The sequence below is a fragment of the Clostridium sp. CM028 genome (assembly GCF_030585565.1).
Taxonomy (GTDB): Bacteria; Bacillota; Clostridia; order Clostridiales; family Clostridiaceae; genus Clostridium_AD; species Clostridium_AD estertheticum_B.
Map to the genome: position 1 here is coordinate 1,614,799 of NZ_CP077766.1, position 57,671 is coordinate 1,672,469.

The 57,671-nt window shown below is 30.4% G+C and carries 43 protein-coding genes, 2 pseudogenes and 1 riboswitch (1 of these 46 running past the window's edge); of the genes and pseudogenes, 18 read left to right on the top strand and 27 right to left on the bottom strand.

Annotated elements, in window-relative coordinates:
* Positions 1-252 precede the first annotated feature (252 nt).
* From KTC94_RS07590 to KTC94_RS07600, 3 genes are all read left to right on the top strand, one after another.
* Positions 253-939: a response regulator transcription factor gene (locus tag KTC94_RS07590; RefSeq protein WP_220319933.1), complete on the top strand. Its 687-nt coding sequence runs from the start codon at positions 253-255 to the stop codon at positions 937-939.
* Positions 940-957: 18 nt separating this feature from the next.
* Positions 958-2,466, top strand: a complete 1,509-nt coding sequence (locus tag KTC94_RS07595; RefSeq protein ID WP_220319932.1) for a HAMP domain-containing sensor histidine kinase — start codon at positions 958-960, stop codon at positions 2,464-2,466.
* Between the two features lie 62 nt (positions 2,467-2,528).
* On the top strand, positions 2,529-3,815 hold the full coding sequence (locus KTC94_RS07600) for a hypothetical protein (RefSeq protein ID WP_220319931.1): 1,287 nt from the start codon (positions 2,529-2,531) through the stop codon (positions 3,813-3,815).
* 230 nt (positions 3,816-4,045) lie between these two features.
* Here KTC94_RS07600 and KTC94_RS07605 read toward each other — a convergent pair whose 3' ends face one another.
* Positions 4,046-4,528: a DnaB-like helicase C-terminal domain-containing protein gene (locus tag KTC94_RS07605; protein WP_220319930.1), complete on the bottom strand. Its 483-nt coding sequence runs from the start codon at positions 4,526-4,528 to the stop codon at positions 4,046-4,048.
* Between the two features lie 62 nt (positions 4,529-4,590).
* Between KTC94_RS07605 and KTC94_RS07610 the strand changes: the two are divergent.
* Positions 4,591-4,905, top strand: a pseudogene (locus KTC94_RS07610) (tyrosine-type recombinase/integrase); the annotation flags it as partial.
* A gap of 87 nt (positions 4,906-4,992) precedes the next feature.
* On the opposite strand, the gene KTC94_RS07615 reads toward KTC94_RS07610, so the two are convergent.
* Both KTC94_RS07615 and KTC94_RS07620 read right to left on the bottom strand, forming a co-directional pair.
* On the bottom strand, positions 4,993-5,406 hold the full coding sequence (locus KTC94_RS07615; RefSeq protein ID WP_220319929.1) for a hypothetical protein: 414 nt from the start codon (positions 5,404-5,406) through the stop codon (positions 4,993-4,995).
* Positions 5,407-5,460: 54 nt separating this feature from the next.
* Complete coding sequence (locus tag KTC94_RS07620; protein ID WP_220319928.1) at positions 5,461-8,409, bottom strand: DEAD/DEAH box helicase; 2,949 nt, start codon at positions 8,407-8,409, stop codon at positions 5,461-5,463.
* A 485-nt stretch (positions 8,410-8,894) separates the two neighbouring features.
* Here KTC94_RS07620 and KTC94_RS07625 point away from each other — a divergent pair, with 485 nt between their 5' ends.
* Positions 8,895-10,019 carry a 3D domain-containing protein gene (locus KTC94_RS07625; RefSeq protein ID WP_220319927.1) on the top strand — a complete coding sequence of 375 codons (1,125 nt, stop codon included), beginning with the start codon at positions 8,895-8,897 and terminating at the stop codon, positions 10,017-10,019.
* Positions 10,020-10,119: 100 nt separating this feature from the next.
* On the opposite strand, the gene KTC94_RS07630 is transcribed toward KTC94_RS07625, so the two are convergent.
* Both KTC94_RS07630 and KTC94_RS07635 read right to left on the bottom strand, forming a co-directional pair.
* The gene (locus KTC94_RS07630; protein ID WP_258876414.1) at positions 10,120-11,151 is read right to left on the bottom strand and encodes a PTS sugar transporter subunit IIC; all 1,032 of its coding nucleotides are present in this window, start codon (positions 11,149-11,151) and stop codon (positions 10,120-10,122) included.
* Positions 11,152-11,374: 223 nt separating this feature from the next.
* Positions 11,375-12,169 carry a MerR family transcriptional regulator gene (locus KTC94_RS07635; RefSeq protein ID WP_165413910.1) on the bottom strand — a complete coding sequence of 265 codons (795 nt, stop codon included), beginning with the start codon at positions 12,167-12,169 and terminating at the stop codon, positions 11,375-11,377.
* A gap of 342 nt (positions 12,170-12,511) precedes the next feature.
* Between KTC94_RS07635 and KTC94_RS07640 the strand changes: the two genes are divergently transcribed.
* Positions 12,512-13,522, top strand: a complete 1,011-nt coding sequence (locus tag KTC94_RS07640) for a 2-hydroxyacyl-CoA dehydratase (RefSeq protein WP_216302735.1) — start codon at positions 12,512-12,514, stop codon at positions 13,520-13,522.
* Positions 13,510-14,268 carry an acyl-CoA dehydratase activase gene (locus KTC94_RS07645; RefSeq protein ID WP_220319925.1) on the top strand — a complete coding sequence of 253 codons (759 nt, stop codon included), beginning with the start codon at positions 13,510-13,512 and terminating at the stop codon, positions 14,266-14,268. Before KTC94_RS07640 ends, KTC94_RS07645 begins: the two co-directional genes overlap by 13 nt.
* A 90-nt stretch (positions 14,269-14,358) precedes the next feature.
* Here KTC94_RS07645 and KTC94_RS07650 read toward each other — a convergent pair whose 3' ends face one another.
* Complete coding sequence (locus tag KTC94_RS07650; protein ID WP_165413913.1) at positions 14,359-15,867, bottom strand: DUF1846 domain-containing protein; 1,509 nt, start codon at positions 15,865-15,867, stop codon at positions 14,359-14,361.
* A 366-nt stretch (positions 15,868-16,233) separates the two neighbouring features.
* On the opposite strand from KTC94_RS07650, the gene queD reads away from it, so the two are divergent.
* Genes queD through queC form a run of 4 tightly spaced genes read left to right on the top strand, consistent with a single transcriptional unit; the run spans position 16,234 to position 18,622 of the window.
* On the top strand, positions 16,234-16,665 hold the full coding sequence (queD, locus tag KTC94_RS07655; RefSeq protein ID WP_216302734.1) for a 6-carboxytetrahydropterin synthase QueD: 432 nt from the start codon (positions 16,234-16,236) through the stop codon (positions 16,663-16,665).
* Between the two features lies 1 nt (position 16,666).
* Positions 16,667-17,332, top strand: a complete 666-nt coding sequence (queE, locus tag KTC94_RS07660) for a putative 7-carboxy-7-deazaguanine synthase QueE (protein WP_220319924.1) — start codon at positions 16,667-16,669, stop codon at positions 17,330-17,332.
* A gap of 3 nt (positions 17,333-17,335) precedes the next feature.
* Entirely contained in the window at positions 17,336-17,926 is a 591-nt protein-coding gene (gene folE, locus KTC94_RS07665; RefSeq protein WP_216302732.1) for a GTP cyclohydrolase I FolE, read from the top strand.
* Between the two features lie 39 nt (positions 17,927-17,965).
* Positions 17,966-18,622, top strand: a complete 657-nt coding sequence (queC, locus tag KTC94_RS07670) for a 7-cyano-7-deazaguanine synthase QueC (RefSeq protein ID WP_216302731.1) — start codon at positions 17,966-17,968, stop codon at positions 18,620-18,622.
* A gap of 8 nt (positions 18,623-18,630) precedes the next feature.
* On the opposite strand, the gene KTC94_RS17750 is transcribed toward queC, so the two are convergent.
* The 3 genes from KTC94_RS17750 to KTC94_RS07680 form a co-directional block, all read right to left on the bottom strand.
* Positions 18,631-18,777, bottom strand: coding sequence for a DUF2651 family protein (locus KTC94_RS17750; protein WP_369811888.1), 147 nt, complete (start codon positions 18,775-18,777; stop codon positions 18,631-18,633).
* Positions 18,778-18,879: 102 nt separating this feature from the next.
* Positions 18,880-19,788, bottom strand: a complete 909-nt coding sequence (locus KTC94_RS07675; RefSeq protein WP_216302729.1) for a GNAT family N-acetyltransferase — start codon at positions 19,786-19,788, stop codon at positions 18,880-18,882.
* Positions 19,789-19,977: 189 nt separating this feature from the next.
* Positions 19,978-20,646: a hypothetical protein gene (locus KTC94_RS07680; RefSeq protein ID WP_220319923.1), complete on the bottom strand. Its 669-nt coding sequence runs from the start codon at positions 20,644-20,646 to the stop codon at positions 19,978-19,980.
* Between the two features lie 211 nt (positions 20,647-20,857).
* Between KTC94_RS07680 and KTC94_RS07685 the strand changes: the two genes are divergently transcribed.
* Together KTC94_RS07685 and KTC94_RS07690 are read left to right on the top strand one after the other, a co-directional pair.
* Positions 20,858-22,942, top strand: coding sequence for a helix-turn-helix domain-containing protein (locus KTC94_RS07685; RefSeq protein WP_216302727.1), 2,085 nt, complete (start codon positions 20,858-20,860; stop codon positions 22,940-22,942).
* Between the two features lie 146 nt (positions 22,943-23,088).
* Positions 23,089-24,507: an MATE family efflux transporter gene (locus KTC94_RS07690; RefSeq protein ID WP_220319922.1), complete on the top strand. Its 1,419-nt coding sequence runs from the start codon at positions 23,089-23,091 to the stop codon at positions 24,505-24,507.
* Between the two features lie 53 nt (positions 24,508-24,560).
* On the opposite strand, the gene KTC94_RS07695 is transcribed toward KTC94_RS07690, so the two are convergent.
* Positions 24,561-25,211 carry a Type 1 glutamine amidotransferase-like domain-containing protein gene (locus KTC94_RS07695; protein ID WP_216302725.1) on the bottom strand — a complete coding sequence of 217 codons (651 nt, stop codon included), beginning with the start codon at positions 25,209-25,211 and terminating at the stop codon, positions 24,561-24,563.
* A gap of 511 nt (positions 25,212-25,722) precedes the next feature.
* Between KTC94_RS07695 and gltX the strand changes: the two genes are divergently transcribed.
* Positions 25,723-27,378 (top strand): glutamate--tRNA ligase, encoded by a 1,656-nt coding sequence (gene gltX, locus KTC94_RS07700; RefSeq protein WP_216302724.1) that lies wholly within the window; start codon positions 25,723-25,725, stop codon positions 27,376-27,378.
* A 36-nt stretch (positions 27,379-27,414) separates the two neighbouring features.
* On the opposite strand, the gene KTC94_RS07705 is transcribed toward gltX, so the two are convergent.
* The 5 genes from KTC94_RS07705 to KTC94_RS07725 form a co-directional block, all read right to left on the bottom strand.
* Entirely contained in the window at positions 27,415-28,314 is a 900-nt protein-coding gene (locus tag KTC94_RS07705; RefSeq protein WP_220319921.1) for a sensor histidine kinase KdpD, read from the bottom strand.
* 39 nt (positions 28,315-28,353) lie between these two features.
* Positions 28,354-29,091: an ABC transporter permease gene (locus KTC94_RS07710; RefSeq protein WP_220319920.1), complete on the bottom strand. Its 738-nt coding sequence runs from the start codon at positions 29,089-29,091 to the stop codon at positions 28,354-28,356.
* Entirely contained in the window at positions 29,084-30,007 is a 924-nt protein-coding gene (locus KTC94_RS07715) for an ATP-binding cassette domain-containing protein (protein WP_220319919.1), read from the bottom strand. Before KTC94_RS07715 ends, KTC94_RS07710 begins: the two co-directional genes overlap by 8 nt.
* Positions 30,008-30,042: 35 nt before the next feature.
* Entirely contained in the window at positions 30,043-30,192 is a 150-nt protein-coding gene (locus tag KTC94_RS07720) for a hypothetical protein (protein ID WP_220319918.1), read from the bottom strand.
* A gap of 127 nt (positions 30,193-30,319) precedes the next feature.
* Positions 30,320-31,012 carry a response regulator transcription factor gene (locus tag KTC94_RS07725; protein WP_220286447.1) on the bottom strand — a complete coding sequence of 231 codons (693 nt, stop codon included), beginning with the start codon at positions 31,010-31,012 and terminating at the stop codon, positions 30,320-30,322.
* Between the two features lie 711 nt (positions 31,013-31,723).
* Between KTC94_RS07725 and KTC94_RS07730 the strand changes: the two genes are divergently transcribed.
* Positions 31,724-34,333, top strand: coding sequence for a cation-translocating P-type ATPase (locus tag KTC94_RS07730; RefSeq protein ID WP_220319917.1), 2,610 nt, complete (start codon positions 31,724-31,726; stop codon positions 34,331-34,333).
* A 105-nt stretch (positions 34,334-34,438) separates the two neighbouring features.
* Here the strand turns inward: KTC94_RS07730 and KTC94_RS07735 are convergent, their stop codons facing one another.
* From KTC94_RS07735 to KTC94_RS07750, 4 genes are all read right to left on the bottom strand, one after another.
* A complete protein-coding gene (locus KTC94_RS07735) occupies positions 34,439-36,271 on the bottom strand; it encodes an ABC transporter ATP-binding protein (RefSeq protein WP_216302715.1) in 1,833 nt (610 codons plus the stop codon).
* Positions 36,272-36,286: 15 nt separating this feature from the next.
* Positions 36,287-38,089, bottom strand: a complete 1,803-nt coding sequence (locus KTC94_RS07740) for an ABC transporter ATP-binding protein (RefSeq protein ID WP_220319916.1) — start codon at positions 38,087-38,089, stop codon at positions 36,287-36,289.
* Positions 38,090-38,135: 46 nt separating this feature from the next.
* Positions 38,136-38,948 (bottom strand): SWIM zinc finger family protein, encoded by an 813-nt coding sequence (locus KTC94_RS07745; protein ID WP_216302713.1) that lies wholly within the window; start codon positions 38,946-38,948, stop codon positions 38,136-38,138.
* 70 nt (positions 38,949-39,018) lie between these two features.
* Complete coding sequence (locus KTC94_RS07750; protein WP_220319915.1) at positions 39,019-42,048, bottom strand: DEAD/DEAH box helicase; 3,030 nt, start codon at positions 42,046-42,048, stop codon at positions 39,019-39,021.
* A 237-nt stretch (positions 42,049-42,285) separates the two neighbouring features.
* Between KTC94_RS07750 and KTC94_RS07755 the strand changes: the two are divergent.
* Positions 42,286-42,387, top strand: a pseudogene (locus KTC94_RS07755) (chemotaxis protein CheV); the annotation flags it as partial.
* A gap of 167 nt (positions 42,388-42,554) precedes the next feature.
* Here KTC94_RS07755 and KTC94_RS07760 read toward each other — a convergent pair.
* Entirely contained in the window at positions 42,555-43,706 is a 1,152-nt protein-coding gene (locus KTC94_RS07760) for an alanine dehydrogenase (RefSeq protein ID WP_220319914.1), read from the bottom strand.
* A 350-nt stretch (positions 43,707-44,056) separates the two neighbouring features.
* Between KTC94_RS07760 and KTC94_RS07765 the strand changes: the two genes are divergently transcribed.
* The gene (locus KTC94_RS07765; RefSeq protein ID WP_220286454.1) at positions 44,057-44,827 is read left to right on the top strand and encodes a hypothetical protein; all 771 of its coding nucleotides are present in this window, start codon (positions 44,057-44,059) and stop codon (positions 44,825-44,827) included.
* A 46-nt stretch (positions 44,828-44,873) separates the two neighbouring features.
* Here the strand turns inward: KTC94_RS07765 and iadA are convergent, their stop codons facing one another.
* From iadA to KTC94_RS07790, 5 genes are all read right to left on the bottom strand, one after another.
* Positions 44,874-46,049 (bottom strand): beta-aspartyl-peptidase, encoded by a 1,176-nt coding sequence (iadA, locus tag KTC94_RS07770; protein WP_216302709.1) that lies wholly within the window; start codon positions 46,047-46,049, stop codon positions 44,874-44,876.
* Between the two features lie 27 nt (positions 46,050-46,076).
* On the bottom strand, positions 46,077-47,747 hold the full coding sequence (gene yfcC, locus KTC94_RS07775) for a putative basic amino acid antiporter YfcC (protein WP_258280750.1): 1,671 nt from the start codon (positions 47,745-47,747) through the stop codon (positions 46,077-46,079).
* Between the two features lie 214 nt (positions 47,748-47,961).
* Positions 47,962-49,989 (bottom strand): sigma 54-interacting transcriptional regulator, encoded by a 2,028-nt coding sequence (locus KTC94_RS07780; RefSeq protein WP_220286455.1) that lies wholly within the window; start codon positions 49,987-49,989, stop codon positions 47,962-47,964.
* 174 nt (positions 49,990-50,163) lie between these two features.
* Entirely contained in the window at positions 50,164-50,898 is a 735-nt protein-coding gene (locus tag KTC94_RS07785; RefSeq protein ID WP_304518708.1) for a polysaccharide deacetylase family protein, read from the bottom strand.
* Positions 50,899-51,101: 203 nt separating this feature from the next.
* Positions 51,102-52,460, bottom strand: a complete 1,359-nt coding sequence (locus KTC94_RS07790) for an MATE family efflux transporter (RefSeq protein ID WP_220286456.1) — start codon at positions 52,458-52,460, stop codon at positions 51,102-51,104.
* A 187-nt stretch (positions 52,461-52,647) separates the two neighbouring features.
* Here KTC94_RS07790 and KTC94_RS07795 point away from each other — a divergent pair, with 187 nt between their 5' ends.
* Positions 52,648-53,868, top strand: a complete 1,221-nt coding sequence (locus tag KTC94_RS07795; RefSeq protein WP_220319913.1) for an amidase domain-containing protein — start codon at positions 52,648-52,650, stop codon at positions 53,866-53,868.
* Positions 53,869-54,150: 282 nt separating this feature from the next.
* Here KTC94_RS07795 and KTC94_RS07800 read toward each other — a convergent pair whose 3' ends face one another.
* Positions 54,151-55,467, bottom strand: coding sequence for a nitrate/sulfonate/bicarbonate ABC transporter ATP-binding protein (locus KTC94_RS07800; protein ID WP_216302705.1), 1,317 nt, complete (start codon positions 55,465-55,467; stop codon positions 54,151-54,153).
* 23 nt (positions 55,468-55,490) lie between these two features.
* Complete coding sequence (locus tag KTC94_RS07805; protein ID WP_216302704.1) at positions 55,491-57,209, bottom strand: ABC transporter permease subunit; 1,719 nt, start codon at positions 57,207-57,209, stop codon at positions 55,491-55,493.
* Between the two features lie 427 nt (positions 57,210-57,636).
* Positions 57,637-57,671: riboswitch (M-box (ykoK) riboswitch) on the bottom strand (it continues 155 nt past the right edge of the window).

A 57,671-nucleotide genomic window follows, 5' to 3' on the forward strand; every position in this document is an offset into this window, starting at 1 on the left:
TTTTAACTAAGTTTAAGTAATACCTATTTAATTCAACCTATAAGGGGCAAAATTAATATACTACTTTTGTTTCTATCAATAACTATATATTGACTACCGATTTGCCCTTTATACAACTCTCAATTCAGCATTTATTTTAATATACAAATTTGTTATTGAACTTTGTACAGTATTTGGCTCGATATTTTGAGATATATGTTATAAATTTGTAACAACTGTATTGTATACTTATTGAAGTAAGGGGGCCATGCTATGAATAATAATATACTTATAATTGAGGACGATGAATGTATAAGCGAAATTTTGACATATTCATTTAAAGAAGAAGGGTTTAAAGTTTTTGAAGCTGCAACGGGTATAGAAGGATTAAAAATCTTAAAAAATCAATATATAGAACTAATTATACTGGATTTAATGTTACCTGATATAAGTGGTTTTGAAATATGTAAGAAAGTATCGGTAGAATATAAAATCCCTATAATAATGCTTACGGCAAAAAATGATATTATGGACAAAGTAGTAGGCTTAGAACTTGGAGCAGACGATTATATTACCAAGCCTTTTGACATAAGAGAAGTAGTTGCAAGAGCAAAAGTTAGTATAAGAAGGATAGAACAATTTAAAAACATTAAGGATAAAGAAAATATTATAAAATTAGAAAAAAACATAACAATATTTAAAGATAATTATGAAGTATTTAAGGGAGATAAATTAGTGAATCTTACAGCAAAAGAGTATGAATTGCTATATAAACTTGCAGAGAATAGGGGAAAAGTATTTTCACGCGATAAACTTTTAGAAACTATATGGGGGTTTGATTTTGAAGGTGAAAGCAGAACTGTAGATGTTCATATTCAAAGGTTAAGAAAAAAATTATCTAGTGATAAAAATAACTCTGTTATAAAAACTGTATTTGGAGTAGGGTATAAAATTATGTAGGAAGGGGATATTTTTTTCATGAAAATGTCTATAAAGCGTAAATTTATCATTGGTTTTTTAGTTATATTTTATATAGGGTATAACACAATGAGCTTTTTCATGAATAAGCTTATTGTAGAAAACAATGAAGAGATAATAAGTAAGGAATTAGTAACCTTTGAAAAGGATTTGAACACATATTTAAGACAGTATTTTGAATTGAAAAATAAGGATATGTATTCTAATAATTTTAATAATTCTAGCAATGGTATAGCTTCAGATTTGTCTATAAAGGTTGGAAATAGAATAATGATTTACTCATACGAAGGAAAATTTTTAGTTGATTCTGCAAATGCAAATGGAAAAGTACTAAATTATGAAGATAGTGATAATAAAAATAATTATAGTGATGAAGATTTAAAACTATCTATTAATAACAAGTCTGCATTTACAATAGTACCCGTTAAAGATAAATATTTAGTTGTTTTTTCATGTCCTATTATAAACAACAAAAAAAGTATAGGAATTGTTAGATCTGTTATGGATTATTCAGAAATATTTAGTTCTAGTAAAAATTTGTTAAAGCTAACCAATACCTTTGTATTATTAGTTTTCGGAGTGATTTTCTTATTTGTAGTATTGTTAGCTACAAAAATAACTATACCAATATTGAAATTGAGCAAGTTTACAAAAGAGGTTTCAAAAGGCAATTTTGAAGAGGATATAAATATTAATTCTAAGGATGAGATAGAGGAACTATCCTTAAATTTTAATAAAATGAAAAACAAGATAAAAAATCAAATAGAAACTATAGAAAATGATAGAGATGATTTAAGAAAGATTGCAGGCCATAGGAAAGTTTTTTTTGATAATATAACTCATGAAATGAAAACTCCTTTGACTATAATATCTGGATATTGTCAAATACTTCTTAAGCAAGACTTTAAGGACAAAGAATTCGCTAGAAAAAGTATGAACAAGATAAATGATGAAAGTGAAAGAATGCATAGCATGGTAATTGAACTATTGGAAATCTCAAAGGTTGAATCAAACATGATCTCAAATATAGAAGAAGAAGTTAACGTATCACAAATTTTAGGTGCAGCATGTAATGATATGAAAATAAGAGCAAATAAATATGAGATACATATAGAAAAAGTTATAGATAAAGAGGTTATTGTATTAGGTAATCCAAACGAGATTAGAAGGGTAATTATAAATATAATAGATAATTCTATTAAGTATGGCAATGTTAACTCTACTATAAATGTGAAGTTATCCAAGGAAAATGGTAACTGTAATATAATTATTAAAGATAAAGGACAAGGAATACCTTCTAATAAGTTAGAAATGATATTTGAACCTTTTTATAGGGTGAATAAACAAACTTCAAGAGAAGCAGGAAGTTCTGGATTAGGACTATCTATAGTAAAAAAAATTATAGATAAACATAATGGAAGTATAAAAATAATTAGTGAAGAGAGAAAAGGCACTGAAGTACATATAGTAATTCCTCTAAAAGTTTACAACATTGTAACATCGTGTTAACTCAATGTCACAACTTTTGTTTATAATTAACTTATAAAATTTAAATTTAGGAGGAAGAAATTATGGGACAAGGAAATAAGAATTGGAAAGTAGGGGCTGTAGTTGTAGGGATATTAGTGTTAGGGGCAGTGAGTGTAGTATATTCATACTCCAAGCCCTTAATGGCAAGTAATAATTCTGTAGTGCTGCCTTATAACAAAATAAAGGCAATCGCCCCAGATGAATATAAACCACTTCAAGTAGTAAAGAGTGAAAAAACAGATAGAATAGAAGGACTTAATAATATGATAGGCCTGGTAGGAGATAACCAAGCTATTGTTCAAATAGGCCTCAGTAGAAAGGATATAGAGGAGAAATTTGAAAAGATTGATAATGAAAATACAAATGAAGAAGAAGAACTTAAATTTATTAAGGAGGTTAGAGGAGGCACCTATAAACTTAACTTATCTACTTTTGAAAAGTCACCTTCCAATTTAGAAGATGGTGCTACAATTTCTCCCGATAAAACAAAGTATATGTATAACACAAAGGAAAATGATGAAAGCTGTTATTATATAGTTGATATAAAAAGCAATTCCAAGAAGAAAATTAATGTGAAAGGCAATATGCTGGGACAATGGTCTATAAATAGTAAATATATAGTAGGATTAACATTTGCTAAAAGCCCATCAATAGTTGTATATGACGTGGAGAATGACAAATTGAAAGAATTTAAAGAGGGTAATCAGAGAATAAATCAATTAGCAGGTGTTTATAGTAATAATGGAAAAGATGTTTACTTTGTAGGGACTGCTAAAACAAAAAACAATGAAAAAACAATTATAACAGAAGGCATTTATAAGATAACTACAGATGATGGGAAAGTGCAACCTGTGATGGTTTTACCATCTGCTGAAGCAAAGACACAAAAAAACCGTATAGTTAACTATGGTTTTGCTGTTATTAATGAAGGACAAAAAATAGTTTTTGAAGGAAACATAAATGGGGAAGATGGCTTATTTATTTATGATGTAAATAGTAAAAAAACAAATAAATTCGCACAATCAATAGGAAGCCATATTGTACCATTTTGGATTTCGCCGGATGAAAACAAAATTGTTTATGCAACATATAGTGGTGAAGATTATAAAGGAGTATGGAGTATATATGCAGCAAAGTTTAATGGAAACGAAATAGTTAATAAGATTTTATTGCTTAAAGATATAAATTATTTTAATATACTTAACCCTAATGGAGTATTTTGGAATAATGATAGCAATAAAGTTACAATTTTTGAATCTAAAATTTTAAATTTAGATAGTAGGATTTTTGCTGAAAATGGAAGTATTCATAGCATATATTTAAAATAGAAAAAAGTAATCCTATTTAGAATGGTTATCAAAGACTGCATTAAATGATAATGCTTTTGTTGATTCTCTCAAAATGAGTTAGTTAAATTATTTGAAATATATAAACAAGTCTCAAAAACGTTCGTTTTTGAGACTTATTTGGTTTTAAGTGAATTTTAATAAAAGGGCATCAAAACTGTATCAAATCTTATCTCAGAATCATAGTATTAATACTTGACCACTAAGTTAAGTTATGAGACTATATTTTTAAATGCCATTTTTTCAGCTTCCTTTTGGATCACACTAAAGTCAGTATCTTTTATTAATCCTTTGCTTAAATCTTGTTGGTTTATGCATGTCCTGGGTGCTAACATTCTTATTCCTAATTTACCTTTAGGCATTTCAATTTCAAATATTAAGCCTTTTTTCCCAGGAGGTAGTTTGTTTAACATTTCCATACTCAGTGCAGTTTTGCCCATACTAGGCCTTACAGCTATAATACGTAAATCTCCTTTTACAAAACCATTTATAGCATTATCAAGAGGCTTATATCCTGTAGTCGTTCCTAGTAGTTGTCCCCCATTTTTATATCCATTATCAATTAAATCTATTGATTGAGTCATTAGTTCTTCTAAGTTTACTGTTTTTTCTTCGTACATATCGCTTGCGCTAAACATCTTAGTTTCTAAGGTAGCAATTACGTCTCTTATGTCTATATTTTCTCCATACACCATGTTTAGATCATCTTGACACGCCTTTATTAGTTCTCGTTTAATACTTAAGTTCTTAACTGTTTTTATATTATGGTGAATTTTATACTAAAAATGATTTTGTATGTACTCAAGAAAATGGTGGACTTGTCTCAAATAATAGTTTAATATATATATCTCGTGTAGTTAATTATGAGTTAGGAATTAAATATAATTTTCATTCTTTAAGACATACTCATGCCACCATTCTTTTAGAAGGTGGCACTGTTCCAAAAGATATTCAAGAAAGACTTGGACATAGCAAAATAGGCACCACTATGGATACTTATTCTCATGTAACCTTAAAAATGAAAAATGATACTGTAAATATTCTTGAAAATATATTTGCCACCCAAAAATAATTAAGGGTGGCAAAGGGGTGGCATATAGACCAAATCAAAAGATTGGTTACTTGTAAACCCTAGTTATTTCAACGTTAGTCTGCAATTTTACTCCACTTGAGTTATAAGTTTCCTCATAATATCCTTTAATTTTAATTCTGTAGTATCCTCTGATGCTATAATTATAACTAACTTTATCCCATCATCTGATTTATCCCATTTATAAGACTTAATGTCCATAATAGCACCGTCAGGAACGTATTCTTCAATGTCCATTGCAATTTCTTCTGCCAGTGATAAGTATTCATCGAATAATTCATCTTCTGTTAATTCATTTAAATTAAATTCACCTTCCATTAGGTCATTTAATGTATTTATTTCTACACTTAAATTAAAAGCTAATATATCATTTCTCTTTGAACCTTTACTCATGTCTTTAACTACTTTAAATTCTGTATTTTTTTCAATTATATCTTTTATATCCTTGCTATCTACAATTTTATTATTAAACTCTACGTACATTTTTATATCTCCTTTTGGTGCTATCTTTAGCGCGTGGCACCCTCACTCTAAACCCTAAAATCTAAAAATTTCCAGAAGTTCTTTCTTTGTAAGTTTGCCTAGAATATCACTACTTGTAAGTTCCCCTGTAATTACACTGTCTATTAAATGTTTTTTGTTTTCTTGGAGTAGAATGATCTTTTCTTCTATAGTCCCCTTAGTAACTAACTTAATCACTTCTACTACATTTTTTTGACCAATTCTATGAGCCCTATCTGTTGCTTGATTCTCTACTGCTGGATTCCACCAAGGGTCAAAATGAATAACTAAATTTGCAGAGGTTAAGTTAAGACCTGTTCCCCCTGCCTTTAGCGAGATTAAAAAAACTAATGATTCACAACTGTTATTAAATTCATCTACCAGTTTAATTCTATCCTTTGCTTTTGTTTTTCCATCTAAATAAAGGTACCGAATTCCCTTTTCATTTAAATTCTCTCCTATATTTTTAAGTACTGCCGTAAATTGAGAAAATAATAACACTTTTCCGTATGTTTCCATATGCTTTTCTATAAGCTCAGTTGCAATTTTCAGCTTTCCACTTCCACCTTTGTATTCATCTATTACAAGTGAAGGATCTAAACAAATTTGTCGCAACTTAGTTAAACAAGAAAAAATCTCTATTTTATCATCACCGTTATTATTTTTCATTTTATCCCTGACAACTTTAGTATAAGATTTATATACAGCCTTTTGAACTGATGTCATCTCAACTATAAACTTCTTTTCTATTTTATCTGGTAGTTCTTTCAATACTTCTTTTTTTGTTCTCCTTAGGAGAAAAGGCTTAATTAGCAATTTAAGTTCTTCTAAATCACCTTCTTTATTAATTATAAATTTTGATTCAAAAATTTCTTTAGAGTATAAATAATCGGGCATTATAAAATCGAAAATAGACCAAAGTTCTATTAAATTATTTTCAATAGGAGTGCCTGTTAATGCGAATCTTACCTTAGCTTTAACTTCTTTAATAACCTTTGTATTTTGTGCTAAATGATTTTTTATATTTTGGGCTTCATCTATAATACAATAATCAAAACTAATATCCTCATATAACCCTATATCTGTTCTTAAAGTTCCATAGGTTGTTAGTATTATATCATACTCCTCTAAACTATGAATCAATTTAAGTCGCCGGCTTTTTTCGCCATGTACAATAGCTACATTTAGACTAGGTGAAAATTTTTCTAGTTCAGCCTTCCAATTATAAATAAGGGAAGTTGGACTAATAATAATAGATTTTTTATTCTCTTCTGATAATAGAAGAGCTATTGTTTGAATTGTTTTACCAAGTCCCATTTCATCGGCTAATATCCCTCCAAATCCTAACCGACTTAGACTTTTAAGCCATTTAAAACCATCTATTTGATATTCACGAAGTGTGGCTTTTAAGTTCATTGGCACCCTTATATCCATATTATTTATATCCAATAAAGCGTTTTCTATATCATTTAACACTTCAGTACCTTTTACAAACTGAATACCCTTGTTTTTCATCTTTTCATTTAAATATAATGCCTTACCTTTATCCATATGCATTAATCCATTTTCTATTTTTTTATTAATATTAAACACTTCTATTAAATCAAAGAAATTTTTAACTCCCGCATCTTTAAAATCTAAAAAGTTATTATTATTAGTTTTATAAAACCTTCTTTTTTGCTTAAATGAAGAGAGTACACTATTTAATTCTTTATTTTCGATATCATGTATACCGTAGGAAAAATCATAGTAGCCATCCTTTTCTTTAATTTCTGCTTCAATAGCCGTGAAATCATATATTTTCCTGTCTTTAATCCCTTTTCCAAATGTAACATTGCCAAGAGAATGTAGATTCTTCTCGTTCTTACTTAATATGTCAAATAATTGCTCATCTGAGCCTATAAAAAGTAGCTTCTCATTTCTTTTTATAAACCTATACTTTTCTAGTTCCATAAGTATTTTGTCTTCTTTTTTATAATTACGTGTAATTATATTTTTACTTTTATCTTTCTTTAATATATTTATTTTATCATTACCGTAAATCACTTCTATATCACAATAAATATCACTGCCTATCTCATATATGTAAAACTCAGGTTTTATGAAATTTGCTGCAAAATCTTTTATCTCTTCACTAATATTAATATTATTTGAAATACTACTTAAAAATGAGATAATTTTGTTATAGTTTTCTATTCCGCCGGGGTATAGAATTTCACCATTTTTTTTTAACTTTTCACATAACGCAACATATTTTAGAACTTGATCTTTTGATGGTATATAAAGTTTCCAATTAAATAAATACACATCATTTTTATCATTTAATGATACTGGGAACTGCCTATGAGTTGTTAAAACAAAATATTCGTTTCTAATCTTTAATGTAAAGTTTAGTGGTAAATCTTTTAGCACTATTGGAGCTTCAAACTCAAAACTATCATAGTTTAGCTTAATTTTCTTATGGTTAGTCCCAGTTAAAAAAGTTCTCAAGTCCTTAGGCTCTATCTTTATTTTTTCCTTACCTATTGCATATTGCGCTTCATAATAAGTTGGGCCTTTTGAAACCTTACGAACTAACTTTATAATACTTTCGCTTCCCTGATTATTTGAATTATCTTCTTTTAACTTTTCCGTTTTTTCATTTTTCTCATAATTTTTTTTTGCAGTTATGCTAAAAAAACTATATGCTGTAGCCGTTAAATGGCTACACATAAATAAATATCCCACATTAGATGCTGTTTTGAAATCCTCACAAGTACATTTTATACCATCCAATTTTTTCTTTAATAAATCTATTTTAATATGCGTGTTTAACTCACTCCATTGAGTATCACTCTTGACGCGACCATAAATATGATATATATTTTCTATTTTCTTGCCTTTAATCTTAATAACTAATCCACTATTAAACGCATTTTCTCCCTCACTTCTCATAAGCTCTGAAGATGATTTAAATACTATATTCTCAAGCTCTTTTAATTTCATAAATGCTCCTCACTAATTGTTTATATCACTTATTGTCATATTTTTCGAGAAAATTTTGAGGTACCTCGAAGAATAATATTTCTTTTGATTCATAAATATATAAAAAGCACCTTTTGATATCCTTACCATATTCACAAGTGCTTGCACAGTTACCTTGCAAATACTGTAATTTTTTAGATATCGTTCTGAGGCCTTGTATAATTTTGTTCAAATATTTATAGTCATATTATAGCATGGTGCCGCTCACGCTACAAATGAGTTGCTTGCACTCTACAACCTACTTGCAACAAAAAATAGTTGCCTCCCACAAATAAACGTGCTACAATATTGTTGAAATATTCTATCGTTCCATATATTGGTACAGATACATGATTCCCCTACTTCTCATGCATCTTTTGAGAGTGATTTTAACTATAATATGTTTAAGATTACTGTATTTTGGGCATCTGACACCAGTACTTAATCATCAAAAAAAATAGACTAGAATGATTAGTATTATTTTTTGTAGATGCTTTGTACTGAATTTTATAATAGGAGATGATATTCTGCTTAAATTTATGAAAGATAAGCGAACAAAAATTGTTATTGGATCTATTCTTATCACCATACTTGCAACTTTAACTGTTTTCATGAGCTTTATCAGAAAAAATATTACAGTGGTTGTAGATGGCAAACCTACTAAATTAGTAACTTACCAAAAAACTTTTGACAGCGCCTTAGAAAAAGCTGGTATAAATATAGCAGTAAAAGATAGGATTGACAAATCTTTAAATTCAAAAATAACTACCAATGATGTTATAACTATAGATCGCGCTGTAAATATTAAAGTCTTAGTAGACAATAAAGAGCTTAACGTAAAGTCTGCTGAAAAAGATATCGCCCGAATGTTAACTACAGAAAAAATCGTTTTAAGCCCTACTGATAAGATTTCACCATCAGTAAAAACGAAGTTATCTAAAGGTATGGATGTTACCATAACTAGAGTTAAAATAGAAACACTAAAACAGACAAAACCTATTGATTTTAAAACTGTTATTAAAAAGGATAGCGATACATTAAAATCTGAAAGTAAGGTTGTACAAAATGGAACAAAAGGCGAAAAAAGTATTACTTTAAATGTAACTTATGAGAATGGGAAAGAAGTAACTAGAAAAGTTGTTAAAGAAGCTGTAGTTAAAGAACCTCAGAGTAAAATTATAGCTCAAGGCACTTTGTCACCCATAACCCCTTCAAGAGGAGAATCTTTAAAAAATTCTGTGAATCCTCAAAATGGTTCAGCTCCTTCAAGGGCTGCTAATTTAAAAGCTACTGCATCTTCTGGTAGGTCTTTTAGTGTAAAGGCCACTGCCTATTCGACAGATTCTCCAGGTAATACTTATACTGCCTCCGGAAGAAAGACAGAGCGAAATCCAAATGGCTATAGTACAATAGCCGTAGACCCTAATGTCATTCCTTTAGGAACAAAATTATATGTTGAAGGTTATGGCAATGCAATTGCTGCGGACACTGGTTCTGCAATAAAAGGTAACTTTATAGATGTATTTTTCAACACCCCTGAAGAAGTTAATAACTGGGGCGTTAAATACTTAAACGTACAAATACTAGATTAATTATTTTGTAAATGCCTCATATGCGATTAGAGAATAATAAACCAAAATCAGGGACCGTTAATAATTTATAAAATTATTAACGGTCCTTGATTTTTCTACTTTACGCTACAACATCTTCCTTTTCTACTTTTTTATTTCTTTTTTTTCTAATATTAAGAACTATAGTAGAACCAAAGAGTCCACCAATAATTCCACCACATATGGCAAATAATATAGCAAAAATAACTGATTTAGGTTCATTGAAACCAAATGGTGCTAATAATCCAGGAATAGGTGCAGCTGTACCCGGAGCATTATTTATTATTTTAAAATAAGCAGCACTTAAACCAGCTAGTGCACCTCCTATAAAGTTTGAAAAAAATATAGGAGGTGCATTTGAAGTTACTATATCAGCCTGTGTTAGCGGTTCAAGCATCACACCTATTATGTTACTTTTATCACCAAGTTTAAGTCTTTTGAATACTATACCATCTGAAAAAGCTCCACCAACACAGGCAATAGATGCTATCCCCATTGCAAGACCTTGTAACCCAAGCATCGCGGTTAGTGCCATAGCACTTAAAGGAGATGTACATATCATCTTCATAATTCCACCTAATAAGAACCCCATAATAAAAGGGGATTGATTAGCAGCGACAGTTATCATACTTCCAATACTAAGTAAAGTTGAATTTACTATTGGATCTACCACTAAAGCGATACCCCTAGCAAGTGGTGCAATCAAAATTGCACCAACTATTATATCTAGTCCTTTGGGTAGCTTTTTCTCTAAAATTGGGCCGATAAATGCAATTATATATCCAGCTACAAAGCCTGGAAGAATACCATACCCAAATACTGCAGCACCAGCTGTTACAGCATATATAGGATTCAACCCCATATTTATACTAACTAATATTACAGCAACTACGCCACCCATACTTCCTGAGGAAGCGCCTACTTCACCCAAGAATTTAATGTTTAATAAATTTCCGCTTATATATTTATGTATCGCTTCTACTAAAAATGTTGCTACAGCAGCATTTGCCAGGCCTGACATAGCTTTTTGACCTTTAGGCATTTTTAAACTAAAAAGTGAAAACAAGAACAATGTAAAAAGTAATAATCCTATACCTTTAATTAATACAAACAAATTTATCCCCCTTTTCATTTTGAAATACTATCATTTATTATACTTGTTTAATTTGTTAGTTCTTATATTTGTAATATTTATCCTTGCAACGAAATTTAAAGTTTTACAATCTAATAATAACATTCCAATATACATGTTACAATCAAATTATAAAACAAAACCTGAATGAAATTTTCAAAGGGACAGTTAATAATTTATACAAATTATTAACTGTCCCTTTTCTTTACTTGCTACTTTCCAAGTGGGTGACACCTTTTTTTGCCTTATCACAATAGTAATACATTGCCTCACTTAAGAACTTAGCTAGACCTTCTTTATACTTATCAATATTAGCTGTAAATCGTTCATCACAAACATATAAATCTCCAAGTCCTCTAAATATTTCTATAGTACAATTGTAGAAGTTATCTGTAATTTGCTGTCTTAGCTCGCCTACTGCCTTTTGAACTTCCGAATGTTCTACACCTTTATCCATATTATCTACAATTTTCTTGTATATTTGTCCACTTGTTGTATTGATTCTGGCCCAATCATCTTTTGTGTACTTTGAGGTTTTTTTCACGCTTTCCTTGTATTCATCAGAGTTACCATATTTTTGCTTTGTTTCCTCTGCATATTTTTCTTTATGTGCCTCTATTCCAGTCATATCAAATCCCTCAAACATTTCCTTCTTATTCATATCTGTTCCCCCTTCAATGGAATCTATAGTTTTATTTACAGATTTTATTATCTTATCAAGTCTCTTCTTTTTTTCTATCAGTAGCTCTTTATGTGTCATTAACGCATGTTTTCTATCAAAACCTGGATTATCTAAAATTTCTTTTATTTCTTGCAAAGTAAAATCCAGTTCTTTAAAAAATAAAACTTGCTGTAATCTTTCAATGTCCATCTCAGTGTAAAGTCTGTATCCTGCTGTTGTTACAGAATCTGGCTTTAGAATACCTACTTGATCATAATGATGAAGTGTACGTACGCTTACTCCAACCATGTCAGCTACTTCTTTTATTTTGTAGGACATAAAATCATCTCCTTCGTTCTTTATTAATCATCATCAATACCGAATCAGCTTTGCATCTTCATAAACTAAAGTGTCGTTACCCTAGAAATCCCTTCTCTATTTTCTTCCCTACAAATCTATAATAATCTATAACGTAACGTTAGCGTCAATATATTTTTCAATAATATTTTAAATTTTATTTATGTACGTAGAAATAATGTCTAATTGACATACTTAATTATATGAAGTAAACTTTATTAATATAAAACTTAAATAAGACAGTTCTAAACCATCCTGTCTATAAACAAAACTAGGACGTTAAGGGCGTTTTACGCCCTTTTTTATTTTTTAGGAGGATTTAAAATGAAGAAAATAGGCTTAACAACTACCGTACCTGTAGAGGTTCTAATTGCGGCGGGTTATACCCCTGTAGATTTAAATAATGTTTTTATAACCTCTAAGGACTATTTGAAATATATAGACATTGCAGAAAAAGATGGCTTTCCTAAAAGCTTGTGCACTTGGATAAAGGGAATTTATGGAGCGTGCTTAGCAAACGGCATTAAAGAGATAATCGGAGTTGTGGAGGGCGACTGTTCTAATACCAAAGCCCTTATTGAAGTGCTTACGTTAAAAGGAATAAAAGTTTATCCCTTTTCCTTTCCACACAGTCACAAATTAGATGATGTAGAACACGAAATAAATAAATTTATGAGTATCTTTAATGTAACGATTGAAGAAGTTGAAGTAGTTAGAAAAAGGCTAAATGAAATTAGAGCCTTAGCTAAAACAATTGATGAACTAACACATATCCATAATAAGGTAACTGGTTTTGAAAATCATCTATATCAAGTAAGCTTAAGTGATTTTAATGGAGATATAGATGCCTTTGAAGTCGAACTTAAAAAATCTATTTGTTATATGAAAAATAAAAAACCAGTAATTAGAAAACTACGACTTGGATATATAGGGGTTCCTCCCATGACTTGCGATATCTATGAATTTGTTGAGAAGTTTAATGCTAATTTTGTATACAATGAAGTTCAAAGAGAATTTGCTTTTCCAAGAGCAGATAAATCACTAAATATATTTCAGCAATATTATGACTACACTTATCCTTATGATACTGACTTTAGGATCAAAGAGTTACAAACGCAAATTGACGAACGTAAACTAGATGGAATAATTCACTACACTCAAGCCTTTTGCTATAGAGCAGTCGAAAATATTATTTTAAAAGAAAAACTAGATATACCCATATTAAATATCGAAGGTGACAAGTTAAATATCTTAGATGCAAGAACAAAACTTAGGTTAGAAGCCTTTCTTGATATGCTACTAGATTTGAAGGAGGCTGAAAAATGCGAGTGTTAGGAATTGACCTTGGAAGCCGCGAGGTTAAAATTGTTTTAATGGAAAATAATAAGATAATACAGAAGGCTAAAGTAAGTACCATGAGCTTTTACAGAAATTACTGCGACTTTGATGGTAAGATTGTTGTTAATTTAGATAAGCTTGATATTAGGCAAATTGATAAGGCAGTATCTACAGGCTACGGAAGAAATAATATTGACTTATTGTTATTCACACCAATAAATGAGATAAAGGCCCACGTGTATGGGGGGCTCTATCAAACTGGCTTAAAAGATTTTATACTTTTAGATGTAGGTGGCCAAGATGTTAAGGTTGTAAAAGTAGAAAAAGGCATCACCACTGACCTAGAGCTTAATGAAAAATGTGCTGCTTCCTGTGGTAGATATTTAGAGAATATGGCAAATGTACTTGAAATATCTCTTGATGACATGAGTGTGAATTATGAAAATCCTGTAGAACTTAATTCAACATGTGCTGTGTTTTCTGAGTCAGAGTTAATTGGAAAAATAGCTGAAGGTGTAAGTATAGAAAACTTATGTTCCAGTGTTAACTATTCTCTATACAAGAGACTTCAACCTCTTTTAAGTAGATTTAAAGGTAAAAAATTAATTTTAACTGGTGGTGTTGCTAATAATACCGCACTAAAAAGATATTTAAAAGAAGATTATGAAGAGATAGTATCAATTGAGCATCCACAATTTAATGGAGCCATTGGATGTTGCTATTATGGAGATAAGTTTTTATAAACTTACTCTTTTTTTATCATAAAAGCCCACCCTACTTTGATAGAGTGAGCTTTTACTTCTATGTTATTAGAAACAAGGTATTTAAAATAACTAATTGTTATAGTAAAGACTCTCAGTTGCATATTCTGCATCACAGGTTATATCTATGCCAAGTTTTCTAAAAGTTTGCTCATCATTTGTACTTATGATTGTAGTTGAGTGAGCTTGACATCCTTTTAGCATTACTAATTTATCCATGGCTACCTTTGCTGTTGGATTTGTAGCAGCACATATACTAAGGGCAATTAACACATTTTCACAATCTAAAGCTGGTTTCTTACTACCTAATGTTTTTGATTTTAGATTTATAATTGGCTCAAGTATAACTGGAGAAATAAGGTGAATCTCGTCATTTATATTTGCAAAATATTTAACAGCATTTAAAATTATGGCAGCTGTTGCATCCATTACAGATGAACTTTTACTAGTTACTATTGTTCCATCATTAAGCTCCATTGCCATTGCTGGGCAAGTTTCATTTTTACTCGAACATTGTTTTAAAGCCGACGAGCGTTCTCTTGCAGGAATAACAACTTTCCTATCTTGCTGTTTTAAATTAAGCTCTTCCATAAGAAGCTTTACCCGCTCGAAGGTTTCTTTATCTATGTAACCTTTTTTATACTCACATCCTGTTTTGAAATACCTTCTTATTATCTCTTGTCTAGATGCTTCTTTAATAACCGTATCGTCAATAATTCCAAAGCCTACTCTGTTAACTCCCATATCTGTTGGAGATTTATAAACAGCTTCTTCATTTGTTATCCTTTCTATAATTCGCCTAAGTACAGGGAAAGTTTCAATATCGCGATTATAGTTTACGGATATTTTATCATAAGCATCAAAGTGGAATGAATCCAGCATATTTACATCGTTAAGATCCGCTGTTGCAGCTTCATAGGCTATATTTAAAGGATGCTTTAAAGGAATATTCCATACTGGAAAGGTTTCAAACTTTGAATAACCGGCTGCTCTGCCTTGCTTATGTTCATGATAAAGCTGACTAAGGCAAGTAGCTAACTTGCCACTTCCTGGCCCTGGTGCTGTTACAACTACAATAGATTTTGTTGTTTCAATATATGGATTTTTGCCATATCCCTCATCACTTACAATTGCATCTACATCTGTAGGATATCCTTTGGTTGCCCTATGTTTGTATACTTTTATTCCTCTACGCTCTAGCTTATTTATAAAAATCGTAGTTGCTGGTTGCCCATCATATCTGGTTATTACAACACTATTTACATCAAGATCATATTCACGTAAATCATCAATTAATCTTAAAACATCAACATCATATGTAATACCGAAATCCCCTCTAATTTTGTTTCGCTCGATATCTCCTGCATATACACAAATAATGACTTCAACTTTTTCTTTTAATTTATGTAGTAACTTAATCTTTGCATTTTCATCAAATCCTGGTAAAACTCTTTTTGCATGAAGGTCATTGAAAAGTTTCCCCCCAAATTCTAAATATAATTTATCGTAATTATTAACTCTTTCTAAAATATATTTTGATTGTTCTTCTAAATATTTTTTCTGATCAAATCCTATTTTCATTTTTACTCCTCACTAACAACATTATTTTTTAGATATATTATACCCAATATTTCTCCATGATACTATAATTGAATATGCTTTTACAACTTTATATTATTACACAATTTCAGTTTAAAGTAAACTTTATATTGAGTTGACATACCTCATAACTTATAGTAAAATTAGTAATAATAAAACCTAATAAGACAGTTCTAAACCATCCTGTCTATAAACAAAACTAGGACGTAACTACCGTTTTAGGTAGCTTTTTTTGTATGAGGGTAGATTATGCCCTTTTTTATTTACAAAAAATTATAAACATGAAAAATAAAATGATTTTTTCGAAATATTAAGGATATTAACATAAATATTAAGAGGAGTGAACCCATGTATATTTTAAAGACAGAACACAGCTTTGACAGTGCACATTTTCTTTCTGGTTATAAAGGAAAGTGTTCAAATATTCACGGACATAGATGGAAAGTTGAAGTTTACGTTCAATCAGAAACCTTGGCACAAGGCGGACAACTTGACGGCATGATAATAGATTTTGGTGATCTAAAAAAAGATGTTAAAGATATGGTAGATTCTTATGACCATGCCTTAATAGTGCAAGAAGATACCATGAGAAGCGAAACCTTAAATTGTCTAAAGCAAGATGGCTTTAATGTAATTCTGGTTGATTTTAGACCAACAGCTGAAAACTTTGCATCATTTTTTTTTGAACTAATGAAAGATAAAGGTTATCTTGTAAAAAAAACTACGGTTTATGAAACGCCTACTAATAGTGCATCATATGAAGAAAGCGGGGCACGTTAAAATGAAATACAAAGTAGTTGAAAAATTTATAAGTGTTAATGGAGAAGGTCCTCTGTCAGGACAACTAGTAGTATTTATAAGATTTGCAGGCTGTAATTTACATTGTAGCTATTGCGATACCACCTGGGCCAATAATGAAAATGTTCGTTATGACTTCATGACGCCTGTTGAGATATACAAATATATAAAATCTACTAAAATTAGAAATATAACCTTAACTGGTGGTGAGCCACTGCTTCAAGAAGGAATTATAGAACTATTACAAACGCTCTCTAGCGATAGATCGCTTCATGTTGAAATAGAAACTAATGGTAGTGTTATTTTAGATGAATTTTTAAGTATAGAAAATCCACCAAGCTTTAATATGGATTATAAATTACCTTCAAGTAATATGGAAGATAAAATGACTTTAAATAACTTTAAATATTTAGGTTATAAAGATACAGTTAAATTTGTATCTGGCAGCAGGTCAGATTTACAAAAGGCCAAATTTATAATAGATAAATATGAGCTAACTAGCAAAACAAATGTATATATTAGTCCAGTATTCGGACAAATTGACCTAGAAGAGATTGTAGAATTTATGAAGTATAATAAAATGAATGGTGTTAATCTTCAAGTACAACTTCATAAAATCATTTGGGATCCAAATAAGAGAGGTGTGTAAAATATGGCAATTGATACGAAAGCAATTGAAGAACATATAAAAGGTATTTTAATAGCAATAGGTGATGATCCTTCAAGGGAAGGCCTTAAAGATACCCCAACCCGTGTAGCTAAAATGTACGAAGAAGTATTCGCTGGCATGCGATATAGCAATGATGAAATTTCAAAAATGTTTAATACAACATTTGTTGATGATTTAATAGTTGAAGAAGGGTCCCGTGATATGGTAATAATGAAGGATATCCAAATCTTTAGTCATTGCGAACATCATTTAGCTTTAATGTATGATATGAAAGTTACAGTTGCATATGTTCCTACCAAAAAAATTATTGGTTTAAGTAAAATTGCAAGAATAGCTGATATGGTAGGTCGCAGATTACAGCTTCAAGAAAGAATAGGTACAGACATAGCTGAGATTATGCAGATGGTTACTAACTCACGCGATGTGGCTGTTATTATAGAAGGTGAGCATGCCTGCATGACGACCCGTGGAGTAAAAAAGCCAGGCACTAAAACATTGTCAACTACTTTTAGGGGAAGATTTAATACTGATGTGATTTTAAATAATAAATTGATGATGCTTTATAGTAAATAAATAGAGGGTTTATAGTAAATAAGGGGAGGCGTATTAATTATGAATAGAGAAAAAGCAGTAGTAGTATTCAGTGGCGGACAAGATAGCACAACTTGTTTATTTTGGGCGCTGGCGAGATATAAAGAAGTTATAGCTGTATCTTTTGATTACGGTCAAAAACATATATTAGAACTCGAATGTGCAAAGGATATATGTAAAAAGCACGGCGTTGAGCATCATTTTTTAGACTTAAACCTATTAAACCAACTAGCACCAAATTCATTAACAAGAAAAGATATAGAGGTGGACACGTCAGCACCTAAAGATAGTGTACCTAATTCCTTCGTAGATGGAAGAAACTTATTATTCTTAAGTTTTGTAGCTGTGTTTGCAAAGCAAAGAGGTATAAGCAATATTATAACTGGTGTATCTCAAAGTGATTTTAGTGGATACCCAGATTGTAGAGATGTATTTATAAAATCTCTAAATGTTACCTTAAACTTAGCTATGGGTTATGATTTTGTAATTGAAACACCTTTAATGTGGATTAACAAGGCAGAAACTTGGAAAATGGCTTATGATTTAGGTGTACTTGATATAGTTAAAGAGGATACTTTAACTTGTTATAATGGAATAAAAGGTAATGGTTGTGGAGACTGCCCCTCTTGTAAACTAAGAAAAAATGGATATTTAGAATTCAAAGAAAAAAATCTATAAATATTATTTTATAGATTTTTTCTTTTGTTAACCAACTCATTCCTAGATATAATGATTAAATCTCCTATAAGTGTTCCAAAAAAAGAAATAAGGGTGTATACAAAACACCAAATTAGAAAACTTGAATTAAATACAGTAAAGGTTACACTCAACAAACTCCAAAGTTAATCAGTAAAATAACAAGCATTTAATAGATTTAAATCGAAATCAATATAAAAAAAGATGTTCCTCAGTAGATATAATGAACATCTAGTGCTTTAATATACTACATAATAATCCATTACAGAAATTTCTTCAAATCCACAGGATTCATAAAGTCCAAGTGCATTTTTATTTGACCTAGAAACTTCAATAAAAATATTATCTACATTTTTATTATTTAATATATTAAGGGCAGAATTTAAAATTTCTCGTCCATATCCCTTTCTTCGAAAATCTGGAATTACTCCAACTCCATAAATAAACCCCTCATTATCATTTATACAAATATGAATTTTACCTATAATTTCCCCATTAAGCTCAGCCATATAACTAATAAAATTATCATCCACATTAATTGACGGTTTTTCCATGTCCATTTTATCCTCTTTATCATGAGCATCTTTTTTAGGAGTTCCAAAATAAATAGAACTTTGCCTATCAATTTCAACCGCGTCTTCACTTGTTGATGCCAATCTAAGTTTAATTACATTGCTAGGAGTAGCCTCTAATACTTTCTTATTTAAGCACATTTTATACTCTGAACAACCATATTCTGCTCCAATGGAGTTAATAAATGCAAGGCCCGAAACCGATGTATGGTCACATATCATTAACACCTCTTGAGGACATATTCTTTGCCATTCTTCCTTAGCAATTAAATATAGTTTTTTAAAGATTCCTTTTCTACGAAAATTAGGGTGTACCATACCGCTTATTTCTACTGTAGCTCCTCCGAAATTGCATAAGCCTAAATAACCTACTAGAATTTCATTTTCATAATATAGGAACTCTCCAACAATTTTATTTTTTACATTTTTTTTTCTTTGGCGCATTTTAAGACCAAGTTCTAATTTCAAATTAATTTTTTGTTTTTCATAGCAAGCAGCTTCCAAACTTTTAATAGCTTCATATTCTTCTTCATTTAATTCCAACTTTATAGAAATTGTATGATGATAATTATCCATCGTTTTTCCCCCTAATTTAAAAATTCATATTTAAAGTATAATCTACATTTTAGTGTATCTCAATGCAAAAAACATATAAATCAGATGTATAAATTATTGATACATACGATTTATATGTTTTATTTTTATTTTTAATTCTTGCATTATATGTTACTACCCTAAATAAGACACTTTATCAACAATTTAAATTTAGATCCTACTACTATTTTTTTTGCTATTCATATCTCTATATATAACCTTCCAAAAATGTCTAAGCGTATGTACCCATTCATAAAGAAAACCTGTTTTACAAAAGAAAAGCTCATCCTCTTTTGTTTTTACCTTCTGTTTAAATGGATAGTCGTTGAGATTTCCAGAATAACAAATAAACTTTTCCATAATGTCACAAATTTCTGTTGGTGTTATCTGATAGGGTTCTAATGAAGTAAGCTTGATCCCTCCTTGCCTTAATGCTTCCATGACAAATTCAGAACATATATATGTCTTGTAAACAGCATGCCTCTTATTAGAAATAATCCCAATAGCTTGAAGAAAATTATAGTAATATATCTCAGTATCATTATATATATCATATATGAATTTACTTATTAATTCATATTTTCTAACAGTTACTGGTATCCGATATACATTAATAGGAACATCTTTTTCAAGTCCTATGGTAAGCGTAAATGCACTTTCTCTCACTATACCTCCTACAAGGGGATTGCTAATTGAAAATCTACAAAAGGAATACATTTGAATTAAATTTTTATCCAGGCTAATTGATGCATGATTATATTTTTCTTTTAAAAATTTTCTAACTATCTTGCCTGTAGAAGTTGGTGTTCTTGAAATAACAATATAAATATATTTCCCCATTAACTCCTCCTTACAACTTCTAAATACATATCAATTCTTAAAGTATTACAATAATATTGTTTCCATATTATTCATTTATTATGTAATTTTTCAGTAAATTGTTAACCCTCCATATTTTTATTTTTTCCTGCAACTTACCATGTGGGTATAACTTTTAAATTCATGATGTATAATATACCTATACATAATAATTAATGAAGAGGTTATTACAATGAGAAAAGAATATATAAGTTATATAAACGATTTACCTATAAGCATTTCCCTTGAGAATATAAAGGATTATCCAATCCATTGGCATAATTCTATAGAAATAATCTTTGTGCTTGAGGGCACTATTAATGTACTTATAGAATCAGAGAATTATGAAGTATACGCACATGAGCTTGAAATCATAAATTGTGATGAACCCCATAGAATTTATTCAAATGAGAAAAATAAGGTTTTAATTTTTCACTTGGATTTTACATTTTTTGAAAAGTATTATGATGATATGAAAAATATTTATTTTTATACGAACTCTAGTAAAGAAGGTGCACAACATGAAGAAAAATATGATGTTTTAAGGCAATACTTATCTATACTAGCTTGCGAGGTAATACAAAAAAGTGAAAACTTTGACGATCATATAGATGCTGTTTTAGTAAAATTATTATTCCATTTAATAAATAACTTTCACTATCTTACTTATGAGAACGCTTTAAAAGAAAATGTAATGCAATTTCAGAGGTATCATAGAATCATCAAGTACATATATAATAACTACATGAATAAAATTACTTTACAGGATATAGCTAATCAAGAATACTTAAGTTCTTACTATTTATGTCATCAAATAAAAGACATCTCTGGAACAACTTTTAAAGATTTAGTAAATAATGTTCGAGTAGATGAATCTATTAAACTACTATTAGATACTGATAAAACAATCTCAGATATTTCTTTGGATGTTGGCTTTTCTCATGCTAGGTATTATAATAAGAGCTTTAAAGATTACTACAAGTGTACTCCTCTGCAATTCAGAAAAAAATATCATATACCAGAGGAAGAATTTGATAGCTTTAAAAAAGTAGAAACTTATGATTTATCTAGCTCACTTCAGTATTTATCTTATTATTTAGAGGACTATGATAGATTTAACTATACTAACAAAATTATAAAACTCCAAACAGATTTCGCATACCCAAGCACAGAATTACAACATAAATGGAAGGAAAAAATAAATTTAGGACAAGCAAAAGAACTTATTAAAGCACGGGAACAAGGATATTTAAGAGCTATTCAAGATGCTATAGGTTTTAAAAATGGTATAGTTCAAAACCTATTTGGAAAAGAAATGAAAATATATTTCAATGAGAATGTAAGGTTTTTAAACTGGAATGAAGTTGAAAAACTTTTAGAATTCTTAATGGATATATCCCTTGTACCATTAATAATTTTGAATCAGACTTTTGAAGATAAAAGTTCTTTCATAAAACTTTTAGAAAGCTTTATACTATATTTTGCTAATATATATGGAATTGAGGTAGTAAAGCTGTGGAAATTCCAAGCCTCAAAGGATTTATCTGTAGAGTACATAAATATTACTCGCGAAATTTTTGTAAAATATAAATTGCAAAATTTAATAGAGGATCCTTTTAATGTTCCTAAAGCTATAAATACTATTTATGATTCTTCCTATATGCTTCCATATATTATTCATAATTTTATTAACAACAATAGCAGTCTGCTCACCCTAAAAGCTTTTGATACCGTGGAGGAGAACTCAATTTTAAACAACGAATTGTTTTTTGGTTCACCAGGCCTACTTACTTTAGATGGTATAAAGAAAGCTTCCTACTACGCTTATTATTTATTATCAAAACTAGGAAATGAGGTTGTAGACCAAGGTGATGGATATATTATCACAAGGCAAGATGAAGATATCCAGGTCTTACTTTACAGTTACAGTGATGAACTTAATACCCTGATTAAGTTAGAGGATTTATCTAAAGGTAAGGGTAGTAAAAATATTACTGAAAGAAAAATATCATTATCCATTAAAAATTTAGTGCATGACTATAAAGTTATTAAATATGAAATTGGAGAAAAAGTTGGATCAGCTTACGATATTTGGTTACGCATGGGTAAGCCGAAAAGACTGGGTTATGATGAATGGAAAATTCTAACTAAGATTTCTGCTCCCAATATTTCTTTATCTTTTGCAAAAAAAACTGCAGTTTATAATAACATAATAAAGATTGAAGGCTATGGTTCTACCTTAATAGTTCTTCAAGAAGTACAAAAACACCTGTTTTAAGGTGTTTTTTTGTTATTTAAGTATTATCCATTCTCACATGTCAGCAACTTTGTACTTTTTATGTAGCAATTGTGTGAATGTTAAAATATTCATAACAGCGTATAATAATATTAAGGAAACAAATTGATTAAGGAGAAGTGGATTTCATGACAATGAGTAGCGTCACAGAAAGCAATAAAATGTTTGGCGAGGAAAAAATCTGGAAACTGTTATTAAAATTTTCCGTGCCAGCAATAATTTCTTTAATGGTAGCAGAAATGTACAACATGGTAGATTCTATGTTTTTGGGACAATCAATAGGAGCTAATGCAATCGGTGCTTTAACCATAGCCTTTCCAATTCAAAGATTATTTTTAGCTATATCTATGCTTATAGCCATTGGTGCTTCTACCGCCGTTGCAAGAAGCTGTGGAGACGAGGATTTTGAAAATTTAAGAATTATTATACCTAATGCTATAGTTCTAATGTTTATAATAATATCTGTGTTTAGTTTTAGCATTTTTATTTTTCAAGATAAAATTTTACTTAGCTTAGGTGCTTCGCAAAATACATTTCCTCTTGCAAAAGATTATGTAAGTATAATATTAATGGGAGTTTTATTTCAATCCTTTACATTAATTGCATCTTATATTATAACTGCTTTTGGAAACACTAAAATAGTTTTATTAAGTACTTCTATTGGAGCAATTTGTAATGTAATTATAGATTATTTCCTAGTAAATGTATTTTCATATGGAGTAAAGGGAGCTGCTATCGCAACAGTAGTATCTCAGATAATCGCTTTTATATATGTTTTAATTGTATTTATAAAAATAAAAAAGGGATTAAAATTTTCTTTTAAATTAACCCTTAATAAAGCAGTATCAATTGGAATAATATGTGTTGGGTTTTCAACCTTTATAATAGAGATATCAGATGCCGTAGTCGCTGCTATCTTAAACAATTTACTAGCCTCTTATGGCGGAGATTTGGCCATCGTAACAGTTGGTTTAACTACAAGAGTTTCAATGTTTTTGTTTATGACGATTATGGGTATAAGTTCAGCTATGCAACCTATAGCCGCATATAATTATGGTGCTGGAAATTATACAAGATTAAAAGAAGTTGTTAAAACATCTATAATTGCAGTATCTGTAAGTTCAACTTTATTATGGGCAATATTCATGATCTTTTCAAAACAACTTATAGGATTATTTATAAATGATCCTGCCATTATACAACAGACAGCAAAGGCTTTTAAAGTAGTTATAGCTGTATTCCCTTGCATTGGAGTATATTATTTATCAATCGCCTATTGCCAAGCTATAAATAGAGTTAAAGCCTCTTTAAAATTATCTATTTTTAGACAACTAATAGTATTTATTCCACTAGTATATGCCTTTGTAAGTGGTTTGGATATGGGTGTATTTGGAGCATGGCTTGCTTATCCTGTATCGGACATGATATCCTTCATTACAGCTGCTATATTCATTAAATATACTTATATTTCTTTAGAAATACTAGAGATGCATCAAATTTTCAAGAATAATAAGACTAAACTTAGACTTGCTAATGCAACTATTTAATATTTTATATTTCCAGTAAAAGTCGATGTATAAATTATTACATCGACTTTTAACTAAGCTTTCCTTATTTCACCTTCTTTTATCATTTTTATATCCCCATAAAAGTGCAATTTATTATCAATCACAATGATTCCATCGCCATCATTACATGTATAAACTGTATTGCCCGTATTGTTAGAATACTCCTTTAAATCCTCTAAATAATGACTGTGATGATTCCAATGCGGCATAAAGTCAAAATCAACTAGATCTAAAGATGATAAATCTGATAATCCAACTATATCTTCATCACCAAATTGTGCAGCTGATATGTCTTTTGCCATCATTATTGCCCCTGCGCTTAATCCTATAACATAACCTCCATTTTCAACATACCTTCTAAGTCTAGTTATAAAATATCTTTTCTTTAAGCTATTTAAAAAATAATAGGTATTCCCTGATGATAGATATATTACTTCCGATTTAAATATTTTATCTATTTTTTCTATATTACAAAAATAATCTATATCAAAATAATTAAATTCGAAGTTCCCATATTCACTTAACTTATTTTTTGTTTTTTCAAAACACTTTAAATTTCTATCAGTCATTGAAGGTATATAGCTTAAAGTATATTTTTTATCTAAAAATAATTCTTTCATCTTTTTTTTCAAAAAAACATTATCTTTTTCAGTAAAATCGCTTAGCAGAACCAATGCTCCCATATCATCATCTCACTTCCATATTTTTCCCTTAAGTCTATACTTTTGATAACTTCTAATTATATGTTTCATTTATTTTATATATTATACCTTATTTTTCAAAACCTAGACATTTGTATAGATTTATTGCTTTTTCATTAGCCATAGGTGCACTTCTAAATCTTTGACTTCTTATACTTTTTCAACTCGTGATGCTATTCTATTCTATACAACTACATCTTGACACCTTATGTAATTCTAAATGCTAGCCTTATTATAAAATTGACGCCAAGTTATCTCCCAATATATATATATTGTTAATTTTTGCTTAAAATATAATTTGTTGTATGTTGACAATCTAGATAATATATGTATAATTAGTGTTAACTATAATGGAAAAGAAAAGTAATTGTAATTTCAATTTAAAGATAACCAATAAGTTTACCTTTCATCCTATTATAGGATGATAGGTTTTTTTATTTTTAATTAAATTATCACGTACATTGCTTCACTTTTATAAGAAAGGATGATTAAAATGGATTATATAAAACTATCAGATTTACTGCTCCCTAACATAACCACAACTCCAGAACACTATAGAGAGTTTTATCCAAAAAGAAATCTTAAACCTAATGCTATGGTTACAAGATATGCCCCAAGTCCTACTGGCTTCCAGCATCTTGGAGGTGTATTTGCGGCTCTTATATCTGAAAGACTAGCTCATCAAAGCGAAGGAATATTTTATCTTAGAGTAGAGGATACTGACAAAAAGAGAGAGGTTGCTGGCGCCATTGAAGACACCACTAACACTCTAAGGGATTTTGGAATTCTTTTTGATGAAGGAGTTGTAGATTCTGATAATGAAAAGGGTACATATGGACCTTATAAACAAAGCGACAGAATTAGTATATATCATGCTTTTGTAAAATCACTAATAAAAAAAGGATTAGCTTACCCTTGCTTTTGCACTGAAGAAGCTTTAGATAACACAAGGAAAACTCAACAAGAACTTAAAATTAATACAGGGTATCATGGAAAATGGGCTATTCACAGAAATTCTAGTCTTGATGAAATTAATTCTGAGTTATCAAAAGGCACACCTTATGTTATAAGACTTAGATCTCCTGAAGAATCAGGTCGAAGAGTAGTTTGTAATGATTTAATTAAAGGGACTATAAGTATGCCAGAAAACGACCAAGACATTGTGATCCTTAAAACTAATGGGATTCCAACATATCATTTTGCACATGCAGTAGATGATTATTTAATGGGAACAACCCATGTAATCCGTGGTGAAGAGTGGCTTTCGTCTCTTCCTATACATTTGCAACTATTTGAAATGTTAGGATGTACTCCTCCAGAATACGCTCATATACCTACAATTATGAAAATGGATGGGACATCAAAACGTAAGCTCAGTAAAAGAAACGACCCTGAAATTTCCGTAGATTTTTATAAATCTCAAGGTTATCCTTTTATAGCTGTAACTGAGTACCTTGTAAATCTTATTAACTCTAATTTTCAAGAGTGGAGAGATACCCATGAAGATGAACCTTGCACAAACTTTAATATCACCCTTGAAAACATGAGCAAAAGTGGAGCTCTATTTGATATTTTAAAACTTAATGATATTAGTAAAAATGTTATAGCCACTATGGATGCATCCACCGTATACGACCTTTATCTTAATTGGGCTAAACATTATGATACTACAATTGCAAATGAACTAATTGAAAATGAAGATTATTCTAAAAAAATATTTAATATTGAAAGAGAAAATGAAAAGCCAAGAAAAGATTTTGTAAAATGGTTAGATGTAAAAGAACATATTGAATATTTCTTTGATGATCTTTATAAAAACAGCATAAAAGGTAGTTACAATTTCCCTACCCATATACCAATGGATGAGGTAAGAAGAGTACTTACTAGCTATATAGATGTATATGATCATTCCCATGATAATGACACCTGGTTTGCAACCCTTAAAGCGCTAGCACTCGAACTTGGGTATGCAAAAAATGCTAAAACTTATAAAAAGAATCCAGATTTATTTATAGGTCAACTATCAGATGTTGCCACAATAGTAAGGGTAGCAATAACCAATAAAACACAAACTCAAGATTTACATGAAGTAATGCAAGTTATGGGTGAAAACCGTGTTATTGAAAGATTAAGTCAAAATTTTATTTAAGAAATAAAATTGCCACCTACATGTAGGTGGCAATTTTTATAGTCTTTTAAATTCACAACAAATGCATAACACGTCATTAATAATATCCGCTGTTATGATTGCATTCATTTTTTCTACTAATGTTTTTACAATAGAAAGTCCAAGTCCTGTTCCTTTTTCTGAGCGGGTTTTGTCTGCCATGTAAAATCTGTCAAAAATCTTTTCTACATCTTCTAAAGATAAATTTATAACTGTGTTTGTTATTTTTAATAATACCACATTTGAGTTGGTTTCTAAATAAATTGATACATTATCTCTTGCGTATTTAATAGCATTACTTAGCAAATTTTCAATTATTCGCTCTAAAGATTTTTTTTCTGCTATTATATAAATGTTTTGATTTGGTATTTGTATATTGGGCTTCAAATTTCTACTTGTAAAATCACTATACTTGCCAAGTAATATTTCTTGCAATATATTGGTAATATTTATTTTTTCAAAATTCAATTCAAAATCTTGGGATTCAACTAAAGATAGTTCATAAAAATCATTTAATAAGCTTTCAAGAGATTTGGTCCTCTGCTCAGCTATGTTTAAATATTCCACTCTTTCTTCATCACTTATATTATCTAATTTTAAAAATTGAATATATCCTTTTATTGATGTTAATGGCGTTCTAAGGTCGTGTGACATATTTGCAATGTTTTGTTTTAGATCATTCTGAAATTTAATTTTGCTTGCTTCACATTGTTTTCTCATATTTATAGTGTCATTAATAACTTTAGTTAATGCTTCAATTTCTGGATTTATAAGACCTATAGTTATTTTTTTATCTATATTGTTTTCATTGATATCTATAAGCTGATTTGTTACACTTATTACTTGCTTTTTCATATAAAATAAGCGAGCAAACAAAATCACTGATGCAACTAATAGTCCTACAATTATAAATATCACTTTATCTCCCACCTTTGCTATATATGTTTTTTTCTAAAATCACTTAATCTCTGCTTTGTTAAAAAAATACACACTTAATAATGTTGAAACTACTATTGTTGTTATAGAGATTCCTATTATTTTAAACCCCTGTGAAAATTCAACATAATCCGTGTCCAAAAACAATGATTGGCCAAATATAGTTTTATTTAAAATTTTAATAATAAGGTATTTTCGAAAAATTAAACCTCTGCAAACTCTATTAACTGTATCTACTAAAATAAACGCTCCCACTGTAATTATGCTATTTCTAGCTATAAATGATATTAAAACTGCAATACTTCCTATGCCAATATATATAAGAACCATAAGAAACGATAATTCAAGTATAAATGCAAGTGAATTCAAAGTAAATACCTCACCATATCCGTTCATAATAGTGTTTATTATAGTAATTAAAATTGGAGACGTTAAACTTATAATTGCGATTCCAACATAATAAGATATACTTTTTGCTATAACAATATCCCGTCTTTTATGTCCACAAGCAATTAAATTTTTTATACATCCAGTGCTAAATTCATCGCCTATATAACATGCCGCAAACGCGCCTATTAGCATGTATAATGCTATAAATTCTTGTGCACCAAACACCTGTAATAGCACCTGTTTTCCCGTCATTTCCTTACTAAATGTTATAGGACACAAAATTGATTGAACTACCATTAATACTAATATCAACTTGAATGTTTTTGATGTTTTCAATTTGTAAAATTCAACTTTTAATAAATTAAGCATTTAATGCACCACCTATTACTTTAGTAAAGTAAGCTTCTAAGTCATCTCCCATAGGCATAATTTCTTCTACTGAAATTCCTTCCCCTGAAAGGACCTTCGACACTTTCCCTGCATTATCTACATAATCATATAATTTAATAATATTATTAGGTAAAACCTGAAAATTCGTTGTTTGTAACTTTGTATTTAACACAACTGATGCTTTAGCAGCATCGTCTACTTTAATGTGAATAAGTTTTTTACATTTATCCTCTAATTCACTATCTGTAATTTGTTCTATGAGTTTACCATTATGAATTATTCCATAGCAATTTACCAGTTGATGAAGTTCTGCTAATATGTGACTAGATATTAACATTGTAACTCCGTTTTCAATGTTTAGCTTTTTTAATAACTCCCTTATCTGTATTATTGCAATAGGGTCTAATCCATTAATAGGCTCATCTAACATTAAAAATTCTGGTTCACTAAGAAGTGCCATTGCTATTCCTAATTTTTGTTTAATGCCTTTAGAAAAATTTCTCACCTTTTTATTCTTTAAATCTACTAATCCTACATCATTTAAAACTTTTTCTATACACTCTTTTCCTGGTATACCCTTTTGAATCCTTTCAATTTCTAAATTTTCATAAGCAGTCTTATTAACATAAATTCCAGGTATTTCTATTAAGCACCCCATACGCTTTCGATTAGCTTCAACAGTCATTTCATCATTTTCACCAAATAACTCCACACTTCCACTGTCCTTTACGCAAAGGCCAGCTATAACCCTCATTAATGTGGTTTTCCCCGCTCCATTTAATCCTATAAGTCCATATATCTGCCCCTTATTAATAGTCATGTCTACTGTATCTAATGCCTTTATTCCTTTATATATCTTTGAGATTGCTGTAGTTTTTACTATTACATTATTCATAATCAGCTCCACCCTTTCTTTAGATATTTTTTTTATTAATTATAATGCAGGTTGCTATAAGAAATATAGTGGTTACCTACAAGGCCTATAATTTCTCCTTCATTTATAGATAAACCTACTTTATCTAGCACCTTTTGATTTCCATAAACTTTACTTATATTACTTAGCCTTAAAACTTCACTCACTTTAACTCCCCCAAATTTTTTATTTCTTATATATTTATCTTAATACTCAATGCATAAGAGAAATTAAAGAACTCCTTAAGAAAACCTTAAGAATAAAAAAATAACTAGCGTATTTACTAGTTATTTTTTATGATATTTTATATCCCATACCCCATATTGTTTCTATATATTGTTCATTAGGGTTTGCCTTATGTAATTTACTTCTTAAATTACTCATATGAACATTAATTGTATTGTCATCTCCTAAATACTCACTTTCCCAAACACTTTCAAACAAATTAGCTTTACTAAATACTTTTTTAGTGTGAGACAGAAACAACTCAAGTATTGTAAATTCTCTAGCTGTTAATATTAACTCCTGGTTATTTACAATAACTTCTTTAGTTTCTTTGTTTAGAACTATATCTTTATATGTTAAATTCCGCGCACAATTATCACTATTATTAAAATCCATATATCTTCTAATATTTGCTTCAACCCTAGCTGAAACCTCCCCTATATCAAAAGGCTTTGTAATATAATCATCTGCTCCTAGCTTTAGCATATCTATTTTATCTTGTTTATCTATTTTCGCTGAAATCACAATTACTGGCATTTGCTTAATTTCCCTTATACCCTTTAATACTTCGTCTCCATTCATTCCAGGCAACATTAAATCAAGTAGTACCAATTGAAAATCATTGTTTTCAATATACATCATAGCCTCTGTACCTGAATAAGCTTGTCTTACGTTATAATTATCTTTTTGCAAAAGTCTAGCTAACATACTATTTATATAATCATCATCTTCTATCACTAATATATTAATATCCTTATTCATACTCCACCCCCAATCTGCAACCTTTATACCACCTATTTCATTATGTATTTATTGTTTTTTTAAGGGTATCCGGAAGGTTACCCTTATACTATATCATGATTTATACTTTTTTATTTTAAATATTACCATTAAATCTTCTACGGAGCTGCAACAGCTTCGCAGAAGGTGCATTGACGACTTCAAAAGGAGATTTATACTCCGACTGAAGTTTTCTATTTGTTAGGGTAAGTAACTCCTACTTATAGTAGGTACTCTTGCTTATAGAAGTGGGAGACTTTCCTTCTGAAATGTCATTAAAAATTATGTACTTACACTCTCTTATTTTTATCATAATTAACATTTGCAGTTACCTTCATCTCTTAATATATTGAATATTTGATATATTTATGTTGACAAATTCACTTAAAAATATTAGTATATGAGTATAAAGATTATGTACGGGTTACAAAATAATATATGTAGAGGGAGTAACTTCCTGTTTTTTTTAGCAGGTTCAAAGTCGTCACCACGGATTAAATCCCGGCTTTGATAACTTCTAAAGTTTAGTAAGACTCTACAATTGATATAACCATCAATTGTAGAGTCTTTTTTATTTTGCCCTGTTACTATAATCAATAGGTTTTATATCTATTTTTATTAGCTATTTTTCATTTTATAGTAATAAAACAGAGATAGTGCTTACACTATCCTACTTTGAGAAGGGGGACAATAATGAAAATATTTTATAATCAAACATCAAAAGAAGTGATGAGCACTCTGGGGGTTAATGACAAAGGACTAGATGACCTTGCAATAAAAAACAGGCGGGAAGAACAGGGCTTTAATGAATTAACTGAAGCTGCTAGAAAAAGTCACATACATGTGTTTTTAGATCAGTTCAAGGACTTTTTAGTATTAATACTTATAGGCGCTGCAATAATATCAGCCTTCCTTTCAAAGTTTGAGAGTACACTTGTTATAATTGTAGTTATTGTTATAAATGCGATTCTTGGAACTCTTCAGCACATTAAAGCAGAACAATCTTTAAAAAGCCTTCAGGCTCTTTCTTCTCCCACAGCCAAGGTTCTAAGAAATGGTCAAAAGCTAGAAATCCCTTCAAAGGAATTGCTGGTTGGAGATATCTTATATTTAGATGCAGGAGACTATGTAAGTGCTGATGGAAGAATAATTGAAAACTACAGTCTTCAGGTAAATGAAAGTTCTTTAACAGGTGAGTCAGAAAGCGTTTTAAAAACAACAAATATAATAAATGAGGATAATGTATCAATTGGTGATAAAAAAAATATGGTGTTTTCCGGAAGTTTTATAACCTATGGAAGAGCTGTTGTTTTAGTTACATCTATTGGAATGAAAACAGAACTAGGTAAAATAGCTAACCTTTTAGAAACTGCAAAGGAAAAGAGGACTCCATTACAAGTTAATTTGGATAACTTTGGTAAAAAACTTGCCTTTGTTATACTTGCAATATCAACTCTTATTTTCGCTCTCAATATATTTAGAGACTATGCAATTATTGACTCCTTCATGTTTGCTGTATCTCTTGCTGTTGCTGCAATACCTGAAGCCTTAAGCTCAATAGTAACAATAGTTCTAGCCATTGGAACCCAAAAAATGTCTCATGAAAATGCTGTTGTAAGAAAGCTTCATGCAGTTGAAAGCTTGGGAAGCATTTCAGTGATATGCTCAGATAAAACTGGGACGCTAACACAGAATAAAATGACTGTACAAAAGGTATATGTTGATGAAAAAGTATTGTCTCATGATGAACTTGACCATGATAATCTTTTGGAAAAGAATCTTGTACTAATGGCGCTATTATGTAATGATGCTGTAACTATTAAAGACAAAGAGATTGGTGATCCCACTGAAGTTGCACTTGTAAACCTAGGTGAATTATACGATTTGGATGAGCTAGATATCAGAAAAGACTATCCAAGAGCTTTCGAGGTACCCTTTGATTCCGATAGAAAACTAATGAGTACAGCAAATAAACTTAAAGACAAAACCTTTATGATAACCAAGGGTGCACTTGATGTACTTTTATTAAGGACAATAACTATTGTTACATCAAGTGGAGTTAAAACCCTCACTGATGATGATAAAACGGAAATTGAAAGGGTAAATAGGGAATTTTCTGAAAGTGGACTCAGAGTTTTAGCTTTTGCTTATAAAGAAATAGAAAATGGAAAAACAATTGATACATGCGATGAAAATGACTTGACATTTGTAGGTCTAATTTCCATGATGGATCCTCCAAGAGCGGAATCTAAAGTCGCAGTTGCAGAATGTATCAAGGCTGGCATTAAGCCAGTAATGATAACTGGAGATCATAAAATAACCGCTTCTGCCATAGCTAAACAAATAGGTATATTAAATAATGGATCTGTTGCTATAGAAGGCTATGAAATTGATTCCTTAAATGATGAAGAGCTTAAATCTAAGGTAGAAAATATTTCTGTATATGCAAGAGTATCCCCTGAACATAAGATAAGAATAGTAAGAGCATGGCAAGAAAGAGGAAATGTAGTGGCAATGACCGGTGATGGTGTAAATGATGCCCCTGCTTTAAAACAAGCAGACATTGGTATAGCTATGGGAATAACGGGTACTGAGGTTGCTAAAGATGCTGCTTCTATAGTACTTATGGATGATAACTTTTCAACCATTGTAAAGGCAATTTCCAATGGCAGAAGTATATATTCAAACATAAAAAATTCAATCAAATTTTTATTATCTGGAAATTCTGCCGCTGTAATCTCGGTGCTTTATACTTCACTTGCAGCGCTTCCAATGCCTTTTGCACCAGTGCACCTTTTGTTTATCAATTTGGTTACAGATAGCCTTCCAGCTATTGCAATAGGACTTGAGCCTCATAATAAAAATATAATGGATGAAAAACCTAGAAATATAAACTCACCTATATTAAATAAATCCTTTTCAATAGAAGTACTACTTGAAGGGTTACTAATTGCACTATGTACAATGACAGCGTTCCATATAGGATTATCCACCGGTGATACTGTGGTTGCAAGCACAATGGCCTTTGCAACACTGTGTTTATCAAGACTGCTCCATGGATTTAACTCTAGGTCACAAGAATCAATATTTAGAATAGGAGTTTTCTCAAATAAATATTTATGGATTGCCACTATATTAGGTTATTTACTTTTAGAATTTGTTTTAAGCTTTAAGCCATTTATGGGAGTTTTCGAAGTAGCTACTTTAACAATAACCCAACGTGCTATGATATATGGACTCTCCCTTATGCCTCTAATTCTTATTCAAATATATAAACTATTATTTGTAAGAGCTCATACGTAATATACTAAACTATACAAGGGACGGTTAATAACTTCTAGTAAAGTTATTAACCGTCCCTTGTATTTATAATTTATTATATCAGAATTTTCTATGCGGTGCTTTCTCTTAAGAAAGCACCGTTTTGCTTTCCATTTCCTTATCTTCTAAGAGCTGATTTGTATATAGTTTATAGTAATAACCTTTTCTTTTTAGTAGTTCTCTGTGATTTCCTGACTCCGTAATCTTTCCATTCCTTATAACAAGAATTCTATCTGCAGATACTATGGTAGAAAGTCTATGGGCAACCACAAAACTAGTTCTACCATTTAAAACTTTTTCTATGGCATTTTGTATCATTCTTTCTGTTTCCGTATCTATAGATGATGTAGCTTCATCAAGAACAAATAGTGCTGGATCTGCTACAATGGCTCTAGCAAAGGAAATAAGTTGTTTCTCTCCTGTGGATAGATTCCCTCCCCCTTCACCAACCTGCGTATCATAGCCTTTTTCTAGTTTACTTATAAACCCATGAGCATTTACAAGCTTTGATGCATTTTCAATTTCATCGAAGGTTGCATTAAGCTTTCCATATATAATGTTATCTCTAATATTTCCACTAAATAAATGTGGGCTTTGAAGTACATAGCCTACATTAGATTGAAGCCACAATAGTGATCTTTCTCTATAATCTTTTCCATCAATTAATATTTCTCCACTACTTGGTTCATAAAATCTACAAAGTAGGTTTACTAAGGTGCTTTTACCAGAACCTGTTTCTCCAACTAACGCTATAGTTTCACCTTTTTTCACTTTTAGGTTAAAGTTTTGAAACACCTTTTCTCCATTTTTATAGGAAAAGCACACATCTTTAAATTCAATATCTCCATGTATTTCTTCCCAGTTTTCTTGTTTTGCATTAAATAAATCTCCGTATTTTTCAATTACATCATTTTTATCCCATATATCTGGCTCAGTTTCTATTAAAGCTATAATTCTCTCTGCAGATGCTTGAGCATTCTGAAGTTCTGCAATGGTTCCAGCTAGCTGACTTACAGGGTCGAAGAACTGCACAGTATAAGCAATAAACATTACAAAAGTACCATAAGATAGCGATTGTGATATAACCCTATCCCCTCCTAGCCATAAAGCAAAACCTGCTCCTACGCTACCCATAGATATAACAATTGGAAGAAAGAGAGCAGAGAACATAGCTGCCTTAACTGAAGAATTTCTCATATTGCCTGCATCTTGTTTAAATTCGTTTAAGTTTTCTTCTTCACGAACAAGAGTTTTAGTAGTTTTAGCTCCAGATACCTCTTCACTAAAATCCGCAGTTAAATGTGAATTTAATTTTCTAACCTTTCTATATGATTTTAATATTTTTTTTTGAAAAAATATCCCTATTAAAAATAAGAATGGCACCACACTCATGCTTATAAGAGTTAGCTTTACGTTATTATAAAGCATTACTCCTATAAACCCAGTCATCATAACTATTGCCCACACCATATCAATTAATCCCCAGGATATTATTTCACTAAGCCTTGTTACATCTGAGGTCATCCTTGCCATAAGCCATCCCACTGATGAGTTATCATAATATGAAAAAGATAGCTGTTGAAGCCTTTTAAACCCAAGCTTTCTTATATGATAAGCCAAGTGCGTTTCAATTTTACCTGCATGCATTATAAATAATCTTACATTTAACGCTTGAAAAACAATTATGCAAAAGTAAACTAATGCAAATATTGTAAGCCCGTCTATAGTTTTCTTTGCTATAAAATTATCAATAGCATACCTTGTAAGTAGTGGCATTACTACATCTACGCCTGCCACACCTACCATTAGGAAAGCCAAAAATACAAGTCCATTTTTGAATTCTGTAAGATATTTAAAGAGCTTTCTCCATATACCTATATCTATTTTTTTAGTAGCTTTATTTTCATCTATCCTATCCATAATATCACCTGCCTTTTACTCATTAAGCACCTGCTTTTCATCCTTTATGGAATCTAACGATGTCTGTATATCCCATATTCTTTTATAGATACCATCCTTTTTAATGAGTATGTCATGGGTTCCTATGTCCTCAATCTTTCCATGATTTATTACAATAATTTTATCCGCAGCCATAACTGTAGAAATTCTGTGAGAGATTATGAAGGTAGTATTACTTTCACTTTTCTTTTTAAGTTTTTGCCTTATAACTCTATCAGTTTCAGTATCCACCGCACTTAGTGAATCATCAAATATCAATATAGGCATATTGTTTATAAGTGTCCTTGCTATGGCGACCCTTTGCCTTTGTCCTCCTGACAAGGTAACACCCTTTTCTCCTACAATAGTGTCATACCCCTTTTCAAAAGAAGATATAACATTATGCACATCAGCTACTGTAGCCGCATCATGAATTTCTATATCTTCAGAGTCTATCTTTGCCATTTTGATATTTTCCTTTATAGTTCTTGAATAGAGAAAAGGCTCCTGAAGCACTATTCCAACATTACTTCTCATATGCTTTCTTCCAATATCCTTAAGCTCTACTCCATCAACCTTTATAGACCCACTATTGTAGTCATAAAGTCTTAATAATAGATGCACTAGCGATGACTTACCTGAACCTGTTGGTCCAACAATAGCCACTGTTTCGCCTTTCTTTACTGTGAAAGTTATATCGCTTAAAATTTTATTATCTTTCTCGTATTCAAAGTTTACATTTTCAAAGCTTATATCACCTTTAATTTGTGGCTTAAGTGCTTTTCCATATTCTTGTTCTACGTGCTCTTCAAGAACATTCGTTATTCGCTTAAGCGAAACTGACATTTTGCCCATATCTGAAAGAATTCTACCCAGCTGCCTTACTGGCCATAATAACATTCCTTCATATGTGTTAAATACCACCAAACTGCCCAAACTTATTTCTCCATTAACTGCAAAATATATGCCCGATACTAAAACCAAACCAATTTGAGTCATACAAAGTATATCTGATGTAGACCAATAAATTGAATGTAGCTTTACTAATTTGAAATTTAAATCTCTATATTTCATATTCTCTTTTTCATATTTTTCAATCTCAAACTTTTGCCTTCCAAAAGCTTTAACCACGCGTGCTCCACTTATATTTTCTTGAAGCACTGAGGTTAGTACCCCCTCTTGTGCATCTGAGTGCTCAAAAGTATCCTTTATTTTATAAAAGAACACATATGAAAATACAAATATAATTGGTACTATTACCATGGCAATAATCGTCATTTTTTTATTAAGTGATAACATCATTAAAATTGCGAATGTTACTATAAAAAACGCTCTTCCTATTTCCACCATTTGCGTCGCAAAGAATTTTCTAACGGTATCTACATCTGACGTACATCTTTGAATAAGATCACCTGTTTCTGCTTTTACATGATATCCATATGGCAAATTCTGAATATGATCATACAGCTTAACTCTCATATTTCTTGCAATATTTTCAGCAGCGCGAGCAGAAAGATTCCCTCTTAGGAATAAGAAAACCCCTCTTATACATGTTAATATTACAAGCCCCAAAGCACATATCCATAGATTTCTCGAAAGCATACCTGTGCCACCTAATAGCATAACCAATTTTTGCATAGGTAATGGAACGTCCATTGGTTTATTTCCTATTATTGAATCTATTGTTACTTTTATAACCATAGGCTCCAGCATTGCTATGAAAGTAGCTACTGCTATAGAAATTATTGCTGTAATATATAATAATCTATTTCCTTTAGTTAACTTTAAAAGTTTTTTCATATAATTTGTCTCCTTGTAGCTGGGCCTATTTGATACTGGTTATTAATCACTTTTCATGTATATACTTTCTAGTCTCCTCTTCAGCGCTAGTATACGCTGTCCCCATTTTGCACCTAAACTCATCTGTGCTTGTGCAAAAGTCTGGAATACCCAATGTTTTTATAACTCCATGCTTAACTTCGGGTGTTATATAAGAAAATGTCATGTTTAATACATCATCATCTATTTTATTAAAATTTTCAAATTCTCTTTTTAAATCTTCAATAGTTTTTCTTGACCTACGGTGTATTTTTGCTTTTCGTTTAACCTTTTCACCTTCATTTCCACTTCTTAAAGTTCTCAAAGCTTGTAAAAATTCATCTTTATCCATGCCTCTCAGTTTTAAAATTACAAAGGGATCCTTATCAAACTCAACCCCAAGCATATAATGAACTGCAGCGATATGTTTGCATGGGTTTGCAACGTCTGAGCAGGAACACTGAGTTACTAAATGTATTTGTTTTTTGGGAAAAAGAGAAACTCCGGCTTCTTTAAAAGCTTCCTCTATATTTTCAGGCATTTCTCCATTTAAAAGTTTAGCGCAAAATATAGCTTTTTGCGACATAATCTTCATGATTTTTCCCCACTGCTGCTCCGAAAAACTATCAAGCTCCATATTCACTTTATAAGGTGTTAATCTGCTTCCCTGAACTTCTGCCTCAATTCTCCCCTTTGAAACCTCTATGCTCAGTACATTTCCACCTCTTGCATATTCTCGTCCACTGTCAACTCTAGAACTTATAGTAAAGCTCGAAATTGCGTTATTCCATTTTTTAGACCACCAATTGCTACCAAATTCATTTCTTATTCTTCCAGCCACAGGTTTCCACCTCCTTGCCAATGTCTATGTTTAGGTAACAATTATTAATTATCACCTTCGATGTTATCTATCAATTGTAATCTTTGTTGTCCTGCTCTAATGTAAAGAGTTCGTGAAGCTCCTCATTGCTCATCTCTGATATCCAGTTTTCATTTGTTGAAACTACACTTTCAGCAAGTGCCTGCTTCTTTTCTAGCATAACATCAATTTTTTCCTCTAAGGTTCCCATACATATGAATTTATGAACATGGACATTCTTAAGTTGCCCTATTCTAAATGCCCTATCCGTTGCTTGATTTTCTACAGCAGGATTCCACCATCTATCAAAATGAAATACCTGATTGGCTTTTGTTAGGTTTAACCCAAGTCCACCAGCCTTTAAAGATAATATAAATACCATAGGCTCATTACCATCTTCTTGAAAAACATTAATTAGCTCTTCTCTTTTCTTTCTGCTGGTTCCTCCATGTAAAAATAGTGTTCTTACCCCTAGTTTTTTCTCAATTTCTGATTTTAAAATATGTCCCATTTCCGCAAACTGCGTAAATACAAGCGACCTATCCCCTTCTTCTATAACAACTTCCAGCATTTCTAGAAGCCTTTCAAGTTTTCCAGAGCGTCCTTCAATGTCGCCATCGTCCTTTAAAAATTGCACAGGGTGATTACAAATTTGCTTGAACTTTGTTAATGAAGAAATAATAAGTCCCCTACGCTGAATACCTTCTGATTCATCAATTTTATTTATGCAATCATTTACCACAGCTTGATATAAAGTAGCCTGTTCCTTTGTTAAAGCTGTATATTCCTTAGTCTCTATTTTTTCTGGCAAATCTTTGATAATATTTGTGTCAGTTTTAAGTCTTCGTAGCACAAATGGAGCAATTATTTTTTTTAGTTTATTACTTTTTTTAGAATCTCCATCCCGCTCTATAGGAACTGCAAATTCACTCCTAAATGTTGACCAATTATATAGATATCCTTTATTTAAAAAGTCCATAATAGACCACAAATCTGAAAGTCTATTTTCAACCGGCGTTCCTGTTAATGCAACTTTATATTCCGCTTTAAGTTTTTTTATATATTGAGTTTGTTTGGACGCGCTATTCTTAATATTTTGAGCTTCATCCAATATAATCCCTGCCCATTCTTCTTTTTGGAATAACTCCTTATCCCTTACCATTAGCGCATAAGTTGTAATAACAACCTCATTTTTATGTATTTCCTCGCTAAAAGTTTCATAACTCCACCTACTATTTCCGTGATGAATTGCTGATTTAAGATTAGGTGCAAACTTTTCAATTTCTTTTTCCCAATTTCCCACAACAGACGTAGGACATATTATTAAAGTAGGTTTATCCGTTAACCCCTTTTCTCTCTCATAAAGCATAAGACATATACTTTGTACAGTTTTTCCAAGCCCCATATCATCAGCAAGGCATGCCCCTATACCATGATTTCGCAAAAAAGTTAACCAGTAAAACCCTCTTTTCTGGTATTCACGAAGGGTACCTCTAAATCCTAATGGAATATCAACTTCTTCTATATTATTCAAATTAAACAATTTCTCAAAAAAATGCCCCACAGCTTCTTGATTATCTATATTATCAACAGTAACTCCTGGAATTATCTCCTCATCACTTAAGTTGAGTCTTAATAATTCTCCGACAGGAATCTTCCCATTTAACCCTTTATTCATTTTCATCTTGGAAAGTGTTTTAATTTGATGTATATCAACCTGTACCCACTGACCCCTTAATTGAATAAATGGTATTTTCAAATTTGAAATTTTTTCAAATTCCTTCTCACTTATCTCTTCTCCATTTAATGCCAATTTCCAGTCGTATTCAAGAATAGTATCCATATTGAATGTACTCTTTACTGCTAAATTAGTATTTGTAATGTGCTTTTTATCCTTTAGCTTAACAGAGATCCTTGAAGGTTTTTTCCACCAGGCTGGTGCAATAATACCAAATCCTTTTTCTTTCAAGAAATAAGCTGATTCTCTTAAAAATGAATAGGCTTCCTCCATAGATAGCTTGCACTCTATGGGTACTGCATCATAAAGACTCCTTTCAATAGGAATAAATACTTTTGAGGCAACTGCTAAATCCTCTAGAAGCCTTTCTTGGGGATTATTAAATTTTTTATTTAAATAGGTTATTGTATCCACAGATTCTTCAAAAATCATTTTTGCTGGTAGCACAAGGCTAAGATCATCCTTTGCTTGAAGCAAATATTCAATTGTCCACTCCTCTTCTCTTGTAGGTGGAATAACTTTGAAACATGTACGGAATTGAAAATTATTATTTTTAATTTTTATAGGTTCTATCCATTTCTTATACTCATTTAGCATTTTAACCTGATCACTTGTGTCTATCGGTATCTCAGGCAATTCTGAAAAAAGAGAATGCATCCAAGTACTACTTAAATTATTAAAATCATACTCTAAGTAATCATTATCTTTGTTTATTTCGTTACAACTACTTCTTACCATACTGTCAATCATAGAATCCATAAAATTACTTACCAGTTTATTACTATTTGTGTATATGAATTGCTGATCATCTAAATGAAAATATGCCTTACACTCTGTAGGCATATTACTACATAAAACCTTCTTTTTATCAATATACTCAGGATCGCTTGTGTGCCATCTCCACTGAGAATTCACTTTTTTCTTTGCTCTATCGATGGTTAAAGAGGGTAAATACTTATGCTTTATAATTAGCTCAGCAGTAAACTTTGCCACTGTAATCCAAAACTTTATTTCCCCTGATAACTCTATCTGCTTCGTACAGTCTCTTTCTATATTCAAAATCAAATTAAATGAATCTAAATTACTAAAAGTAATACCCCTAATTTCTCTTTTTAGAAGTTCCTTTTTTATTGCATCATATTTATATTTCCCATGTTTTATATCTATTGCTGAATTATTTGTTTTGCTACGCAATTCTACAACTGAAGCCATTTTTTCATATAGTGGAAGTGCATTTTTAGGCTTTCTACCTCGTCTTGTGCACTTAGTTTCTCCACTCTCGCCCCACAATATAAATGTATGCATACCTTCTGTAGTTTCTATCCATCCGCCATTTAATATCAATTTTACTTCACCCTCTAAATAATGCTGTTAACATTTTACTATATACTATATAGTTTACCATATTTTACTGGAAACTTTCACTTTTATATTCTATTTTACTATTTTTAAATTTAACTTGTTACTTAAAGCTTTATTTTAACATTTAAAAGTAAAGTTATGGACATTTTGCTTGAAATATAAATATAAATATTTATTCTAAAATGCTATGTTTATACCTATTTGAAAGTGAGTAAAAATATGAATAATAATATACTATTAGAATCTGGAACTGGTGAACTTGAAATACTAGAATTCATCATAAATAATAAACACTATGCAATTAATTCACTAGTTATAGAAATATTATTTTAGACAATAAAATAATATTATTACTGGTTTTAAAAAAAATAGTTACTAATATTAGCCCTCATTATACTATAATTATAACCGATATTAAAATAACTCAGATGGATATTTATCCTATATACTTGTAAAAGCTGTGAAAGTCAAGTTCACAGCTTTTACGATTATATTACTACATCTACTATTTCATCTCCATAATCATTCAAACTTTCTTCAAAACATTCAATAGTTCCTCTGTATATTGATCTATTAAAATAGTCATTATTATATAAATCAAAATTATCAACAGAATATCCTATAAGATTTTGTACAATATATACAAGTTGTTTACCATATAAATCCATACAACCCTTTGGGTTAACTCCCGGCCAAGCATTACAGCTTACTACTGTTCTTCGATTAAGTGATTTCAAACACTTTGGTATAGTACTATACTCGTCATCAGCAGGGTAAATAACAATTTTATCTAGTGTTCCATGTGGTACACCTTCTATTGCCTTTACTTGAATAGGAAAAACATCTGATAAATAAGGATCTGATGTTAAATCTAAAATTATAGAATGCTCCTTTAAATATCCTAATAATTCATTACTGACAATATACTCTGTTGCATCATCCCTAGTAGTTGCATCTACTAAAATATCCGTATTTTTTAGAATTTCAATCATATGCTTTTTATCATCAGTTATATTTCTAGGTAGCATCTTAACAAGTACACCTTTAGTTTTTTCCTTAAGTATATCTTCATTTGCTTTGTTATTCCCATATTTACCTGCCAGTCTTGCTGCGGTTAAACCAACCCGTCCCATTCCCATTATACTCACAATTATAGGTTTTCTTTCTTCAATGCAAGTATTTTTATAGTTTTTTGCCAGTTCAGTAAATGCTGCATTAATTCCATTTCCTGAAGTTCCCTCATAATCTACAACAATTCTTTCTGAAAAATCATTTCTAATAGAATCCATAGAAACAGCAAATATGCCTTTTTCTTTAAGCTTTTCTACTCTGGTAGCTCTAGTTGGATAATGGAGCATACTTAATAAAATACTTCCTTCTTTCATATAATCAATTTGCTCAAACTCTGGAGATCTTAAAACTACAACTATATCTTTTTCATAAGATTCTTTATTAGATACAAATTGTATTGTGCTATTCTTATTTAAATAATCTTCCTTTGTATAACCTAAAGCCGAACCATATCCTTCTTCAAGAAATATTTTCACTTTTTCCTTTTGAAGTATATCAAAAAATGTTGGCAAAAAATCTCTTTTCTCATTTATTTCTTTATGCATTCTTGGAAAACCTATAGTTTTCAATATTATCATCCTCCTTGTCTTTCTCTTCTTTTGTTTAATTCATTTTTTTGAAAAATTGCAGAACCAAAATAGTTGTTATTTTAAAATAAAATAACACCTTTATCCTTCTTAGTTTTATTTTTTTGTTTTTGAAAAATAGATGTACTAATAATTGAATTATATTTTGAAAGGCTTTAAAATTTCAAAGTATTAATTTTAAAATTGTATTATGAAGCAGTGTGAGACTGAGTGTTACTAACTTTTTGACAAGTAACAATCTGCATTGTATAATTAAGTTGTTACTTACTGTAATTTGATTATACAATGCAAATTGCAAGTTTGCAATGTTTATTAGGAGGTTGTGTTAATTTATGAAGTATTTTTTAGATAAGTATATTAAATATCCAAATTTCGATTTTGTTTTAACTATAGATTGTGAAGGATACAATTTCGATAAAAATTTAAAAAGCAATGTAATGAATTTAGAGAGGCTTTTAAAATTAAATTCCGAGAACAATATATATACACTTTTATTCATAACTCCGTTTTTTGCCGAAATGATGAATGAGCTAAATCTAATAGAAAAGATAAAAAATAATTATAAAGTTATATTTGGCCTTCATATTCATCCAAATAATTTGCCAGAACATATAGAAAAGCTTTGTCCATTTATAAAAAGCGATGAAGATTTAATATCCTACTACCCTTATGATCAGCAAAAGATTATAATAAAGCATTGTTACGAATATATTTCAAAAATAGGAATTGAGCCTATTGAGGCTTTTCGTGGAGGATATTTTTCAATAGATGATAATACATCAAAAATATTATCAGAGTTAACTAATATAAAATATGAATCTCACAATATTTATAGACCTCAGTATAAAGTAACAAAAAATATATTAACTTCTTTACCTGTCTACGCACAAAATGAGAATGAAGAGTTAAGACTCGAATACTTTAACATTGAAAAACTTTCAGAAATATTAAAAAAAGGAATCAAGGAAAATAAAACACTGTTTGGAGTAACTCATAGTTACTTATTAGATCCAAATGATTTTCATTATAAGCGTGATAACATAGAACCAAATATTCATGAAAGAATGAAGATTTTAATAGATATTATAAATAAACAAAAATAAACAAGCTATTAGTTGTAAAATATATATTTTACAACTAATAGCTTGTTTATTTTTCAAACATTCCCTTAACCAAAACCTTATTTTCATGAATCATTGTTATACCCTTTGCTACTACAGTATTGATATTTAAATCATCTTCATTAACTACAACAATATCTGCATCAAAGCCAACCTTTAAGTATCCTTTTGTTTTCAGTTTTAAGTGTTCTGCAGGATTTGATGTTATTACACTAATTGCATTTTCTATACTAACATTTTCATTAATTATAGCATCTCTTACCTCTTTATATAGCGAATCACATCCCCCAATCTTAAGACCAATACATTCGCCTTTATCATCGAAGTCTGGAAGGCTTCCTTGTCCATCTGAAGTAAATGTTATATTCTTAATATTAACACATCCCTCAAGCATAATTCTAAGACCAGTGCTGCATTTCAGTTCTCCTTCTTCTAGAAATTTTTTTGTAGTACTTGTCGTTAAATCAACATACCCACCATTTTTTGCATATTCTAAACCTTTTTTAAATAAGGATGGATTCCTATTTATATGTGTTGGAATAATTTGAGTTAGCGGTATATCCGTTTCTTCAGCTAACCTATCCAGATAGTTAAGTTCATCCTTACCATCACCCATATGAACATTTATGATTCCTGCTTTTCCAGATAACATCCCAGCTACTCTTGCATCTCCTACTAATTGTGAGAACTGTTCAAATGTTGGATTGCTTGATCGATGGTCTGACAGGGCTACTTCTCCAACACCTATAATTTTATCAATTAAAATAATATCTTCTTGCACATTTCCAGTTATAGATTTAATCGGTATCTTATACGATCCTGTATATATGAATGTTGATACTCCTTCTTCTTCAAGGGCTCTTGCCTTTGCAAGTAAAGACTTCACATCTCTTGATATACCATCAGTCCCTAAACACCCAATTACTGTAGTTACCCCTGCAGTTGTTAAATCAGATAAATTTATTTCTGGAGTTCGGGTTTTAAATCCACCCTCTCCTCCTCCTCCTAAAATATGGACATGCGAATCAATAAATCCTGGGAATAATAATTTTCCATATGCTTCTATGACTTTAATTTCTAACCCACTATTTTCTATATTAATACTATCCTCTATAAGCTCTATTTTATCACCACATATTAAAACATCTTTCTTTCCCATATACTGTGGCGAGTATACTTTTCCTCCCTTAATTAACGTTAACATGCTAATTCTCCTTTCATTATAAGTATTTTAGTAACCTATTGCTACAGCCGTAAACATTACAATTGAAGATGTAACAAATAATACACCTTGAAATTTCATTTGGAATTTTGCCCATTTACCCCAGTCTAATTTTGCAACACCTAATACAGCCATTAGACATCCTGAAGTTGGAACAATTAGGTTTGAAAATCCATCACCTAATTGGAACGCCAATACTGCAACTTGTTTGCTTACACCTACCATATCTGCAAGTGGTGCCATGAGTGGCATTGTTATAGCCGCTTGACCTGATCCAGAAACAACAAAGAAGTTAAATATCGCTTGGAATATATACATAAACCATGCATTTAATCCTGAAGAAAGCCCACTAAGTGTAATAGCCATACCATTAAGCATAGTATTTAGAACAGAGTTAGTTACAGGAGACGAATCTCCAAGTACTAAAATAATACCCTGTGCCATACCTACTACTAATGCAGCTCCAACTAAGTCTTTTGCTCCTTCTTTGAATGAAATTGAAATATCGTTTACACTCATATTGTTAAGCTTAAATATTACAGCAATAATACCTGAAACAAGTCCCATGGTAAAAAATACTGTTGCAATTTCCGGAATATAGTACCCGTATTTAGTAACCCCATATACAACCCATACCATTCCGAGTACTATGGTAACAAGCACTAACTTATGTCCAAATGTAAAATCAATATCCTTAAGCTCCTTTTTTTTGAAATCCGTTCTATAAAAGCCGTCTGATTCATATGCAACTGATAATAATGGATTCTTTCTTATCTTTTTAGCATAAAACCAAATATATGCGATGCCTAATGTAGTGAAGAATACCCATAAAACTATCCTAAATCCTGCACCAGATAAAATAGGTATACCTGCGATACCTTGTGCAATGGCCACATTAAATGGATTCATCCATGATGTAGCAAACCCTATTTGAGTTGCACCATAAGTAATCATAATACCAACTATTGCATCATATCCCATGGCTATTACTAATGGAATAATAATCATAGCAAATGGAATTGCTTCCTCCGACATACCAAATACAGCACCTCCCAATGAAAACAATAAGAAGATTAATGGTATAAGTATAACCTCTTTCCCTTTGGTTTTACTTATCATTGAAAGAATACCTTCCTCAACAGCGCCAGTTTTTAATATAATTCCAAATGAACCACCGACTACTAAAATAAATGCTATAACACCTACTGCACTTCCCCACTTGTCTCCTTTTACAAGACCCTCAAATATATAATTAAGGAAGCCCATCTCTCCACCACTTGCAAATAGTTTAACTCCTTTTTTTTCTCCCGTCGAAAAAAATTTACCAAATTCCTGTACTATCTTAAAAGATACCTTATCATCTTTTTTTACTTCTAAAGCCTTAGCCTTGCCCTTATTTATTTCACCTACTGGTTCGTCTTTGCCTTCTTCAATTAATAAAGTTTTTTCACCTGAAGAGTCAATAATATAATTTTGGTTATGTACCTGAAAAGAAGCTTTTTGCCCATCTGCAACTTCAACAATTTTTTTGCCATTAGCATCATAAGCTTTATAATTAATCTCAAATCTGCCTACAGGCATGATATAAGTTAATAGTGCCGCTAATAAGACAACAAAGAATACGATTACATAAGTGTCCGGCATTTTAAAATCACAGTTTTTCTTTTTATTTTGCACCATTATGATTCCCCCTTTAATTCATATGTTTTATATAGTAGCAATTTATATGCCAATTTATATTTTTGTTAAATTGAGTTAATTGCATATATACGTTAGTCATAGTCTCAATTATTTTTATAAACTAAAAATGAATGGTGACCACATAGCATCCAATTATGCTTAATGGTCACCATTCATTATAATATATCTTTAAATTATCATATTAAATTTTATTTTATTTTTGTAATACTACTTTTTCACCTAACTCTGTAAGGCATGTACCTTTTTTCCCTTTACCTTTTACAATTAAGCCCTTTCTTTCTAACCTTTCTAATCTAGTTCTAACCATTGATTCGCTCATATTAAAGTTATTTTTTTTACTTTCTTCTGAAATAATCTTTCTTCCTACAATTATTCTTTCATTACTCAATTTATGTACCTGCATTAGTATATACTTAAGTTCCCTATCTAAATAATCAATAGTTAAACATGAACTTTCATTAATTTTAGTATCATAATTTTGAAAGAAACTTATATCTGGCAGTTCATTTAATGTTATAGTATCACTATCTCTTATAGCAAGCATATAGTTTATTGTATTTCTAAGTTCGCGTACATTCCCGTACCAATCATATTTTTTTAGTATTTCAATTACATCACATTCAATTTTAATCTCTTGTCTGCTTTCCATGTTTAGGAAACATTTCAATAGCGGTTCTATATCCTCTTTACGATCACGTAGAGGGGGAATTTTAAGGTATCCTATTTTTAATCTGTAATATAAATCTTTTCTAAATTGGCCTTCTTCTATCATTTTAAACAGATCTCTATTAGTGGCTACTATTATATTAACATCTACAGGTATTATGCCATTACCGCCTATCCTCATAACTTCTTTCTCTTGAAGCACTCTGAGTAATCTTATTTGAACTTTTAATGAAATATCTCCTATCTCATCCAAAAAAATAGTCCCCCCATTTGCTTGCTCAAATAAACCGGGTTTTCCACCCTTTTTTGCACCTGTAAATGCTCCATCTTCATACCCAAATAATTCACTTTCAATAAGCTCATCAGGTAATGAACTACAATTTACGGCGAGAAACGGTTCTTTTCTCCGTCTTGAGCTTTTATGTAGAGCACTAGCAAAAAGTTCTTTTCCCGTACCATTCTCTCCTTCAATTAATATAGTTAAATCTGTTTTTGCTAATTTTCTTGCTATGTTTTTTGTTTTTTGCATATTTGAATTATCACTTATAATATCATCAAAGGAATATTTAGCAACCAATCCTTTTGTTATAAGATTTTTTTCCTTGTTATCATTTGTTGTATCATAGTACTTCTTAAATACTGCTACTGTATAATCATTATCATCAATTTGAAATTTATTAACCGATATATCTATCCCCTCTAAATTAAACCCTTTTTCACCAAATTCTGTATTATCCATAAGGTATTCTAAAAGTTTTTTATTATATACCACATTTTTGAGTCTTTTACCTACTAATTTATTACTATTTATTTTTAAACTGCATTTTAGATCTTCATTTAATACATTTATTATTCCATTTTTATCATATACAATTAACCCTTGATGAAGTCCATCAATAACATAATTAAGATGTGAATTCATCTTGATTATTTTATTATTATATTTACCTAATTTTTCTGCAATGCTAATTATTTTGAAAAGATAATTTTGAGAAAATACAAATGATTTTTTTTCTAATAGATCTAGCTTAACTAAAATTTTTATTATAGTAGTAGGATCCATTATTCTTGGTCCTATATCATATTTTTTTTCTATAAAACCAGGAATTTTATCTGTCTCCCCTGGAGTTATAGCGATTTTTATTCTTTCATTAATTTCTAAGATTCCTGGATAATATGGTGCGCATTTAATGTGGTCAATACCCAATTCCTTAAATATTTCTATCGTTTCATATGTACTTTCTTTTAAATCATTCACTAAGAGCACTTCGGTATTTTCCGGTATTAAGAATATTTCATCAATATGGTCATAATTTATAGTTCTCTTTGCAATAATGATATCACATTTAGTATTTAACAAACCCTTTTCAATTAACTCCCGCTTAACAATTTCGCCTGAAAGAATTACCAAATCATTTTCTATAATGTCATGAATTTTGTTATTTTCTATAGCATAGCTTTTTACATATTTGATATCTATGTATTCTTCAAGTTGCTTTAACAAAGCTATTTTTGTAGATTCAGAGCCTGCGACTAAACTTATACCTCTAATCATATGTATTCCCCCAATATGTATTAAATAATATATATCATATTATACACTACTTTATAAACAATCTAGTATTCCATAATATAAAGCTTAAATATCAATTTGAAAAAATCGAAATTTAAGCTTATATTACAGCTATTTCGTTGTTTGATAATATTATTTAATTAATCTATTTACATATTACTTTTTAATAGGAAAATAATTTTCAGGGGTTTCATCATTAATAACTTTAAATTCATATCCATTATCTTTATAGAACTTTATAACCCTAGGTAGTGCCTTACATGTGTTTTTATGCATATAATCACAATGCATAAGCAATATTATAGGATGCTTTGTAACGGTATTTTTCGTAGCTTCTGTATACATCTTATTAGCGGGAGCTTTAGCATTTATTCCATCAGACATAGTAGCATTCCAATCATATACTTTAAAATTATAGCTATGAAGTTGTTCTAAAAAAGCCTTAGTTAAATGTTTACTACTACCAGACGGAAATCTTATTATTGTTGGATTAGTTCCTATAAGTTCATTAATTTCTTTCTGAGTTTGTAACATTTCAGATATAAACCCTTTTCTACTGGGGTATATATTCTTATATTCATGCGTATAAGAATGCAGACCTATATTATGCCCTTCATTATATATTCTTTTTACTATAGCTTCTTGACCTTTAATTTGATTTCCTATAAGAAAAAAAGTAGCCTTTACATTATTCTCTTTAAGTATATCCAAAACTTTATCTGTCATAAAACTAGGTCCATCATCAAAGGTTAAATATATAATTTTTTCATCTTTTCTATTTGCTATAGAATATCCTGATGCTCTTTGACTACCTAATAAACAAGAATTAACAGATAAATAAAATATCCCAAGGGATAAAACTATAAATCTAATTAAACATTTCTTTTTCACATTATTTCCTCCTTAAATTTAATAAAACATATATTGTTCATTAAATTTATTTTACCCTAAGTAATCTATATAATAAGTGGAACTTACTGTATTGTCCTAAAAAAATTGTGTTATCTTAACTTATTGTATACAAACATATAATAAATTAGGTATACTAATTACTATAATTAAATTCCATATGTATAGCAATCATAATTTATGTTTTATATTATCCTTGTAGACCTTTTCGGTAATTTACTAAATTTGTATTTAAAGAGGCAAAACATGAGCAATGCATCAATTCCCCATTGCACCGCAGTAATCCACCATACCGCTGTAATTGGGTATTTTAAAATATAAATAATATAAAATGTTAATGGTAATCTAATAATCCAACTTGTAAAACAACAAATAAAAAATGGGCTTTTAACGTCTCCTAACCCCTTTAATGCACCAGCAAAGACTACCGATATACCTATAAACGGTTGCTCTACTGCTCCGATGGCAAGACATTTCCCTGCTAAATAAGCAACCCTCTTTTCATTTTCATTTACAAAAAACTTTACCAGAATGTTGGACATAAATAAGAATATTATTGCAAATATGCTCATCATAAATACAGCATAAAAAACACAATTATACGCAGTTATTTTTGCTTTTTTATAATCTTTTTTCCCTATATTAAGTCCTACTAAAGTAATAACTGCGATTCCAAATCCAGTACTGGGCATAACTGAAATTCCTTCTATCATATTAGCTATTTCATCCGCTGCATAGGAAACGCTTCCAGAATGAATTATAATGGCAACACATATCAATTTGCTTATGCTAAAAACTGTTTCTTCCAATGAACAAGGAATGGCGAGTGCTAATATTTTTTTGACATCTCTAAAAGTAATACTGAAAATAAAAAAGGGTTTAAACCTAATTTTAGACTTAAAAACAGTATAGTAAAAGGACAAAATAAAACCACCTAAATAAGCAATTATAGAAGCTATAGCCAACCCTTCTATCCCCCTTGCTTTAAATCCAATACCAAAAATTAATAAGTAATTAAAAATCATTTTAAAGGAAATTACAATTAAGGAGCATATGAATGGTATAAAAGTGTTTCCGTATCCTATTAAAATAGAATTTAAAAGCCTCATGTTCATACAAAAAAACATAGCTATAGAGTTAACTTTTATAAATGAATATCCTATTTCTAAAATTCTATTTCTAGCTCCAAGTATATAAAGAAGCTCTTTTCCAAAATTAAAAATAAAAATTGTAATAATTAAACAAAATATAACACCTAAAATTAATCCTATTGCTGCGAATTTTTCAGCGGTTTTATACTGCTTTGCACCTACCAGTCTAGAAACTAGTGAAACAATACTTATACAAAAACCTCCTGAAACAAATATTCCTATAAATGCATTTGTTAAATTATTACTTAATCCCACAGCACTTACTGCTACATTCCCGCCATATTTGCCAATCATCATCAAATCAAAAATGGACATTAATGTATATACTGTTATCTCCGCAACTACAGGTAAAGAAATATTAAGGACTTCATTTGTTGTATCCCTATATGCCATACATAATCTACCTCACAAAAATTAATTGCCATTATAAAGTATATTAGCTAACTCTGTTTTGATGAATAATTCTTCGACATTTAACAATAATTTATTTTTAAATTTTGCAAGAAATCTTAATAATGTGGAATACTAAATTAGTATTTATTTTATTATTGATTTAAATAGATTGGAGGTGTATCAATTCATGAGAAAAAGCACTAACCGAATTCGTATTTCTATTATTATTTTTCCACTTATTTTATTGTTGTGTTTATTTTACTATAAACCAGATACTTTTTATATAAATAAAGACACTGCTATTCCTACAATAGCTTTAATAGATTCTGATAAAACTGAAGTTACAAAAACACTCGAAGATATTTATAAAGAACGTTGCTCCATGTTTATTACTAAAGATCTTACTAATCTCCCTAATTATTTTGATACCTCTCAAAAACTTGGGAAATGGAGTTTAGAACATGAAGTAAAAAGATTAAGTTATTTTAATGATTGGTCAAGTCAAAGAGATATGAATTTTATAAAAGTTGAATCTACCCCCAAAGTTAGAAAAATAACTAGTACCAAAAGAGGTATTCGCTTATTAGTGGATGAATATTACAAATTTCAGTATTCTTATAAAAATGATATAGCACCCACTACAAATGTTTTTGGAGTAGGATTAACACACTCTATTGAATTAATCAAAAAAGAAGGGAAATGGGTAGTTTATTCCGATTGGTATTTAGATTGCTTTGAAGATGCATTAAAATCTTATTTAGGTGAAATAAAAGACGTTAAACTTAATGCTAATAAACAGCCTATTTATAAGCTGGATAATTGCCCTAAAATGTCATCTGAATTAAAAGTTATTACCAAAGGTCATTATGACAAAATAAATGCTGTTAAATACGCAGATAAATACTGTGGAATACCATGGGCAAGTGGAAATTCAACAAAATATAATAAAAGGTACACAAACTATACCGGTATTGGTGGAAATTGCACAAATTATGTATCTCAATCAATGGGAGATAAAGAGGGTGGTGGCCTAAAATTTGATGGCACTTGGAACTGTACTTACAAAAAATATGACGGAGCCGACGGAAGCTCGGCATGGGTTAATGCTGATGCCTTTAAAAATTATTTGCTTTATAGTGGCAGAGGAAAACTACTAGGAAAAGGGACATTTAAGGAATTAATTTCTCCCATTTCTGGTTATCCATGTGGTGCAGTACAAAAATTAGATATAGGCGATCTTATATGTTATGCCAAAGGTAGCGATATAGATCATTTTGCTATGGTTACCGGTTTTGATTCTCATGGTTATCCTCTTGTTAATACTCACACTATTGATAGATATCATGTACCTTGGGATTTAGGTTGGGGCGATAAAAATATTAATTTCTACTTAATACATGTCAAATAGTTTTAAACTCATATTCATTATTTTTATAAAAATCACACCCCATTTAACGGACATAACTAAAAAAAAGTTGTAGGATCCATTTGATGGGGTGTTTTTATATGTTATAGTAATTTATACAATTGATTGAAATATCCTTGTTTTTTCCCCTTTCGTTAGATTAAAAATAGATTGAAAAGTCTTAAATTTATGATAGTTTATAACAAAAAACACCTACATAACAGATAAATCTGAAATCTAGATGTTTAATATAATATTTATTTTTTTCCTGGTGTTAATTTAATACTAATTTATATAACCGTTATTATCCTCATTTTCTAAAAATAATTCTTCAGAGTCATGATCGTAATTAAATACCTCTGCATACCTACCCCAATCAATTATTGAGCCCATTGTATTTTCTACTTCATAAGTTGAAAAATGCTGCATAAATAGTTCCTTAAAAAATTCTTCTTTCATAGTCTTATTTCTCTTACTATTTAACACATTTTCAATAACCCTAAAAGTTGAAATATTTTTAATCTGATTTTTAAATATAGTTTTACTATCTTCTATATCAGCTTCAACGAATTCTTTTCCAAGCGTCGTAATAATTATATCACCCTCTTTTATCTCAGCGAAATTAAGCATACATGTACCCTCAATATTTGGAAGTAAATCATCACTCTCCATCATTAAATCACGTCCAAGCTGATAGATATCCATTTTGCCATCATTATCGTCAATAAGCTCAAGAAGACCTGACATAACTCCTATAGGAGCTTTCGGTATTAGAACAGGTTTTTCTTTATTTTCATTAATAGCTTCAGTTACTTCTTTGTCTTCAATCTTTTCTTCCAATTTCCCACTGGTCAAAACCTTATAGATGTTATCTACAATACTTTCAAATTCGGGAGACTTCCTATTTCTAGGGTGAGGAAGGTCTACCTTTAATTCTGCAATTACCCTTGCAGGATTTTTGCTTAATATTATTATTTTATTAGCCATAAGTACTGCTTCTTCAATATTGTGAGTAATCATTATCACACTTTTCATTGGCATTCTTTTATCAGTCCATAAATCTATAAGCTCAGTTCTTAAATTTTCAGCGGTTAAAAAATCTAGTGCAGAAAAAGGTTCGTCCAAACATAGAAGTTTAGGTTCAACGGCGAGCGCCCTAGCAAATCCAACCCTTTGCCTCATACCACCTGATAATTCTTTAGGATATGCCTCTTCAAATCCATCTAGTCCTATAAGATTTATTAAATCTTCTGCTTTCTCTCTTGTATATTCTTTAGGAAACCCTTTAGCTTTAAGCCCAAGTTCTACATTTTCAAGTACAGTTAGCCATGGATATAAAGCAAATGTTTGAAATACTATAGATGCGTAGGGGTTAACGCCGTTAACTCTTTTTCCATCAAATAAAACTTCACCTTTATCAGGCTGAATTAGACCTGTTACTATTCTTAATATAGTTGATTTACCAGATCCAGATGGTCCGAGTATCCCAACAAAATCGCCTTCATTAATATCTATATTTATATTTTCAATTGTAGGCTTATCTGAACCTCCATAATATTTAGTTATTCCGCTTACTTTAATAAACTCTTTTACCTTTGCCATTACTAACACCTCTTTCTATCTTACTATAGTTCAATTTTATACTTCACTTCTGCTAAATTATACAATGGTTTCCAAATCAACTTATTGAATGTAACTACCACTATACACATAACGATTGTGCTAAGAATAAGCATTGGAAAATCCCCACTATTACTTGCATCTGATATTAATGCGCCAATTCCTATAGTGCTAAATGTCTCTTTCCCAAAATTTACATATTCAGATACTATAGTGGCATTCCAGCATCCACCTGTAGCTGTAATCATTCCAGTTATGAGATAGGGAAATATTGCTGGTAGTATTAGTATCTTCCACTTTTTAAAGCCTTTAAGTCCAAAAGTCTTACTAGCTGCTACCAAATCCTCTGGTATTGCCATTGCTCCTGCAATTACATTAAACAATATATACCATTGCGTTCCCATTAACATCAGAAAGACTGATGCTATACTTAATCCTCCAACAGCATTCATAAATAATCCCAATACTACAGGAAATAGTGCAGTAGCTGGAACCGATGCTATAACTTGGATAATCGGTTGAAATATATTTGCTAGCTTTTTATTCATTCCTATAGCAACTCCAACTGGTACTGTCCATAAAAGTGCTATAACTTGTGCAGCAAGTACTCTTAATAGTGATGCTCCTACTGCTGGAATAAACTTGCTTAATTCATTAAGAGAAACCGTAGATACAAGTTTTAACGCGTTAAATAACGAATAACAAAGTAAAATAATTATTATAATTCGTACTATTATGCTTATAAACTTCCCTAAAATACTAACCCTCGAATATTTGCTACTACTAAATCTGCCTATTAAATTATCAATAATATTATTAGCAAAAAATTTAATTTTACTAAATACCTTTTCTGATAGAAATTCAATAATCACTGAACGTCTTATCATTGTAAGAATGAAGGAGTGGGATTTTTCATCATTCCCAGTAAGCTCTACTTTGAATTTATCAGCCCATACAATTACAGGCTTCCAAACCAATTCGTTTAGCAGTACAATCACTAGTACTAATGTAATTATTCCCCACAAGAGTGCTTTTTCATCTCCCTCATTAGCTGCTGTTTGAAGATAAGATCCTAAACCCTCAAGTCTAAAATTTCTATCCTTTATGGTAAACATTTCACACGCCATTAGAAAGAACCAACCACCAGCCCAAGACATCATGCTATTCCAAACAAGACCTATAGCTGAAAATGGAAGTTCCATGGTTTTAAATTGTTGCCATTTACTTAATTGAAAAACTTCAGTTGCTTCTTTTAAATCTCTTGGAATATTCTTAATTGAATGATAAAAGCTGAAGGTCATATTCCATGCCTGCCCAGTAAAAATCAAAATAATTGAAGCAATTTCAATTCCTATGTTATTATTAGGGAATACTGCAACTAATCCCAAAACAACAGCTGGCAAGAATGAAAGTACAGGAATTGATTGCAAAATATCAAGTATAGGTACCAGAACCTTCTCTGCCTTTTCATTATGGGCAGCCATATATCCGTATATAAATGTAAATATTAATGATAAAATATATGCTGCCGTCATTCTTCCAACTGACTTAAGAGCATAAATTGGAAGCTTTGATAAACTCGTTGAAATCACTACACTTTGACCAGTTGAAGTATGGTTAATACTTGGTGACACCAAAATATACAATAATGCTATTATTGATGCAAATATTATAATGTCAAATAGTCCAAATTTTCTTTTAATAAAACTTACTGTATGTTTCATTTTAAAACCTCCTATGATTTGTATTATGAATTAAAATTAACACATCTCATAGTAATCTAAATAAACTTAATTAGTTAAATCATCGTCTTCGATGCTGCAACCTTATATTTCTACCATAACTAATACATATTTAATAAAACATATCTATCAAATAGCGATTGGCTATGGTAATGATATAAAATTCATTAAATTTGTTTATTAAATTACTATCCGCAGGGCCATCATCCATGTCAATCACCTCCTTAAATCATCTTCTGCGAAGCTGCAATATCAATGACTTCAGAAGGATATTTAGACTCCCACTGAAGTTTTTTCTTTGTTATAGTATGCAACTTCCACTTATAGACGTGGGAGACTTTCCTTCTAAAATATCATAAAATAAAAAATCTCTCCACAACAAGTGAAGAGATTCAATACGAATCAAATAATACCTTCTCCACTCGTTGAGTTTTAGCACTGTAA

Bases quoted from the DNA above. Each gene is read 5' to 3' on its own strand.
- KTC94_RS07595 (WP_220319932.1), top strand. From the start codon at position 958: ATGAAAATGTCTATAAAGCGTAAATTTATCATTGGTTTTTTAGTTATA.
- yfcC (WP_258280750.1), bottom strand. From the start codon at position 47,747: ATGGTGCAAAATAAAAAGAAAAACTGTGATTTTAAAATGCCGGACACT.
- KTC94_RS07765 (WP_220286454.1), top strand. From the start codon at position 44,057: ATGAAGTATTTTTTAGATAAGTATATTAAATATCCAAATTTCGATTTT.
- KTC94_RS07780 (WP_220286455.1), bottom strand. From the start codon at position 49,989: ATGATTAGAGGTATAAGTTTAGTCGCAGGCTCTGAATCTACAAAAATA.
- queE (WP_220319924.1), top strand. From the start codon at position 16,667: ATGAAATACAAAGTAGTTGAAAAATTTATAAGTGTTAATGGAGAAGGT.
- folE (WP_216302732.1), top strand. From the start codon at position 17,336: ATGGCAATTGATACGAAAGCAATTGAAGAACATATAAAAGGTATTTTA.
- KTC94_RS07710 (WP_220319920.1), bottom strand. From the start codon at position 29,091: ATGCTTAATTTATTAAAAGTTGAATTTTACAAATTGAAAACATCAAAA.
- KTC94_RS07800 (WP_216302705.1), bottom strand. From the start codon at position 55,467: ATGGCAAAGGTAAAAGAGTTTATTAAAGTAAGCGGAATAACTAAATAT.
- KTC94_RS07635 (WP_165413910.1), bottom strand. From the start codon at position 12,169: ATGTCCTACAAAATAAAAGAAGTAGCTGACATGGTTGGAGTAAGCGTA.
- KTC94_RS07640 (WP_216302735.1), top strand. From the start codon at position 12,512: ATGAAGAAAATAGGCTTAACAACTACCGTACCTGTAGAGGTTCTAATT.
- KTC94_RS07735 (WP_216302715.1), bottom strand. From the start codon at position 36,271: ATGGATAGGATAGATGAAAATAAAGCTACTAAAAAAATAGATATAGGT.
- KTC94_RS07685 (WP_216302727.1), top strand. From the start codon at position 20,858: ATGAGAAAAGAATATATAAGTTATATAAACGATTTACCTATAAGCATT.
- KTC94_RS07795 (WP_220319913.1), top strand. From the start codon at position 52,648: ATGAGAAAAAGCACTAACCGAATTCGTATTTCTATTATTATTTTTCCA.
- KTC94_RS07675 (WP_216302729.1), bottom strand. From the start codon at position 19,788: ATGGATAATTATCATCATACAATTTCTATAAAGTTGGAATTAAATGAA.
- KTC94_RS07620 (WP_220319928.1), bottom strand. From the start codon at position 8,409: ATGAAATTAAAAGAGCTTGAGAATATAGTATTTAAATCATCTTCAGAG.
- KTC94_RS07650 (WP_165413913.1), bottom strand. From the start codon at position 15,867: ATGAAAATAGGATTTGATCAGAAAAAATATTTAGAAGAACAATCAAAA.
- iadA (WP_216302709.1), bottom strand. From the start codon at position 46,049: ATGTTAACGTTAATTAAGGGAGGAAAAGTATACTCGCCACAGTATATG.
- gltX (WP_216302724.1), top strand. From the start codon at position 25,723: ATGGATTATATAAAACTATCAGATTTACTGCTCCCTAACATAACCACA.
- KTC94_RS07805 (WP_216302704.1), bottom strand. From the start codon at position 57,209: ATGAAACATACAGTAAGTTTTATTAAAAGAAAATTTGGACTATTTGAC.
- KTC94_RS07605 (WP_220319930.1), bottom strand. From the start codon at position 4,528: ATGGTGTATGGAGAAAATATAGACATAAGAGACGTAATTGCTACCTTA.
- queD (WP_216302734.1), top strand. From the start codon at position 16,234: ATGTATATTTTAAAGACAGAACACAGCTTTGACAGTGCACATTTTCTT.
- KTC94_RS07590 (WP_220319933.1), top strand. From the start codon at position 253: ATGAATAATAATATACTTATAATTGAGGACGATGAATGTATAAGCGAA.
- KTC94_RS07690 (WP_220319922.1), top strand. From the start codon at position 23,089: ATGACAATGAGTAGCGTCACAGAAAGCAATAAAATGTTTGGCGAGGAA.
- KTC94_RS07725 (WP_220286447.1), bottom strand. From the start codon at position 31,012: ATGAATAAGGATATTAATATATTAGTGATAGAAGATGATGATTATATA.
- KTC94_RS07615 (WP_220319929.1), bottom strand. From the start codon at position 5,406: ATGTACGTAGAGTTTAATAATAAAATTGTAGATAGCAAGGATATAAAA.
- KTC94_RS07740 (WP_220319916.1), bottom strand. From the start codon at position 38,089: ATGAAAAAACTTTTAAAGTTAACTAAAGGAAATAGATTATTATATATT.
- KTC94_RS07600 (WP_220319931.1), top strand. From the start codon at position 2,529: ATGGGACAAGGAAATAAGAATTGGAAAGTAGGGGCTGTAGTTGTAGGG.
- KTC94_RS07625 (WP_220319927.1), top strand. From the start codon at position 8,895: ATGATTAGTATTATTTTTTGTAGATGCTTTGTACTGAATTTTATAATA.
- queC (WP_216302731.1), top strand. From the start codon at position 17,966: ATGAATAGAGAAAAAGCAGTAGTAGTATTCAGTGGCGGACAAGATAGC.
- KTC94_RS07730 (WP_220319917.1), top strand. From the start codon at position 31,724: ATGAAAATATTTTATAATCAAACATCAAAAGAAGTGATGAGCACTCTG.
- KTC94_RS07680 (WP_220319923.1), bottom strand. From the start codon at position 20,646: ATGGGGAAATATATTTATATTGTTATTTCAAGAACACCAACTTCTACA.
- KTC94_RS07695 (WP_216302725.1), bottom strand. From the start codon at position 25,211: ATGGGAGCATTGGTTCTGCTAAGCGATTTTACTGAAAAAGATAATGTT.
- KTC94_RS07790 (WP_220286456.1), bottom strand. From the start codon at position 52,460: ATGGCATATAGGGATACAACAAATGAAGTCCTTAATATTTCTTTACCT.
- KTC94_RS07715 (WP_220319919.1), bottom strand. From the start codon at position 30,007: ATGAATAATGTAATAGTAAAAACTACAGCAATCTCAAAGATATATAAA.
- KTC94_RS07645 (WP_220319925.1), top strand. From the start codon at position 13,510: ATGCGAGTGTTAGGAATTGACCTTGGAAGCCGCGAGGTTAAAATTGTT.